The sequence below is a fragment of the Robinsoniella peoriensis genome (genome assembly GCF_000797495.1).
GTDB classification, from domain to species: Bacteria; Bacillota; Clostridia; order Lachnospirales; family Lachnospiraceae; genus Robinsoniella; species Robinsoniella peoriensis.
In genome coordinates, this window is sequence record NZ_JTGN01000010.1 from 173,015 (window position 1) to 230,685 (window position 57,671).

The following is a 57,671-nucleotide window of genomic DNA, read 5'->3' on the forward strand; positions in this document are numbered from 1 at the left end:
TATCACAAAGCCCTTTGGATTAAGGGAGTTAATGGCGCGAATTGAAGCTAATTTACGGCGTGAAAAACGGTCTCAATATATCAATACAGAGCAGAAGCGTCCGAAACTGTATTTTGGCAGCCTCTCCCTGGATTTACGGGGACGGACAGTTCACATTGGCAATGAGGAAATTTCCCTTACAAAAAGAGAATATGAGATTGTAGAACTGCTTGCCCTCCATGCGGGGCAGGTATTTTCAAGAGAACAGATCTATGAAAACGTATGGGGATATGATTCGTGTGGAGATGATACAACGGTAGTTGAAAGGATTAAAAATATCCGCACCAAGTTTGCAGCTGTCACGCCTTCTATTCCTTATATCGCTACGGTTTGGGGAATTGGGTATAAGTGGAATAAAATGTAGAAGGGGAAATCACTATGAAAAAACGGTCACTTGCAGCGCAATTCCGTATCACACTGGTTTTAATTGTAGTTACCAGTTTAATTGCATCATTGCTTACCTATGCAGGTGCAATAATGCTGTTTCGTCAGGCTGTTAATAACAATGAGATCAATCCACAGGATTATTATGAACAGCAAATTCCCAGAATAACAGACTATGTCCGGGATAAAAAAGCAGATATTCTGTCTTTATCCAGCGAAGAGGGTCTGAAAAATATCATTCAGGAAACCGGACTTACTTATCAGGTAGTAAATGGGGAAGGCAATATTTTATATGGCACATATCCTGACCGGCTTTTTAAAACGAAAGAAGAGCTCTATGACAACCTGAATATGACGCTGCTCATCTCCGGAAATTATGTTCGTATAGTACCGGTTATTGGCGATGACGGAAAAATACAAGGAGCAGTTTCCCTCGCCTATCAATTAAGCTTATCTGCTGTAAATAAAGGGAATGAATGGCTAAACTATGCAATTATCCTTGTGGCTTTCTCACCAGTGTTCTATTTCATAGCATGTATTATTCTGTTTTCCAGGAGGCTGACGAAAAATATAACCAGTCCACTGCAGCTTTTAAAAGAAGGCTCCCGTCAGATAAAAAATAAAAATCTGGATTTTGAAATCGATTATCATTCCGATAACGAGCTGGGTGAACTTTGCACTGCTTTTATGGAAATGAAAGATGAACTGAAAAAATCCCTGTCAGCCCAGTGGAGGATGGAACAGGAACGGGTAGAAATGGTGGAGTCATTGGCACATGACCTGAAATCGCCGCTGTCTGTGATAAAGGCATACGCAGAAGCGTTGATTGATGATACAAAAGTGAATGAGGAACAGCTGCAATACCTTAACGTTATCGAAGAAAATATAGAAAAAAGTGTCTCACTGGTACAGCAAATGCAATATACCTCGGATCTTGAAAGATCATCTGTCAAGCTCCATCTGATTCCGGTAAATCTGCCTGAATTTATGGAGCAGAAAGTACATGATTATGAAGTCCAGGCGGAGAGAAAGGATATCTCCATCCAATTAAATATCCGGGGAGATATACCGGACCCGTATATAACAGATCCTGGCAAACTGGAGAGAATACTGGACAATATTTTATCGAACAGTCTGCAGTATACCCCAACGGGAGGGAGAATAACAATAACGGTAAATGCTGTAGATCAATGTATCTCATATGAAATCAGTGATACAGGTATAGGATTCAGTACGGAAGACACACAAAAAGTATTTGAAAAATTTTACAGAGGCGATAAAGCCCGGCAAACCAAAGACGGACATTCCGGTCTGGGATTGTATATCGCCAGGCAGTTAGTGGAGCTACTCGGTGGAACTATTAAAATCGGTAACCTGAAATCCGGTGGGGCGTGTGTTGTATTTGAGCATAAAATCTTTGTGAATGAGTGAATAGAAACGAATGGGAAGCTTTATGGGGAGATTTTATTTTGTGGAATTGATGTTTCCGAAAAGGTGAGAAAAGAAATGAATTTTCAATGATTATGTGGTAATATATGGATAAATGTTCTGTTTCGGCAGTATATGGAGGTACGATTATGACAAAAATTGAAAATCTTAAACCAATTATATTTCAAATTGAGGATAATGATGCTTCATTAAAAGAATTTGAAGAGAGACTGCAGACTGCTGAATCGGAAAAGGTGCAGGATCTCATATTGAATTATCCAACTGTTTATATCCATAACTGGCAGGAATCAAATGATTATGAAGTCTATATAGGGGAATCAAATAATGTAATTCAGAGAACAAAACAGCATTATAAGGAAGCAAACGATAAAAAGAAATGGCAATACCAGCTGCATAAGAACAGAGCAAGGCTGTTTTTGATTGGTCATGAGCATTTTAATAAATCTCTGACCCTTGATATTGAAAACCGGTTGATGCATTATATGATGAGCATAGAGCATGTTAAAAAAGTACATAATCAGAATGAAAATCCCCAAAATAAGTACTATACGGTTGAGGAACTGGATGTTATTTTCCATAATATATGGAGTAAATTAAGAAAAGAGGATCCGAATCTGTTTCCAACAGAAACAGAAATTAAAGATTCAGCTATATTTAAGGCATCTCCGTTGCATAAAATGACACCGGAGCAATTGCAGGCAAAAGAATTAATTATCCAAAAGGTGATTCGTGCAATGCAGGGGAATCAGACAAAACAACTGATATTTATTGAAGGGGAAGCGGGAACCGGAAAGACCGTGTTAAACAGCAGTACCTTTTATGACTTGATTACAAAAGCAGGGGATCTGGGCATGGATCAATTACAATGCTATATGATGGTAAACCATACTGAGCAGATAACGGTATATGAGCAGATTGCAAAGAAACTTGGCATAACGGATAAATTTGTATGCAAACCCACAACATTTATTAATCACCATACAACGGAAGATCCGGTGGATGTGGCATTTATAGATGAAGCACATTTATTATTAACCCAGGGCAAGCAATCCTATCGGGGAAAAAATCAATTGCAGGATATTATTGACAGAGCTAAAGTGACGGTGGTCATGTTTGATGAAAACCAGATACTGACAACAGAGCAGCTTTGGGAAGCTCAGGTACTGGATCATTTTAAAACGCTGGCGAAACAAAACCATAATTATATGGAGTTAAAGAATCAGTTAAGAATATCAGCGGATAAAGCAACCGTAAATTGGATTGATGCTTTTACGAAATCCCGGAAACTGAATAAGATTCCAGCTGACAAAACCGGCTATGAGATTAAAATTTTTGACCAGCCGGTGGAACTTGAATTGGAGATAAAGAGGAAGATATCTACAAAAGACTGTGCACTCTCCAGAATGATTGCTACGTATGACTGGGAATACAGCGCTAAAAACCGGGCAAAAGACAGGTTAAGGAAATATTGGGAGGTTAGCATTGGAAACTGGCATAAGCCCTGGAATTATGAGTTGGAAAAAGAACTGGACCGGAAACAAAAGAAGAAAATCAAATCATTGTCCTGGGCGGAACAGCCGCAGACGGTAAACGAGGTGGGATCAACTTTTACCATTCAGGGGTTTGACTTAAATTATGCAGGTGTAATATTAGGACCGTCTGTAAAATACCGCAATGGAAAAATTATATTTGATCCGGTGGAAAGTCATAATGCAAAAGCTATTCAAAATCGTACCTTATCAGACGGAACAAAAGAAAAGTTTGGTGAGATATTAATACAACATGAGGTAAGAGTGCTGATGACACGTGGTGTAAATGGACTTTATATTTACGCCTGTGACGCTGAACTGAGAAAAGCGCTGAAAGAAGCTGCAGCCGCTATTTAGTGAGGATAGAATATGAATGAAAATACAGTAAAAGAATTAATGGAAAAAGTTAAAAATTTTTGTGAAGAACGGGATTGGGACCAGTTTCATAATCCCAAAGACCTAGCCATCGGAATTTCTACAGAAGCAAATGAACTGCTTGATATTTTTCGGTTTAAATCAGAGAAAGAAATGAGTCAATTCTTCACAGATCAGTCAAAGAGAGAGCATATAGAAGAGGAATTGGCGGATACTTTGTTTTTTATTCTGCGGTTTGCCCAGATGAACCATATAGATCTGGGGGTTATATTAGAGAATAAGATTCATAAGAATGGCGAGAAGTATCCGGTGGAAAAGATTAGAGGGAAGAATTTGAAATATGATGAGATATAGTAGTAGCAAGTAGCAAGGGTAAAAAATGCTTTCTGCAGGCTGTGCGTAAACGCTGAGTGTATATGCTTGTATAAAGAGGTACACTCACGAAGAAAATTAATCATTAAAGACTGTCTAGAAGGAGGTATTTTTAATGTTAATTAAATACATTCTAATCTATGTTATTATTTTGTTGGCAATTTATTTTGGCAATGATAAAATTGTTGATTTATTAAGTGGAAATCAAGTACTTATTAGATTTGTTGAACTGACACTGCCGTTAACGATACCGAGTTTAGTATATTTTTTTCAAGTAAACAAAGATAGACACGAACGTGTAGAAAAAGAAGAAGAGAAAAAAGGTAAAGCCCAAAAGGATGAGGAGGATAAATTCGAGAGATCATTACCTTTTTTTTATGTAAGGAATGGTACGATTTTCGCAAGGAATCCACAAAAGTCGCCCATCTTAAATGTGAAAATTCAAATTGGAACTATTAAAAATGATTTTTCGGTATTAGGAAAAATAGGCACAAAAGGAGCTATTCATTCAGAGGATAATATTCCTATAGGTGGCATGGTAGACGGAGATGAAAAAAATATAGATAGTCTTTTGGAAAACAATAACATCTTTAAAGATATCAGGTGGTTTGTATTGTCTGCTATAACGGCAACGAATGATACTGTTTATTTTACTTATTTACCATGTATGAAAATGGGGTGGCACTTTTACAGAAAAGATGATTCTGACAAATCAATGATAGTTAAATATATCGGTGATAATAGTTATTGTGAACTGGCAAAACTACTAGTGACTCATGTTGAGGAAAATGGAGTTCAATTTTCTTTTAGAGAAAGTATTCTGAATGATGCAGTCGCTTGCCTGGAAGAAAATGATCTACAAGGAGCCTTTGCTCAGATTATTAAACTAGTTAGATGTGTGAAAGAATTACCCAAATGTGAAATTCTTTATGTGTTGTACAACTCATATTTGATGCTACATCAGTTGGAAAGTTTCCAAAAGATTGAGCCTAATTATTTTCAAGGGAACTTATCTGAAAAATGTGATTTTACAGATAAGTACATGAAGCAATTAGAAAACAGGGATCAAGAATCTATGATGATAGAGTATCTGCAAGATATTATTAAAATTGTAAATGAAGATGGAAATGTATCTTTAGATTTTTGGTTACGCAATGTGGAAGTTTATATTCGAGACCAGAGCCGTGTTTCGAATGCAAATTGTTTGAAGGTAAAACTCAGACAAACAATACCACCGCTTGTGGGTGGTTTAATTGATTAGATGATATGGAATGAAATATTTAATTATGCGATTTTATTATTTTGCTCAGATAGAAAAAAGTTATATAGTACACGATACATGAAACTTTTTGTAAAAAACAAGAGTTTAACAAACCCCCAAAATAGCATTTGATTAATTATGAAAATTATCAATATTTATAGCAAAAAAGTTCTAAATATATCTACTTAAAAACGAGATGAAATGAGTATGCTAAATAAATCAAAAACTACACCAAGCCCCTAAAATATAGGTGGAACAGGTGAAGGGAAGGAATCAAAATATGATAAAAATCCTATTCGTCTGCCTTGGCAACATCTGCAGATCCCCCATGGCAGAATTTGTTTTCAAAGATATGGTAAAAAAAAGAGGTCTCAGTGATTTATTCATCATTGACTCAGCTGCAACCAGCAGCGAAGAAATTGGAAATCCGGTTCACCCCGGAACAAGGAAGAAATTAAAGCAGTACAATATTTCTGCAGATGGGAAAAGAGCTATACGCCTGACCGGGAATGATTATCAGAAATATGATTATATTATCGGAATGGAGCAGGCTAATATCCGGAATATGATTCGGATTATGGGAGAAGACAGGGATAATAAGGTATTTAAGCTCCTGGACTTTACTAACAATCCCGGAGACATTGCGGATCCCTGGTATACCGGTAATTTTGACCGGACTTATGAAGATATTTACGAAGGCTGTGAGGGATTGTTAGAATATGTTTTAAGGGAACAATAGCTTGAATGCAGTTGTACGAATCATGCAGTACCGGTAGGACCCTCAAGACCGTCTGCTCCGGTCGGTCCGGTAGCCCCATCGGGTCCGGTGGCGCCGGTAGCCCCATTTGCGCCGGTAGCGCCTGTTAAGCCGGTAGGCCCGACAGGACCATCGGATCCGGTAGCGCCGGTAGCGCCGTTTGGTCCGGTAGGACCGGCAGCCCCATCTGCCCCAGTAGACCCCGTTGAACCGGTAGCGCCTGTTGGTCCGGTAATTCCGTCTGCCCCGGTTGGCCCGGTAGCCCCAATAGGTCCGGTACTACCGGCAGCGCCGGTAGCTCCCGTGGCACCGTTAGAACCTGTGGGTCCGGTAATTCCGTTTGCGCCGGTAGCCCCTGTGGCACCCGTTATTCCGGCAGCGCCGTTAGCGCCTGTAGGCCCGGTAGCTCCGATTGCCCCGGTAGCCCCGGTGTTTCCGGCAGCACCGGTAGAACCCACAGCTCCGGTGGGACCCGTGATTCCGTTTGCACCAGTAGCGCCAGCAGCACCTGTGGGTCCGGTAGTACCGTTTGCGCCGGTAACACCTGTATTACCACGTGGTCCGGTGCTTCCGGTGGCTCCATTTGGTCCGGTAGCGCCACTTGCACCAGTGGGACCAGTGATCCCATTCGCACCGGTAGATCCGGTAACCCCGGTAGGTCCGGTGGAACCATTCGCGCCGGTAGCCCCTGTGTTGCCCATCGCACCGGTGGCGCCGGTAGCTCCGTTGGGTCCGGTAGCGCCGCTTGCGCCGGTAGGACCAGTGATCCCATTCGCGCCGGTAGGTCCGGTAACTCCAGTGGGTCCGGTAGAACCATTCGCGCCTGTGGCACCCGTGCTGCCGGTGGGACCGGTACTGCCGGTAGCGCCGTTTGCTCCTGTAGCACCTCTGGCACCAGTGGGTCCGGTTGAGCCATTCGCACCGGTAGCTCCTGTAGCACCTGTAGGACCTACACTTCCATCTGCGCCGGTGGGACCAGTCGGCCCTGTAGGCCCGGTTGGCCCGGTGGGTCCCGCATCCTGCAGTAAATCAATGCCATACAGCTGATTATCGTTATACATATCTATCACTCCTTTAATACATTTTTTGTTACATCAATAAAAAAACAAATATTATCAATGTACTATTAAATATGCAGGGAATTATAAAGTAGTGAAAATGAATAGAATTTCTGTCATAATATGCAAGGATCTCCGTCAAACTTATATTTATAATTTCAATAGAAGATATCTTTATTCCCATTTTCCACCACAAAACCCCCAAATAAGTGCTGACTTTTTTATAATGGTAGTGTATAATAAATGCATATGTTCACATAAAATAAAATGCAAGGGGAAAAACTATGACTGAGGAAAGACAACAGGAACTTAAGAAATTATTAGTCAGCAATGACTTTCAGGTTGAAAAATATAAAGAGCTGGATATGCAGGAGATTATCATTTTATGCCAGACTGGCAGATCTTTAATGGAACAGAATAAAGAAGATGAAAATGCATTTAAGTTTTTTGAGACAAAATCCAAGTTTCTCTATAATGTAGTTTTGGAAAAACTGAAAGTGTTAGAAGAGATGTTTGTTTTATTTTCCAAGGGAACCAACATGCCTTATATTCATTGCGATGAAGATACATTTAATGACCAGATTTTTATATTCTCCAGAGAGCAGTTTGCTCAACGGGAAGCAGCAAAATTAAATGAGGAAAAGAAACCGGTACAGATTATTAAATTCAATAAGGACCAGTTCCTTGGTTTTTACATAAATTTATTCCCGATGGGAGCAAATGCAGTTGTAATTGACCGTGGAGTGAATTCTCTTGAAATCCAATTGGAAGAATTATGTAAGAAACCGGACTATACCAATGCTCCAAAAGAAAAAATACCGGTTTTGAATCCGGAACTGCAGCTGACAGCTCTTTATTTCATGCAGGAACTGAGAAGACCTGTTGAAAAAGAAGAAAAACAGGGATTACGGGAATTAGAAGAAGAAATGCTGGTTAATATAAGAAGAGGCAACTATCTGGTGCCGATTCAATTCAAGGAATTAAATGAAGGCGAAGAAGAGCCAAAAGAACTGACCAGAGATAATAAAAATATTATGGTACCATTTGTAAAATACGAGAATGGCGATGTTTACCAGCCGGTATTCACAGACCCCGGAGAATTCCATAAATTTAATAAAGAAAAGAAATTCAGGGCTATTGCAATGCCTTTCCAGAATCTGAATAAAGTAGTTGTGGAGCAGGCAAAGGGAATTGTCTTAAATCCAATGGGCTTTAATCTGCTTCTGGTAAAAGGACAGCTGAATACCAAAGGAGAATAGAATGACGATAAATAAACCGCTCAGACTGGCACTTAAAGCGTTGTCTTATGGAGGAATTGAAATAGATTCAGCCAGACATATGGCTAATCTTAAGGCAATTGATCCGCTGAAGATTTTCTATAAGACAATCGATGATAAGATATACAATGGTGATTATCAGGTGCCGGTCAGAATCTATATGCCGGATGAAGATATTCTGACCGGGGAAGGAACAAAAGGAAACACCTGCCCGGTTCTGATTTTCATTCATGGCGGCGGATGGGTTACGGAAAGCGTTGAGAATTATAACCGTGTTTGCGCCCGTATGGCGAAAAGTACCGGTCATGTAGTTGTATCGATTGAATACAGGCTTGCGCCGGAACATCGTTTTCCTATCGGGCTTATGGATTGCTATGCAGTAGTTAAGGCAGTCTATCAGAACCGCATGATTTTAAATGTTGACCCTGAGCGAATTACAATTATCGGAGACAGTGCCGGAGGCAATCTGACGGCAGCGATCTGCCAGATGGCAAGGGACAGAAAAGAATTCGTACCCCAGAGGCAGATCCTGATCTATCCGGCTGTCAGTAATGATTATTCTGAAAAATCCCCCTTTCTATCCGTGCAGGAAAATGGGACGGATTTTCTTTTGACTGCCAAGAAAATGAGTGATTATCTGGATCTGTATCAAAGTTGTGACGAGGATCGGCAGAGTCCGTATTTTGCACCGCTTCTGGCACAGGATTTTTCCAGTCTTCCTAGAACACTGGTTATTACGGCAGAATTTGACCCTCTCAGGGATGAAGGGGAGGAGTATGCAAGAAAATTAATAGAAGCGGGAAATGCAGTGGAGGTGCATCGTATTAAGGATGCCCTGCATGGTTTTTTTGCGCTTGGGATTATGAGTTATCATGTTCAGGAGAGTTTTGAAATTATAAACAGTTTTTTAAAGGGGGTCTAGGAAATGGCTGAGACCAAGCTGGCCCGTTGGCGAAAATTAGATAACGCGGCGAAAATATTTCCGGCTACCAGCGGGAAGAAGGATACCAGGGTATTTCGCTTTTCTTGTGATTTAAGGGAAACGATCCGGGAAGAAATCCTTCAGGAGGCGCTGGATAAAACCATTGAGGCTTATCCGATGTTCTGCTCTGTGATGCGGAAAGGATTTTTCTGGTTTTATCTGGAGAAAAGTTCCCTGCATCCTGTTGTAAAGGAAGAGAGTAAACTTCCCTGCAGCAATATCTATGTCCGGGATAAGAAGAGTCTTTTATTTGAAGTAACCTATTTCAAAAACAGAATTAACTTTGAGGTTTTCCATGCACTGACAGATGGTACGGGTGCCATGCAGTTTACCAGGGAACTGGTGAAAAATTATATTCTAAAAGCCCACAAAGAGGAATTTCCGGAAGAGATACCTCTGGACAGTCAGGATCTTACCGATGCAGATATGGAAGACGACAGCTTCTTTAAATATTATTCTAAAACAAAATCAGATGAGAAACAAAAATCTGTTCATTCCTATCAGCTTCGGGGATTGAAATCAGATTATGAAAATATGCATATTACGGAAGGAATGGTGTCCGTAAAGCAGCTTTTGGAAAAGTCCAGGGAATATGGTGTGTCGATGACCGTATTTCTGACGGCAGTTTATCTGTGTGCCATTCACCGGGAAATGAGTCCCAGACAGGAGAAATATCCGGTAGTTCTGATGATTCCGGTTAATCTGCGCAAGTACTTTCCATCCCAGTCCATGCTTAATTTTTTCAGCTGGATTGATGCCGGATTCCAGTTTGAAACGGGAGTTACCACATTCAAAGACGTGGTAAACCATGTGAAAGAGTTTTTTAAAATTGAACTTACCAAGGAGCGGGTTGCAGGCAGGATGAATGAATTCATGAACCTGGAACAGAATCCTTTTTTGAGAGTGGCACCGCTGGCGCTTAAGAATCTCTGTCTGCAGGCAGCGGCAAAGTTTACCTCTAAAAATGTAACCGCAATCTTTTCGAATATGGGTGTTGTGGACATGCCGGAAGTATACGGGCCTTATATTAAATGGTTCCATGTGTTTACCAGTACGCCGAAAACGGAACTCTGTATGTGTTCCTTTGAAGACCATGTTGTTTTAAGCTTTACCTCCAGGTTTGAAAGTGAAAATGTTCAGCGGAATTTTTTCCGCATTCTAAACGAACAGGGCGTTGAAGTGGAGATGCTAAAGGATAAATACCCGGAAAAGCGAAAACCGGTGTATCCCGGAATGCAGTTCTTTAAACTGTTTTCCTTTTTATGTCTGGCGGCTGTGGTAATCTGTGTTATGGCAAATGTAATTATTACACCTCATAGTATCTGGTCACTCTTTGTGGGGGGAGCCATGCTCTGTATGTGGCTGGCACTTGCAGTTGGATTTTACAAACGACGAAATTTACTGAAAAATGCCATGTGGCAGCTGCTGCTTATCATTGCCTGTTGTCTCGCCTGGGATGCTTTTACCGGGTGGAACAGGTGGTCCATTGATTATGTACTGCCGGGTATCAGCCTTCTGACTACGATATCGATCCTGACAATTTCCAAGGTACAGCAATTAGGACCACCGGAATATATGATTTATTACGTAATGTCCGCAGGTGTTGGAATTGTTCCGTTTCTGCTGATATTGACTGGATGTGTAGGTGTCCACTATCCTTCTGTGATCTGTTCCGGACTGTCATTTTTATTTATTGCAGCATTGGTTATATTTAAGTGGAAAGATTTTATGGTGGAACTGCATAAGAAATTTCACTTTTAAGGATATAAAGCGGGAATCCCCGCTTTTTCATTTCCGCAAAGTTCACAAACAGGGTTCGTATTTCAGGGAGGATAAAAAGATGCTGGTAATAAACAGTTTAGAAGAAGGCGCTTCGGTTTTTAAAGCGTTGGGCTCTGATCTCAGAGTGAATATCATAAAGCTGCTTATAAAAAATAATGAAATGAATATGCGGGAACTGGCATCGGCGCTTCATATTACAAACGGTGCCATTACCAGCCATATAAAAAAGCTGTCAGAAGCAGGGATTATCGATGTGCTGACAGAATGCGGCGGCAGGGGAAACCAGAAAATCTGCAGGCTTAAGGTGAATGAAATTCTGGTGGATGCAAAGGAACAGGATAAAAAAGAAATGACTCTGTTAGAGACAGAATTTATGGTGGGGGATTATTGTGATTACGAGGTATACCCCACCTGTGGTCTGGCTACCGGGGATCACCGGATTGGCGGATGGGATAATCCGGAAGATTTTGCAAGACCTGAGCATGTGGATGCAGGTATTATCTGGTTTACCCAGGGATATGTAGAGTACAATATGTCCAGACTGCTGTCACCGGGGCACCATATTTCCCAGATTACGCTCTGTTTTGAGATTTCATCCGAGGCACCCAGTTATAACAATGAATGGATGTCGGATGTTACTTTCAAACTCAATGGGCAGTCACTTGGAAAGTGGACAAGTCCCGGAGACTTTGGAGGAAGACATGGCATTTATACGCCGCTTTGGTGGAGCAGAAGCCTGAATCAGTACGGTCTTTTAAAACTGGTAGTCATCAGCCGAGGCGGTACATATGTAGACGGTCTCCAGATATCGAATGTGGGGCTGGATCAGTTACGGCTGGAAGATGCAGGGGTAATCCGGTTTCGATTTGAAGTAGAGAAGGAATCGGAACATGTGGGCGGACTCACGTTATTTGGTGCGGGATTCGGGAATTATAACCAGGATATTATGGTCCGGGTACATTATGAAAATGAATAGATCAGGGCATGTATTCGCTCTTAAGACCAGCTTTGTGGCGACAGCCTGAATTTCGAAAAGATGGGGCATAGAGGAATTGCGTGGACGTCTGCGGTCAGTCGGCAGAGTCCATGTAATTCCTCTATGCCCTATCTTTTCGTATACGCCCCCATCCGCATAGCATCTATTTCTCAACAAAACCTGAATTTATTAAATCTGTAGCTTTAAAAGTGTTAACTTTAAAAGTTTATCCCCCTATTTTGACATTCCCGCGTTTTTGTTATATAGTAAAAAGTAGGGAAAAATATCAAAGTATACAGATTTTTTTAATAGGACGGGGGGTTCTATGGAAGAAAGACGTCATCATCAAATCATTTTCCAGCTAAAAAGCAAGATTATTGTTATTTTTGTTGTCTGTGTTATTATTCCAAGTATTTTCTTTTTAGGCTTTTTTGTAAAAAGCTATTTTTCTTATGCGCTAAAGAGCATCATTGCCGAGAAGCAGAACATCATGAAAGAAACCCATAAAAATATTGAATTACAGTTCTCCAGTTTCAAGGACACTTCAATGTCCCTGTATTATAATGAGGCTGCCAAAAATTATATTAACAGAGAAGACTATTCCAAAGAGGATAAGTACATATCCCAGTTGCTAAGCAGTATTGTGAATTCTGAGAAATATATTGTTTCCGCAGTACTGGACCTGAATGGGATTATATATAATTCGGGTTATCACTATCTGAATTGGGAGGAGTACCTGGATGAACATCTGGAGCAGGTCCTTGATAAAAAAGGGAAGGTGATCTGGATTCCAACGCAGCAGATGTCTGCATCCTACAATCAGAGACCGAAAAACTTTGCACTGGCGAGAGCGATCAACTCTGCGAATCAAAATGTAGGTACCCTGTGGCTGTTTTTCTCAGAAGATCTGTTCACGAATATTTTAAAAAATCCCATATATCATGAAGAAGGCACGGATTATTATATTGTCTCCAGGAACAGGCATATCGTTACCAGCAATTATGAAGAAGAGACAGGGGTGTTTCAAAATGGAGAACTGTTTACGAAGGCGCTCATGCAGCAAAACGGATCCTTTTCCTATCAGGACCCGGATACAGGAAAAGAAAAGACGGTGGTTTGTTCCTCATCCGAGGTGAATGACTGGGTACTTTTAACAGTGACGGATCAGAGTGTTATTTTTAAGGATGTAAACTATATTAAATGGATGGCTTCGGTGATAGCATGCCTCTATGCGGTTTTTTTGTTTACTGCCTATTATATTTTGTCTCACTATATTTTCAAACCAATGCAAAATCTCAGTACGGGCCTGCGCAGAGTATCAGAGCGGGATTTCCAAAGGATCAGGGAAACCGGAAGCGCAGATGAAATGGGAATGCTGACAGCAAATTTTAATTATATGGTGGATGAAATACAATGTCTGATCCGGGATATCAGGGAAGAAGAAAAGGCCAAGAATGAAGAAAAGATCAAAGTGCTCTCTATGCAGATTGGACCGCATTTTATCTACAATACCCTGAATACCATTAAATGGATGGCAGCAGCCAATAAGCAGACGAACATCAAGAAGATGATAGAGTCCCTGATTAAACTAATGGTCAGCGTTACCTATAATACTAATGAGGAAATCACTCTCCGGCAGGAAGTAGAACTGCTGGGCTGTTATGTCTATATCCAGAAAATGCGTTTTATGAATTTTGATTTTGAATATGATCTGCCTATGGAATTGGGGAATTTAAAAATATTAAAGCTGATTCTGCAGCCTTTTGTGGAAAACTGCATTCAGTATGCATTTGGAGATAAGCCGGATGGGGGCAGAATCCTCATGGAGTTTTACAAAGAAGATGCACTCTATGTAAAGATCACAGATAATGGAAAAGGGTTTAATACCGGTGTTCTGGCGGATTGTAATGCGAAGGATACCTCAAAAGGAATGGATCACGTTGGCATTGTAAACGTAATGGAGCGTATCCGCCTGAACTATGGTGAAAGCTATCACGTGTCTATCGTAAGCCATGAGAACGAAGGAACGGAGGTTTTACTGCGGCTTCCGGTTATTGGTGAGGAGGAAGGTATAAATTTTGATTAATATAGTAATTGTAGAAGATGAAATGCTGGTCCGCCTGGGCATGAAAATGTGTCTGGATGAATATTCCGCTGAAATGAAAGTGGCTGCGGCTTTTGGCTCCGGTGAAGATGCAGAACGTTATTTTCAGCAGAATACGGCAGATGTGCTGATTACGGATATTCGTTTGACCGGTGAGACAGGGCTGGATCTGATCAGGCATCTGAAATCCCAGATGTCCCATATGGCAGTCATTGTTCTGAGCTGCTATGAGGATTTTTCTTATGCCAGAAGTGCCATGGAACTTGGTGTGGATAAATACATATTAAAGCATGAACTGTCAGAAGATGAGCTTCCCAAACTGGTTTCCGAAATTTATCAGAAAAAATTAAAAAAGGGCATGATCTCCAAGGGCAGAAATGATAATCCGGTTTTTTTTGAAGACGGAAATGGAGATAAGCGCTATCGTATTGCTTATATAAACCTGAGAGGAACCGGAGAGCGGACAACAATCAGTGAAGAAAATACAGATTATGATTTTCTCGTTGAGATCCTCCAGGAAATATTGAATATTAACCACATGGGAGAATGTTTTTTGAGACACGGAAAGGAAGTCTTCTGTATTATGCGGTTTGAACCGGAAGAGACATCCGATCAGATCAATAAAAAAGTACTGGATTTTTATCAGAATGCCAGAAAAAATATGAAGAATTATTTTAATAAAAATCTATTTCTGTCCATTACGGACATATTTGACAGTCTGAGTCAGGTGAATCATTTTTATAAAGAAGCCAAAGAGGGATGCAGCCTGTCTTTTTACTATGAAACTTCCAGACTGATAGAACTTCACAATTCCACGTCCCGGGAGCAGATAATGCCGGCGCCTGTATTTGAAAAAGAAGAGGCATTTAGTGAGCAGTGGATGGAACAGGCATCTGTACAGATGGAACGGTTCTTAAAAGCGGAAAAGGAAGCAAACCGGCCGCCGGAAGAGGTAAAGCTGCAGGTGGTAAAATTTATACATGATATGGAAGATTATCTGAGTAAATATTACCAGACAGAACTTTATAAATTATTCTCCAAGGAAGAATCCCCCAACTATATTCTGGTAAATAGTTTTGATTCGGGGCAGGAGCTGCTGCTATGGCTGTCCGATATCCGAAAGCGGGTACAGGCTTATCTCATGGACAAAGAGAGTATGGCTGAAAAAATGGAATCCTATCTGGAAGAGCATTATGTCAAGGATTTGCCGCTGAAAGAGGTTGCTGAACATTTTCATATGAGTACAGCCTATTTCTGCCAATATTTTAAGAAACATACGGGGGATACTTTCGTTCATTATCTCAATTGCCTGCGGATTGAAAAAGCAAAACCACTGCTGCTAAAGGGGGAAGAGTCCGTTGAGGAAATTGCTGCAAAGGTAGGAATTATGAATAGCAATTATTTTTTCCGGGTATTTAAACAGATCACCGGGAAAACAGTAGGCGAGTTTAGAAAAGGCGTTTTTATGGATTCTGATATAAATTATGTGAATAAATCATAATATCGTGAACAGGCAGTTAGGAAAGTGGAAAAGACAGAAAAATATTGAATAAATGAATAAATTTTCTTACTAGTGATAAAGAAGCCTTCTTGTTAGAATAAATATATCAAATGATATGGGAGGTATCAATATGAAGAAGAAAATGATCAGTGCTTTATTGTGCGTAAGTATGGCGGCAGGTATTTTGTCGGGATGCGGAGGCGGTACGGAGCCGGCACAGATGCAGGCCAGGGATACAAAGGCTTTGGAGACTACAGAAGCGGCGGCTGAAACAGAAAAAGCAGAAGAAACACAGGCAAAGGCTTCTGAAACCACCGGGGCAGTGACAGAGAAGACGACAGAAAAGAAGACAGAAAAAGAAAGTACGGGCGGGGATGCAAATGCGGGAGACATTGGCGGAAAACTCGTGGTATGGGAGCATACGGCGCAGTTTGAGGCACCTCTGAAAGCTGTAATCGAAGGATTCAATAAGAAATACCCCAATGTGGAGATAGAGTACCAGATTAAGACCTCCGATCAATATTACAATTTGCTTCAGACAGCGATGCAGGCGGGCGAAACACCGGACTTGTTCTGGACAAACGGCACAGCTACCACGAATCTGGAGGCTTACGTAAAACAGGGACTGTTAATGGATCTGACCGATAAAGTGGATTTTTCTTTATACGACGGAACAAATGCAATGAGCCTGGTTAAGGTAGACGATAAAACCTACGCATCTCCTACAGCAGAAGTAGGTGGACGAGCTGTATTCTATAACAAAGATATTTTTAAAGAACTGGGACTGGAAGTACCGAAGACATTCAGTGAATTTGAATCGGCTCTGGCAAGTATCAATGATGCAGGTTATCTTCCGATTTCCTTTAGTGCTTCCGATCCGTGGGCAATCTTATTCCAGTTTGAACCGGTCCTGGCAGCGACGGCATTGGATTGGATTCAAGGATATGTAGATACCGGAGAAGCGAAAGTAAACGATCCGAAAGTGGTAGCCGCATATAACAAGATGTTAGAATGGGCAGATAAAGGATATTATGGGCCTGGATATACCGGAGTGGATGAGTCCGGTGCATTGCTTGCATTCTCCAAAGGTGACGCGGCAATGTGTATCGAAGGAACCTGGAATATCCAGACTATCCAGGAAAATAACCCCGAGCTGAATTTTGGCGCATTCCAGCTTCCTACGGAAGATGGTAAAAGACCGTTTGTAGGAACCAGTTCCGTTGGTTTTTCCGTCAGCAAGGACACGGAAAATCCGGATGCAGCACTTGCATTTGTGAACTATTTTTCTAGCCTGGAAGGGCAGACAGCCTGGATTAAATCTTTAGATTCCATTCCGTGTACCGATAAAATTGTATCGGAAAATGAAGTAATTAACGAAATTGCCCAGTTTGATATCCAGACGGAAAGCTACTACAATATTCTGGGATATTTGGAGATAGAGGGGGAAAGCCCCAGAAATGTATGGGAAGAGGATCAGACAAAAGTATTTACCAAAGGTATGACAGCACAGGAATTTACGGATGAACTTGCGGCACTGACCCGTTAAAACAGGATAAACGGATAGGAAAGGGGTGTTGTACCATCCAGACGGGTGTTTGTACAGCACCCCCTGATTTTATAATGAAAGGGGTGCCTGCAATGAGAAAAAGAAAGGCATACATCGGTTTTATAGCACCGGGATTTTTGATTTATACCATATTTATGATAGTACCGATTATATGTGCCGTTTATTTCAGCTTCTTTGAATGGAGCGGCATTGGAGATATGAAATTTATTGGTCTGGATAATTTTAGAAAGCTGATGTTTGATCCCAGAATGTCGAAAATATTCTTCAATGCACTAGGCAATAACATTAAATATCTTGTCTGCGTATTGCTTGTAATTACACCGCTGCAGATCTTTTTTGCCTACATGATCTATATAAAGATCAAATTCCATAAATACATCCGTATGATGTTATTTTTACCGTACGTAATCAGTACGTCAATTGTTGGGTTTTTTGCAATCATTATGCTGGATCCCAATATTGGAGTTCTCAATGAGATAGTGGGAAGCCTGTTTGGCAACCAGGCAAAAAGTGCATGGCTGGGCAATCCGGAACTGGTATTTAAAATATTTGTTATGGTGGTAATCTGGCAGTGTATCGGCTCCGGTATGATGATTTTTTATGCTGATATGCAGGAGATACCGGAGGAAATTATTGAAGCCAGCATTATTGACGGGGCGAGCGGATGGAAGCGGTTTCGGTATGTGGTACTGCCGTCACTGAGCGCTTCTATGTCTACGAATATTACCCTGAGCGTGATCTATGCTCTGACGATGTTTGATATCCCTTATATTCTGGTTGGTCCCCAGGGTGGAGTGAATAATAAGATTGATTTTGTCAATATGGTGTTCTACCGTTACGCTTTTGGCGGTACTTATTTCGGGGAAACGTCTATCGGATTTGGTTCCAGCATCAGTGTTGCCATGTTTCTTATTATTCTTACGTTTTCTCTGGTCACTACAAAATTATTGAAGCGTAAGAAGGATTAGGAGGGGATATAATGGGGAATATGATGAGAAAACGGCAAAAAAAGTCAAACAGAAGAATTGAATCAAAACGGGCTGTAATCGGGAAAAATATCATCTCGGTAATCCTGGTTATTTACACCTTTTTATCTATCTTTTTAATCGGAAATACGATCCTTTCATCTTTTAAGACAAAACAGGATCTGATCAATAATACCATAGGTTTTCCGAAAGAATTTACAATGAATAATTTTAAAATTGTTCTGGGGGATGATGGATTTTTACGCTACTTTTTTAACAGTATTTTTCTGGTTGGAGTCTCTTTAATGCTATTGGTTATAGTGGCTTCCATGGTTGCATACGGACTTGCCCAGTATCGGTTTAAGAGCCGTAAATTTTTGCAGACCTATTTTTTAGTGGGGCTTATGTTTCCTATCCAGTTGGGAATACTGCCACTGTATATCATGCTTTCCAGGCTTCATCTGACTAATAATCTGCTGGGATTGGCGCTGATCTATACTGCAAATATGTCTTTTCCGGTGTTTGTCTTTACGAAATTCTTTAATGAATTGCCGGAATCCCTGATTGAGTCGGCGCGAATTGACGGAGCAGGGGAGTTTCAGATATTTAAAAGCATCATTACACCTATTTCAAAACCGGTAATTGCTACCGTTGGGCTTTTAAACTTTGTTACGATCTGGAATGATTTTTATCTGCCGCTGGTATTTTTGACAAAGGCTTCTGTGCGAACTCTTACGCTGGGCGTATATTCCTACACTGCAAATTTTCTTGCAAATTGGAATAAGGTTTTTGCAGCAGCAACTGTTGCGCTGATTCCTGTCATTATTATATATTTTCTTTTCTCGGATCAGATTGTGGCAGGGCTTACAGGCGGAGCCGTGAAGGGGTAGGTGCGATATGATATATGATATGCTGGACGGTTTTTAAAAAATACGATTATTGTACAGACCAGGAGGTATTATGATGGAGGGAAAGTGGATCTGGATTTCAGAACATCAGGAATCGGAAAATGAAAGGGGCTGCTTTACCGCAGAATTTTATGCCGGGTGGGAGCCGGAGGATATAAAACTAATGATCTGCGGGGTTACCAGATACATTGTTTATTTAAACGGAAAAGAAATCGGACGGGGACCGATCCGTTCCGGACCGGGTGAATTATTTTATGATTTGTATGATATGACCCCGGATGTTAAGCCTGGCAGCAACTTTCTTGCAGTGCGGGTGTGGAGTTACGGATGGTCTACCTATCAGACTGTTGCAGAAGAGGGGAAAGTATGGTTTCAGGTTGCTTCCAATGATGAAGTATTAACAGCTTCCGGGGAGAAAACGAAATGTGCAAAAGACAGCGGCCATATTTCTCATACGGTAAAGAGAAATGTGAACCTGGGCTTTGGAGATTATTACAATGCCAATAAATTTGACAGCCGGTGGATGGAAGAACTGGAGATATCAAAAAACTGGGGAACAGCCAGGGTATTGGAATACAGCCAGGGCAGGTTAAAAAAGAATCCGCTGCGTCAATTCCAGAGGGAGGCAAAGACCCCTGCAAAGATTAAAAGGATACAGGAGGTAATGCCGGGGTGCCAGCAATTTTCTGTAAATACAAGAAATGCTTTCTTCCCGGGGCGCAAAGATGCAGACGAGACGATATTTTCCGGGTTTTTGGGGTGTGAGATTATTGTACCACAGGATATGGAGGGTGTGATTGCATTTCCAAACAGGACCTGGAATGGGATAATCGGGGATTTTACTATAGATGGAAAGCTGTATGAGGTTTCCAATGAACATAGGGAAATACCGGTATTTCTAAAAGAAGGAAAGCACTTCTTCCTGCTGCAGATATCGGGGAAATTTGATGATTTATATTGCCATATGGAATTTTGCTTTCCGGAGAAGCTGATGGTGGCAGGAAACTTTTTCGTAAAAGGGCCTACATCCAGAATCGTTCCAGTGGTTGATGGATATAAAAGGGTATATGGAGGTTTGGATGAATATAACCGGCTGGAGGATTATCCGGATATTCATAAACGTTTATTCACGGTATCCTCACTGGAAGAAATGGTGGAGGCAGGAGGTCCGGTTACCTACATAGAGCCGCAGTATATTTTTAGTGATGCATATATCTACTCCCTGGCGAAGAGAGATAAAGTAGTTGCAGAATCAGCCGTGGAGCCCCGGCATCTGGGAATGCTGTGGGACAATCAGGAAATTACCGTGTTAGACCCTCCGGTATCCAATGGCTGGAACCGGATGATTGTGGACTTCGAGGATATCTACGCCGGGAGTCTGGAATTTACAATAAAAGCGCCGGCGGGAACTATTTTAGATATCTACTGCTTTGAAAATATGTATCAGGGGGAGATCGATTATACCATAGGTCTGAATAACAGCGTGCGTTACATCTGTAAAGAAGGATGGCAGTCATACCGTTGTATGGCACGTATGGGGATGCGTTATGCCATGCTGACCTTCCGGGAATGCAGGAATATAGTGATGATTCGGGATTTCGGAGTCAGCTATGCAACTTATGCGCCCAGTAATTTCGGAGGATTTGCTTGTGATGACTATCTGTTAAACCGGATTTTTGAAATGTGCCGCCATACCCATCAGCTTTGTATGGAAGATAGTTTTACGGACTGTCCAACTTATGAACAGGCTTTCTGGATTGGAGATGCAGGCATCAGTGCCGTTACAAATGCCTACCTTTTTGGAGAATATGACCTGATAAAGCACAGTATAGAGCTCTCTGCAGAAGCCAGGGCAAATACACCCCTGCTAAATGCTTTGACACCTACGGACTGGAATACTTCTATTCCAATGTGGACCATGAACTGGATCATCTCAATTTTCGAGTATGCAAAGGTGAGCGGCGATACAGCTATCTTCCCGCAGATGTATGGTGTGGTAAAAGAAACCCTGAATTATTATGCAGGATTTATACAGGAGGACGGAGGTTTCTTAATTAATGCCTGGAATATGATGGATTGGGCAGATATGGATATTCATAATCATGGTGTAGTTACGGGACAGCAGGCTGTTCTGGCATATTGTTACGGATTAGCTGCAGCGTATGCGGGAAAAAGTGATCATGAGGAAGACGCAGCCTATTTTGGGGACTGCAGAATGAGGCTTTTAGCTTATATGGATACGAAGCTCTGGGATTCTGATAAAAAAATGTATCGGGACGGCTATTCTCCCCAGTATGGACCTTCCCGTACATTCAGCATACAGACACATATTCTGCTGCTGCTTTATGGCGGAATCCTGGATGAAGATAAGAAGAAAATAGCAGAGGATTACATTCTTCATGCTCCAAAGGAAATGATACAGGCCGGTTCTCCATTTATGCTTTATTACCAGTATGAGTGTCTGGTGAGACAGGGCAGACTGCAGGATATTATGGATGATATTAAAATCCGATGGGGTGAAATGCTGAAATATGATTCCACTACCTGCTGGGAAGTATTTCCGGGCTTTTACGAAGTCAGCAGAACCAGAAGTTACTGTCATTCCTGGTCGGCTTCACCCGCATATTTTTTCATTAAATATGCCCTTGGGGTACAGATGCTGGAGGCTGGCTTTGCAAAAGTAGAAATAAAAGATCCGTTATGGGATATGAAGTGGTGCAGAGGAGATGTGCCTACACCTCATGGAGTAATCCATATTGAGTGGAGCAGGGAAAGTGGAAGGAAAGAATGCAGAGCCAGGATACCGAAGAAAATACAGGTTGTATATGAGGAAAAGTCTGATTGTGAAATGAGGATTCACCGGTTCGGATAAAGGAAAGAGCCTGCAAAAATGCCGGTAAATTTGACAACATGTCCGAAAGGTGTTACACTTACTCTATCAGCATCTCCTGGTGAAAGGGCGCTGAGGTAAATTAAATATGAACTCGAAACAAGTCACTTTTATAATGAAAGTGGCTTTTTTTATTTCCTACAGGGAAAAGAAAGATATGAGGTCAATATTATGGGAGACAAAAATCCAAAAAAAGGCAAGAAGAAAAAGAAAAGTGCAGTATTGCCATCTGCAGTGACTACAGAAGCAGCTGAACCGGAACTTGTGCAAAAGAAGAAAAAAATACAGTAAGAAAGTTGTGTTTGCCCAATAGAGAGAAGGACAATGTTATCAAAAATAAAAAAATAAATATAGGGATTGGTTTTGTAACAGGCAGAAAGAATTTTCGAAAGGTAGTAAGATCGTACCTGAATGACTGGAAAGATTCACAGACGATTGACATCAAAAAATATGCACTTCATTTATTTGTGGCATATGACCTGAAGTTTACCAACACAGAATTGTCGGATTATCAGATTGTGGATGAAGAAATACTGGATTTGATAGACTCGGTGCACTATTTGGGAAAAGCAGCCATAGCAAATGAAGCATCTGCCTTAGTTTCAAAAAAAATTCTGAGTGTCAGAGATGCAAAATTAATCTTTGGTGAAGGATATGCCATGAAGCGTAACGCAGTGCTATATTTCGCCATGTTAAATAAGATGGATGAATTGATATTTCTGGACGATGATGAGTATCCTATTGCCAATGTGCAGATGGGTGAAAGTCTAATGTGGGTAGGGCAGTCAGTGCTCGAGTCCCATATTCAGAATATTAAGGGATCAGATATGACAAACGGCTGTCATTGTGGTTATATCTCTCCAATTCCCAAGATATCTTTCGATGAAAATTTCACGGAACATGATTTTCAGATCTTTATAGAAGCCATCAGCAATGATATTATTAACTGGGAATCCGTCAGGGAAAAGATGGAGAACGGCGGCGTTACCTATGCAGATATAGGTAAAATCGACCATGGAGTTGTCAGTGAAGTAAAAGAAAAAAATGGTATGAAGTTTATATCAGGTGCCAATCTCGGCATTAATCTGAAAGATCCAGACAAACTATTTCCGTTTTATAATCCTCCCGGGGCGAGAGGCGAAGATACTTTTTTAAGTACTTGCATTGGAGAGAATATCATTACAAGAATCCCGTGTTATACTTTTCATGATGGGTTTTCTGCGTATGGAAGCTTATTATCCGGAGCACTGCCAAATGAACTAAAAGCAATGAAATCCAATGGGGGAAGTATTTCCAAACGATTTTTAAAAGCATCCATTGGCTGGGTCAGGTATAAGCCTCTTCTGTTATATATTACCCAAAGAGCGAAGTATGAGGACGCAATGGAGAATATTGAAAAGAGTCTGAAATTTACCATACCGAAAATCTGTAAACATTTTGGGAATGATGATTTTTATGTATTATTAGAAGAATTGGATTTTTTCCGAAAGCACGTAGCTGAACATTATCAGGACTTTGAAAATACAAAGCAGGCGTGGATGAGAATTATGCACTCAATGACACTAAATAAGGTGCTGACAACCGTTGACTGCAATTTGGAACTTTCAGAGTCGGTCTGATATCATTATATCTTTCGCTTTCATGGATAACTAAAAGAGTTCCGCTGCCAGTGTTATGGCGCGGAACTTTTTTGTTACTATGTAAGAACTTCTTGGCCTGATCGTACCTATGGGGTAATAGTTTCGGATTATGATGTTGGAGTCTCTGTAAGAAGTAATACAAATAAATTTGGGTTTTGCTGATTAAAGACGCTTTGTAGATGTAGGTAGTGTACGGAAAGATGGGTGTGGGAAACTGGCATGGGCTCCGTCAGCTGGCCGCAGAACTGGTATTTTCTAACCTTTCCGAAGCGCTTTTTGGCGGCACGCGGGCATTCACCGAGAAATCCTGATGCATTTCTCGGTTCAGTACCCGCTTAGTATCCGATGGGAGCCAGTCGAATACTATCCGCCAAAAAACACTCCGGAAAGGTAAGTAAATACTCAGTTCTGCTCTACGCATCCTCCGCCCATGCCAGTTTCCCACACCCATCTTTCCGAGATCCAGGTTGCCGCCACAAAGCTGGTTTTCTCAGCAGGTTGGAACCCCTGGGCTGTGGCTGGCTGTTCTTTATTGGATGCAGCGCAGTATGTTTCGGCTGTTTGCGTAAAAGAAGATGGAAGTTTGTTCCTTTTTCTGGTTACAGAATGGAAAACAAATTCTGTTTTCAAGATCAGTTGCTTTACGCCAATCACGTCCGGCATGCCACAACCCCAGGGCCCCATCATGCTGAGAAAAGCAGCTTTGTATCAACGAATGCTATCTCGGAAAGAGAAGGGGGCGGACCAGGACATTGGTTTGGAAGGCGTATAGCAGAGCTGAGCATTTACTTACCTTCCCGAAGTGCTTTTTGGCGGATAGTATTCGACTGGCTCCCATCGGATACTAAGCGGGCAGTGAGCTGCGAAATGCATCAGGATTTCGGAGCGAATGCCCGCGTGCCGCCAAAAAGTGCTCCGGGAAGGTTAGAAAATGCCAGTTCTGCGGTAAGCCTTCCAAACCAATGTCCTGGTCCGCCCCCTTCTCTTTCCGTACACTACCTACATCTACAAAGCGTCATTACTTAGCAAAACCCAAATTTAATGTCTAGTAACTTTAAGTCTTATACTAACTATATAAGATGTTGGAGGGTCCGCTTTAATTAGATTCAGATAAAGATCTCGGGTTCTTTTTGTGTCTCAGAACAATTTGCAATTAAGAACCCCCTGAACTTCTTGTAAAATTCTGATTCCATAGCCTTAGCATTCTGCGGGCAGGTTTTTATACAGGCACAGCAATGCAGGCAGCTGCCTGGATCCGTAATATTTTTCGGATCTTCCCGGTCAATGATACCCATGGGACAGACGGTGGCACAGATTCCACAATTATTGCATGAATCCATAGTAACCGGACCCCATGGAATGCCCGGGGCGGAACGTTCTTTATAAGGATGGTTTCCCGGAATATGTAATGGTTTTATAGCTTCGTGGGAGTCAATACCAGTGATCTTATCCCGGACGGCTTCAGCAAATTTTTTAGCTTCTGCGAGGTCAAATACATTGGGGCGTCCGCCTGCAATTTCACTTCCATATGAATGTTCCCCGATAAAAGCACCCGCGCCTGCAGTTATAAAGCCCTGCGCTTTCAGCAGATCAGATAATTCAAGAAGAGCATCTTCAAAAGCCCGGTTTCCATAGAGAACAACAGGAATACAAAGCGTCTGGTTCCCATGAAGGCGGTGAAACAGATCTTCTAATATTGCGGGGATTCTGCCACCGTAGACAGGGATGCCAACGATCAGCAGATCTTCACTGGCGAAATCGGGGAAGTCTTTTGTTCTGTCATAGGTTACGTCATGATTATGAATTTTGGTTTGAAAAACAGCAGAAATAGTATCTGTAATTTTTCTTGTGGTGCCGGTGGGGCTAAAGGTTAAACAGTGTACACTTTTGATATTCATGATATTCCTCCTTGGTTTAGTTGGGGTAAAATGTTAGTTATGTGTTTATTGTACTGCAAATGATTAGGAAAAGCTACTTGATACGTAAACTATGTACGGACTGCAGAACCGACAGTAAAGATTTACCTATTTTTACAAAATCCCTTGACAAATCCCCCCATCTTGATTATTATGGAAAATATATCACAAAAGATATCATAATAAAAAGGTAGTGAGAAAGAGGAGTACATTCAAAACCCTGACAGAGAGAATATTTCATCGGCTGGAAGAATATTCAAGGCAGTGTGAATGGAAGGTAGCTTTTGAACCGGAGGATTGAACCGGATGAAATTGTGGATAACCTGGCGGATTTGCCGGATATCTGTGGATAAGATTTCATCGTAAAGTAGATTTTCACGTATCATCCACGTTATCGGATGACTGAGATGTATTTGCAGAAGATTTCTGTAAATATAAATAAAGGTGGTACCGCGGATTATTCGCCCTTTGCAGAAGCAAGGGGCATTTTTTTATGCAAAATCAGGCAGGGAAATGGGAATCCGTATATTTTATAACCCATATATGTATGTGCAGAGGGATCTGCACGGGCAGCTAAAAATGAAAAAGGAGATAATAGGACAATGAGCAAAGAATTAGCAAAGACTTATGATCCGAAAGGAATTGAAGACCGCTTATATGATAAGTGGATGAACAAGAAATATTTTCATGCAGAAGTAGACAGGAGCAAAAAACCCTTTACGATTGTGATGCCGCCGCCGAATGTTACGGGACAGCTTCACATGGGCCATGCACTGGATAATACCATGCAGGATATTCTGATCCGTTATAAAAGAATGCAGGGATATAATGCTTTATGGCAGCCTGGAACGGATCATGCAGCGATTGCGACTGAAGTCAAAGTCATAGAGAAGCTGAAAGAACAGGGAATTGATAAAGATGAGATCGGCAGAGATGAATTCTTAAAACATGCCTGGCTGTGGAAAGAAGAGTACGGCGGAAAGATCATCAACCAGTTGAAGAAGTTAGGTTCCTCGGCTGACTGGGACAGAGAACGCTTTACCATGGATGAAGGATGCTCCAAAGCGGTTGAAGAAGTATTTATCAAATTATATGAAAAAGGTTATATCTATAAGGGTTCCAGAATTATTAACTGGTGTCCGGTATGTCAGACTTCCATTTCAGATGCAGAAGTAGAGCATGTGGATCAGGACGGAAATTTCTGGCACATTAATTATCCGGTAGCAGGGGAAGAAAATGCTTTTGTTGAAATTGCTACCACAAGGCCTGAGACGCTTCTTGGAGATACAGCGGTTGCAGTAAATCCGGAGGATGACCGTTACAAACACCTGGTAGGCAAAATGCTGAAACTGCCATTGACTGACCGTGAAATCCCGGTTGTTGCAGATGAATATGTTGACAAGGAATTTGGAACCGGATGTGTTAAGATTACGCCGGCCCATGACCCTAATGACTTTGAAGTGGGAAAACGCCACAATCTGCCGGAGATCAATATCATGAATGATGATGCCACCATCAATGAACTGGGCGGAAAGTATGCGGGCATGAGCCGTTATGAAGCCAGAAAAGCAATGGTTGCGGATTTAGAGGAGATGGGACTTCTCGTTAAAGTAGTTCCACATGCCCACAATGTTGGTACCCATGACCGCTGTAAGACCACCGTTGAACCTATGATCAAACAGCAGTGGTTTGTAAAAATGGAAGAAATGGCAAAGCCGGCGATTGAAGCATTGAAGAACCATACTTTAAATTTTGTACCTGAGCGTTTTGATAAGATTTATCTCCATTGGCTTGAAAATATCCGTGACTGGTGTATTTCCAGACAGCTTTGGTGGGGACACCGGATACCGGCGTATTATTGTGATGACTGCGGTGAGATCGTAGTATCCAAAGAAGTACCAGCCGTTTGCCCGAAATGCGGCAGCACACATCTGACACAGGATGAGGATACCCTGGATACCTGGTTTAGTTCTGCACTGTGGCCTTTCTCTACTTTAGGCTGGCCAGACAAAACAGAAGACCTGGATTACTTCTTCCCTACGGACGTATTGGTAACCGGATATGACATTATCTTCTTCTGGGTTATCCGTATGGTATTCTCAGCGCTTGAGCAGACAGGGGAAGTTCCGTTCCATCACGTACTGATTCATGGACTGATTCGTGATTCCCAGGGACGTAAGATGAGTAAATCCCTTGGAAATGGAATTGATCCGCTTGAAATTATCGAACAATACGGTGCAGATGCACTTCGTCTGACCCTTATGACCGGAAATGCACCGGGAAATGATATGCGTTTCTATATGGAACGTGTGGAGGCAAGCAGAAACTTTGCTAATAAGGTATGGAATGCGTCCAGATTTATTATGATGAACCTGGAAAAAGCAGAGGTTCCATCCCGGATGAATCTTTCAGACTTAACCGGAGCAGACAAATGGATTTTGTCCAAAGTAAACACGCTTGCAAAAGACGTTACAGATAATATGGATAAATACGAACTGGGCATCGCTGTTCAGAAAGTATATGATTTCATCTGGGAAGAATTCTGTGACTGGTATATTGAAATGGTGAAACCCCGTCTCTATAACGATGAAGATACTACCAAATCAGCAGCACTGTGGACATTAAAGACTGTTTTGGCAAATGCCCTGAAACTGCTGCATCCTTATATGCCGTTTATTACAGAAGAAATTTTCTGCACTCTTCAGACAGAAGAAGAATCAATTATGATTTCCGAATGGCCGGAATTTAAAGAGGAATGGAACTTTACGGCAGATGAGCAGGCAGTAGAGACTATTAAAGAAGCGGTACGTGGAATCCGAAATGCCCGTACCGGAATGAATGTTCCGCCAAGCAAAAAAGCAAAGGTATTTGTGGTTTCCGAAAAGGAAAATATCCGTGAGATATTTGAAAATGGAAAGGTATTCTTCGCTACCCTGGGATATGCAAGTGAGGTCACTGTTCAGGCAGACCGCTCGGGTATCGGGGAAGATGCAGTATCCACAGTGATACCGGAGGCAGTTATCTATATGCCTTTCGCAGAGCTGGTAGATATTGAAAAAGAAATCGATCGCTTGAAAAAAGAAGAAGAACGCTTAGGGAAGGAACTGGCAAGAGTAAATGGAATGTTAAGCAACGAACGTTTTGTTAGCAAAGCGCCTCAGGCAAAAATAGATGAAGAAAAAGGTAAGCTTGCAAAATATACAGAAATGATGGAACAAGTAAAAGAGAGATTAGCGCAGCTGCAATAAAAGAGACACAAAGTAAGGAATAATTTTAAACAAAGAAACGCCGAACCACTGCATAAATATAATGTTAAGCATGGGTTCGGCGTTTTTTAGACCACCCTGATGACGGTGGACACGTTATTTCCTTCGAAATATGAAACTGAGAATAATATTCGTTGCGATTGCAGCGCAGCCAGTAATAAAACAAATCTTAGCAATCAGGTGGTGCCCGTGTTTTTCAAGGTAACCAGCACCTATGATCAGGCCAAGAGAACCGGCATATGATATTGCTCTAAAGAGAATACGGACCGCTCTGTGCTTTGCAGCAGCTTCTAAAGAATTGTCAACTAAACTTGCCACACCTTCCACAGTATTCTCAATTACATCACCCGCATGTTCCATCATTTTCTCAAATCTTTCTTCAGTCATAATTAAAACCTCCTTATATATACATACAGAATGTATGTAAAATTGTAAAAAATAAATTGCTATGCAGCAATCTATCTTTCCGGAAATATTGTTTCCAGTTTCTCAAATACAGTAAGCAATTCATCATCGATAATTGGCAGTCCCACGCTGTTAAGTATATTTGCGGCATATCTGAGCTTGATTCTAAAGTCTTCCCGGTTTTCCATAAAAATGAAAGGGCATAGCCATATTTCCATAAGGACGGAAAGCAGCTCCGCCACAATTTTGGGGTTTTCTGCCTGAACAGATCCATCTGACATTCCTTCTTTAATAAACTCCAGAAAGATCCCTTCTGCATTTTCTTTCACACTGTTCAAATACGCAGCAACCAGTTTTGGATTATCAAGAAAAGTCTTGGATAATGCCAGAAAAGTATTCACCTGATCCTCAGACGACACCGAGCAGAGTACGATTTTTCTTAATTTTTCCAGAGCAGTCAGTGAAGTATCTTCCTTAATTGTTTCAAAAGGCACTGCTTTATGAAACATGTAGGTGGTAACGGCATCTACCATTTGTTCTTTATTTTTGAAATGATGATAGATTGCTCCGCGTGTCATGCCCATAGCATCTGCAACGTCCTGTAATGTGGTCTGTTCATAACCTTTTTCTATGAACAGCTTCATGGACAGTTCAAGTATGCGGTTTTCCGTAATTTCCGGATATTTATTCCGTGCCAAATTTTTTCCTCCTTTCCAACATGCTATATTAGATACATACTGTATGTATCTAATATAGCATGTTGGGTATTTTATGTCAATATCTTCTTAAAAGTTTTTATATTTTCATATTTAAGAACTTAAGGAAATATTTAAAATATTTTTGAAACCCTTTTTTCAAATTTAGCGTCTAATATATAGTAACATCTAACTGTCTGCATGGTTTTGTACAATAAAGTTTACAAGTTGGATACAAGCAGATGCATTTTTTGATGCATTTATTCGTTATAATGAAAAAATCAACCGATAAGGGGGAAAGTGGAATGCACTATATGCTTAAAACATATCTGAAATTATTGCAGCAGGCCAATTTAGTAAAATCCTGTTGTTTATATGGAAAGAAAGATCAGATCATTGAAAATTTAACTTTTGATTCCAGGGAAACGATGAAAAGGGGACTATTTATATGTAAAGGAGCAGCATTCAAAATAGACTATCTCAGGCAGGCTTTCAAAAATGGAGCTGTCTGTTATATTGGAGAGGAGCATTTTCCCCTGGATTATGAAGTTCCTTACATACTGGTAAAGGATATCAGAAAAGCAATGCCTGTTTTAGCAAAGCAGTTCTATGAGGACCCCTCCAGGGAACTGGATTTGGTTGGGATTACAGGAACCAAAGGAAAGACAACCACTTCTTATTATATCAAGGCGATTATGGATGAGTATCAGAAATCCATTGGTCTGCGCAGTATGGGAATTATTTCATCTATTGAGGTTAAAGATGGTGTGGAACATAAAACATCCAGCATGACAACGCCGGAATCTATGGAACTTTACCGGCATATGAAAAACGCCGTATCATCCGGAAAGCGCAGTATGGTTATGGAAGTTTCCAGCCAGGCACTGAAGTACCAGCGGGTGCGGGGGCTGAACTTTGATGTGGGTGTTTTCCTGAATATATCAGAGGATCATATCAGTCCCTCGGAACATGATGACTTTGAAGATTATTTCAGTGCAAAACTATCCATTTTCCGACAATGTCAGACAGCGTGCATTAATCTGGACTCAGATAAGGCAGACCGGATTCTTCAGGCATCCAGGCTGGCGAAGTCCGTTATTACTTTTGGTACAGGACAAGCCGATCGGATTGATGGAGACGTTAAAAATGGCAGAATACCCGATATTTTTGGGTATGATATCCAACAGGAAAAAGGGAGGATTAATTTCCGGGTAAAAAGCGGACGTTTTGATGAACGATTCACACTTGGTATGCCCGGAGTTTTTAATGTTGAGAATGCATTAGCTGCAATTGCGGTTGCGTATTTATATCATATTCCCGTTGAATATATGATTGCCGGTTTGAAAAAGGTAAAAGTGAAAGGTAGGATGGAGCAGTACGTCAGCCACAAAAGAAGGCTTACGGTGATCGTGGACTATGCCCATAACAGACTGAGTTTTGAAAAGCTTTTCCAGTCAGTATTAATGGAGCATCCTTTCTCTAAGATTGTATCTGTTTTTGGCTGCCCCGGCAATAAAGCTTATAACAGAAGAAGGGATCTGGGACTGATCGCGGGCCTGTATTCAAAAAAAGTATACCTATCCGCAGATGATCCGGGAGAAGAGCAGTTTACACATATTTCAGGAGACATCGCACGTTATGTAGAAAGTGTCGGCTGTCCCTATGAATGTATTGAAAACAGAGGAGACGCAATCAAAAGGGCTATTGAAGAAGCAGAAGAAGAGAGTGTGGTACTGGTATTGGGGAAGGGATGTGAGACACATCAGAAAATAGGAAAGGTCTCCTGTGCATATCCTACAGATGCTAATTTCGTTAAAAAATATTTATAAGGTTATAAAAAACTTATTTCTTGTGGGATGATCCCTCTAAAGCGGCTGTGTGAATGGAAACACTGCTGTTTTGGAGGGATTCTTTTTATGTCTTAAAAGAAACAGGTTCTAGAGCGAACAATTTCTTGAATTTGGGTTTTGCTGATTAAGGGACGCTTTGTAGACGCTCTGGCATAATCCCATATGGAAAGTTATTAGACAACAGCGAGGTTTTTTGTTATAATTTAACAAAATATGTAGAAAAAGGGAGTATGAAATGAAAAAATGCATGAAGACCAGTGTGGGTCTGTTAATTATTTTTGTGCTAATTATGACTGTATTACCGGCAAAAGCCAGGGATCATCTGCTTGAAATTCAGTTTTTTTATAACAATGCCTGTGCCTCATGTAAGGAAGATGAAAAGATTTTTGAGCTTTTCAATAAATGCCTTACCCCGGAGGAGAAAAGCAGGGTTACATATGAAATCCGCACTTATAATACATTCCAACCGGAGGATAAAAAGAAATTCGAAGAAGTTTGTGAAGCTGCAAAGAATGAACAGGATGGTCAGCTGCCCGTTCTCATTGTGGGATCCAAATGGATTTGGGGATATGAGGATATAGAAAAAAATCTGAAAGAGGTTTTTTTCAGTGAAAGTCAAAAAAATGCGGATGAAGCATTAGATATAGCTGCGGGGAATAGCAATTTTGATTCAGATAAAGTTACAGAGAATAGCAGTGCGCAAACAGATAAAGTTACAGGGAATAGCAGCGAGCAAGCAGATAAAGTTACGGAAAATAGCAATGTGGAATCAGAGGCTGTGGAAGTAAATACACTGATTGCACAGTTAAAAAGAAAAAACAAAAACCCGGAACAGAATTTTGTGGTGTATTTTTCTACTTATTCCTGTAGTGATTGTGAGAAAGTGAAAGCTTTTCTTTTGGATAATGGTGCCGGAGATAAATTTGAACTGAATGAATATAACATTGCTGAGGCCAATCATGTTATGCTGGTGCAGGAATTCTTCCGTCAGTATCAGGTACCTAAGGAGAATCAGAAGGTTCCTGCTTTATTTTACGGAGATTCGTATCTGACAGGCGCAGTAGATATTTGTGACCGGTTTTTAGAAGATCTGGATGGGGGAAAGGCACAATTCGAAGATTTTGACCGGTTCGTAAGCGTATCTGCCGATCATAAGACGGATAAGGGTGTGACGGGGAAGGATTTTTTTACCTTTGCATTATCTGGCTTTTTAGCTGGATTTAATCCCTGTGCGGTATCCATGCTTCTGATGCTGCTTTCCATTTTGCTGACCACGGATACATCGGTTTTAAAAAGCGGATTGTTGTATCTGGCGGGCAAATATATTACCTATTTTACAATTGGGGCAGGTATTTATTATGCGGTATCCTGGATTGACCAGGGAGCATTTGCAGCAGCAAGAACAGCAATAAATATTGGTATTACGGTTTTATTCCTGATTGCCGCGGTATTCTATTTTATTGACTATTGGAATGTAAGGAAAAAAGAATACGGTAAGATCAGAATGCAGCTTCCAGCAAAACTGCGGGGTTGGAATCACCGCCTGATTAAGCGGGTTCATGCGGCAAGGCCCATGGTGCTTTTATTTGTGGTTTTTGGATTGGGGATAGCAATTTCGCTGGGAGAATTCTTTTGCACCGGGCACATCTATATGGCAAATATTTTATATTTGATGAAGCATGCAGCAGGCAATATGTTCTGGATTTGTCTCTTGTTTGTAATATATGTAACGTTTATGTGCCTGCCTTCATTTGTTTTTATACTCATAATCAGCAGGACAAAAAATGTCAACCGGGTATCCGGGTTTATGCTTAGGCATATGGGAGCTGTGAAGCTGTTTAATGCCGCATTGTTTTTGGGGTTTGCAGTATATTTTTTACTGCTCTGATATAAAAGTGAATTCTTCCATGTGGGGAAGGTCAACATATTCAGTTATAAGCGGACAGTGTGATAAAGCTGTCTCCTGCTGAATTTCACGAAGCAGTTCTTCTGTTAATCGCACGCGGACAGCACTTCTGTGGATGTAACAGGGATCCGGATCATCAAAGAAAGCTAAGCTCTTTTCTAAAATAACGGATTCTTTGAGGGGAATATCTTTTAATTCACCCTGATAGAGTAGTTTGCCTTTGCTGTAGATGCAGAGAATTTCTTTTGGTTTTTTTGATTTAAAAAACATAGGCGGCTCCTTATCTGAGGACTGTTTATCTGACTTCTGATATAACATTATCATAAGCGTGCAGGATTGACAAGCTGTGGATTGTCAGATTTTGTAAAATATAAGATTTAATTGCTTTATGCATGGGAGGAATAATGTGAAAAATAAAAAAGAAATTACAGGGATTTTGCATCATAAAAGAATTTCAATACAGTTGTTTTGCTCTTATATTATAATTTTAGCAGCTCCAACTCTTGCAATTATCGTGATTTATTTTATGGCGCAGTCGGCATTGCTGGATGTTCAAAAGGAAAAGGCGAACCGGTTTCTGTCAGAGGCGGTTACCAGCTTTGACCGGCAGATGGAAGAAATTAAGAACGTGGGAATTTACATCAGTGAGGACACGGAATTATGCAGAATGGCAGATTCAGCTTACAGCAAGGATAAGTCAAAGGAATTTTATGAAATGTATCTCTTATCCAGGAGGTTTCCGGATTATTCCACTACAAATCAGGTAATAAAGGCAGTTTATCTGCTTTTTCCAGGCAAAAATTATCTGATTAAAATGCCTACGGTGGCACCGGTAACGAAAAGCGGCTATAACACGGTAAATGGATTTGGAAGTATGGAGTATGAAAATGTAGTAGATACTTTTTGCAAGAAATATATGTCCGGAACAATTGTAGATATACCGACGGAAAAGAAAACTGCCCTATTTATGGCACAGACCGTACCCAACAGCAGCTTTCAGGATGAAAAAGGAGCTGTTGCGATTGCATTAAATGACAGTGCCATTGAACATCTGATGAGCGGAGCCAGGGTGGATGAAAAAGATGATGCATTTATTATGGATGAAAAGGGTAATATTATCAGCTGCTTTATTGGGGATGAAGGACAAAAGGATACTTCTTATCAGACGTTTTCGGAGTACCTTTCTAAAAATGATATGAAACAATCGGAGATTGTTACAACTTCGGTGAAATCCACTTATACGGAATGGACATTTGCCACAATTACTCCCAGGAAGGTAATGATGCAGAAGATCGGGTATATGAAGTATATCATCATTATATTCAGTATCACTTCCATTTTGATCGGCTATGCCATTTGCTTTATTTATTGGTTTAAAAGAAAGGATGCCGTAAAAAAGTACTGCGACTGCAGTGATACCATTGTAGGTGCGGATGGAAAGAAGCCGCGTAATTTTTGGGAAGGCCTGTATCCGTTCTTAGAGAGTGTGGAAAGTCTGCAAAGCAGAGTGGTGTATCAGGAACCGATTCTGCGTGCCGCAGTTATCCAGAAGCTGTTGTATGGAAGATACGATTCCCGGGATGACCTGCGTGCCGATCTGGAATGCAGTAAACTGGAACTGGATGCAGAAAGGTATTTTGTAGCTGTGCTGGAATTTGAAGATCCGCTGAAAGACAACATTTTCTCATCGGTGGAAGAATTTCAGGAATACGTCCAGGAACATTTCCGGGAAAATCTGGATCTTCCCCATATGCTTTATGAGGTAAACCAGCTGGTGTATGCAATGATCATTCCAGAACTGGAATACTATGCGGAAGATGAATTAAAGCAGAAAATAGAGAGCTTGAATTATAAGTTTTATTACGATAAAAGGCTCTATATTTTTGCAGGACTCAGCGGTGAGGTTACTGACCTGTTAAAGCTTGGGGAAAAGTATGATGAAGCACTGGATATCTGCAAATACGCCAGGTTCTATGGTATCCGTATTCCCCTTTGCAAAGAGGACCTTCCTTCCAAAATGGAGGTGTCCATGTTCCCCATTGATATGGAGATACATTTGGAAAATGCGATTAAAAAGGGAACAGAAGAAGAACTGGAAAAAATAATGGCGGATATCAATGATTGCTATTTAAAGAAAACAATGAGTCTCTCTATGACGGAACATTTGCTGGAAATGGTTCGGTGCACGGCGATCAGAAGTCTGGAAAAAGTACAGAAAGAAGAAGCCGTTGCAGATATAATGGAAGCCATACAGAAGGCTGAGAACCAGGAAAAGCTTTTTCGGGCAATCGGTGAGGCGAAACAGTATTATCTGCAGTATACCAAAGTGACAGAAGAAGGGTATGCGGTCCAGATGAAGGAATATCTGGCAAGCCGGATTAATTCCGGGTATTCCAATCCAAACTTTGCCCTGGTACAGCTGGCAGATGAACTTCACATTACGGAGAACCGACTCTACAAAGATTTTAAAAGTTATTTTGGAATTACATTCAGTGAGTTTTTGGAGCAGGTGAGAATACGGAATGCATGCCGTCTGTTAAGAGAAGGATGTCCTGTAAAAGAGGTTGCGGAACAGACCGGATATGGCAGTGATTACTCTTTTCGAAGAGCATTTAAACGGGTAATGGGAACGACACCCAGTAATCTGAAAAAAATAGAATAAAGATGAAAGAAGTACAGAAGCAGTACTTTTTTATGATAAGTGCAGTGAAAATCCTCTAAAATCAAGGTCTGACAAAAATTGTATGTCCAAAAAAAGATTTGTACGTTGCTATTGCGGTGATAAAAATGTATAAAAAAGAGTGTAAAAACCTAGTGCGTACTGTGAAAAAACACAATGAAAAGTACGGAGTAGACCTGGTAACCGAAAAATTACTTTGTCTATAAAGTACAGATTGAATTGTGAAAAATCTTTTCAAAAGTATAATTGCACATTGGGCTTGCTTAAAATCATTTCAAATTTTTATGTTTGTAGTTTTAAGCCTGCTTTGGGACAACAAGAAAAAAGAAAAGGAGGAAGAATCTATGAGAAAAAGATTCGTAAAGATCACTGCACTTTTATTGTCTCTTACGATGGCAGTCAGTCTGTCAGCATGTGGAGGAAGTACCGATACGGTAGATGGCAAAGACGCAAAGACAGAGTCAAACGCAGCATCTGATGAAAGTAATTTAAATGAGGTGGGAACTTATCCGATCGTAAAAGAACCCATTGAAATGTCAGTTTTTACTATGACAATGCCAAATGTTGAGGATTTGGCGACAAATGATTTTACAAAGTATATGGAAGAGAAGACGGGAATTAAGCTGACGTTCCAGACTGGTACCAGGGATGACTGGAGAGATAAGCTGAATATGGCACTGCAGTCAGGTGACTATCCGGATGTTATTCTGGGTGTAGACCCTAATTTAGCAAAATATGGGGTAAAAGAGGGCGTTATTATTCAATTGGATGATTTGATTGAGAAGAATATGCCGAATTATATGAAAATGATGAGCCAGTATATGGATCTTACCCGCCAGACGGATGGGCATATTTATTCCATAGCGGAAATTAATGATTGTTACCATTGTATGTATGGAAGAAAAATGTGGGTAAATAAGAAATACCTGGATGCGATGGGTGTTGAGATTCCTACAACAACAGAAGAATTCATGGAAGTATGTAAGAAATTCAAAGAGTACAAGCCGGATGGTATTGCAATTGCCGGGGCAAATGCAAAAAATGGCTGGTATGCAAACTTTGAAGAATGGATGATGGGATCATTCATTTTAGACCCGGGAAAACAACAGGCCGTACGGGATAAGACTGCAGTAACGCCAGAAGGAAAAGTAGTCTGCGTTGCTACAGACGATAAGTACAAAGAAGGCCTTAAATATATGAGCGAGCTTTACAAACAGGGTTATATCTATGACGGAGATTTTACCCAGACACAGGAACAGGTTAGAACCCTGATGAACCAGGAAGACGAACCGGTATTATTTGTACCAGCAGGTACCCTTTCCGATGTTATTGACCCAGCGGAAAATAATGAATTTTACCGGGACTATGTTGCAATGTCTCCAGTGAAGGGACCGGACGGAACACAGATTACTCCATTTTTCAAATATTCAGGAGTAGACGAATTTGGGTTATGTATTACGGACAAATGTAAAGATCCGGCAGCAGCACTTCGCTGGGTGGATACTTTCTTTACGGAAACAGGGGACTTAAGTTCACAGTACGGCGCAGAGGAAGGCAAGGACTGGGTACTGAATCCGGAAGGAGAAGTGGGCTTAAACGGAAAACCTGCTTTATATAAAGTAATCAATGCATATTCTCCGGATACTCAGAATCATGACTGGCAGGATATCGGAATCCGTGTGGCACCGGCTGATTATCGTCTGGGACAGGCTGTAGATCCCAATGTTGATATCGGATCGGCAGAGGGATTAGAAAAAATGCTCTATGAAGCAAGCAAGAACCTTCAGGAACCATATGCGCAAAAAGAAGGGGAACTGGATATTATGCCGCAGCTGAAGCTGACGGATCAGGAGGCAACCGATATTCAGACTGTAGGCGTCGAAGTAGAAAAATATATCGCAGAGAACCAGGTAGCATTTATCACAGGACAAAAGGATCTGGATAAAGACTGGGAGTCCTTTAAACAGGGGCTGGATAATGCCGGACTGCAGACCTTATTAAGTGTTTACCAGACTGCATATGAAAGACAGATGGGTAAAGACAAGTAAGAACAGAAATGGAAGAGGCCGTTGCATAAGACAGGTTATGGTGACGGCCTTTTTTTGGAAGAAGGAGGGATTTGCTTGAAAGCGATAACAAAAACAGCAAAGATCCGTGTGGATAAAAAAAATAAAATAAAGTCTTCTAATTGGCAGTTCTGGCTGATTATTGCAATACCTGCAATTTATGCATTTGTTTTTGCATATATTCCTATGGGCGGGATACTGATGGCATTTAAGGACTACAGTATCCGAAAAGGGATTTTTGGCAGTGACTGGGTGGGGCTTAAATATTTTCAGCAGTTTCTGATGTCACCTTCCAGCTCAAAGGTTATAATTAATACCCTTGTGCTGGGCGTTTATACATTATTGATTAATTTCCCCCTGCCGATTATACTGGCAATCGGGTTAAATGAAATGCGGAGTGTGCGTTATAAAAAGACAATACAAATGGTTACTTATGCACCATATTTTATTTCTACCGTAGTGATGGTAGGAATGATGATGCAGATGATGGATCTTCGAACGGGAGTAATCAATATTCTGCTTGGTAAAATTGGGATTGATCCCATTAATTTCTTTGGGGATGTGAAGCTGTTCCGTGGACTGTATGTGTGGAGCGGGTTATGGCAGACAGCGGGTTATTCTGCAATTATTTACATCGCGGCTCTGGCAGGTGTAAGCCCTGAATTAAAGGAAGCGGCAAGGATGGATGGTGCGTCCAGGCTGCAGAGAATCTGGCATGTGGATCTTCCGGCAATCCTGCCCACGATTATCACAATGCTGATCTTCAACTGCGGAAGTGTCATGAATATCGGGTTTGACAAAGTATTTTTAATGCAGAATTCTCTAAACAGCGGGGTGTCTGAGGTTATCTCCACCTTCGTATACAAGGTCGGTATTGTGAACTCCGACTTTGGTTTCTCGACGGCGGCAGGCCTGTTCCAGTCCATTGTCAGCTTTGTGCTGCTGGTGATTGTAAATAAGGTCTGTAAAAAAGTTACCGAGACAAGTCTGTGGTAAGGAGGAGAAGACATGAATAAGAAAGAATGGTCAAGGTTTGTAAACTCCTCATTGGGAGATAAAATATTTATTATAATGGTATATGTGGTATTGACGGCTGTATTTTTAATCGTTGTACTGCCGCTGGTCTATATTGTAAGCGCATCTTTTTCCGATCCCCAGGCAGTTGTCAGTGGAAAAGTATTTCTGTTTCCCGTAAATCCTACCCTGCGGGGCTATGCGGCTGTATTTAAAAACACGAAGATTATGAATGGATTTTTTAATTCCATTTTATATACGGCGGTAGGTGTTGTGGTGAATCTTGTAATGACAATGCTCTGTGCGTATCCGCTGTCCAGAAGAGAGTTTGCGGCAAGAAATAAACTGGCAATGCTGTTTGTATTTACCATGTATTTCAGCGGCGGACTGGTACCAACTTATATGGTAGTTCAGAAACTGGGCTTAATTGACAGCAGGCTTGCAATGATTATTCCTAGTGCAATGTCTACATACAATATGATCATCTGCCGTACGTATATGGTAAATTCTATCCCGGATGAGATGTATGAAGCGGCAAGTATTGACGGGTGTACACCATTTAAATACCTTCTGAGAATTGTAACTCCGCTCTGTAAACCGATTCTGGCCGTATTGACCCTGTACTATGGTGTCGCCAAATGGAACTCCTATTTTGATGCGATGCTTTATTTAAAGGATCAGAAGCTTCAGCCACTTACCATCATAATGAGGGAAATACTGATACAGAATCAGATTGACTATACCATGATCAGTGATGTATCGTCCGTGGCGGCACAAAGGGGATTGACAGACCTGCTTAAATATTCCACAATAGTGGTAGCTTCACTTCCAGTACTTTTGATCTATCCATTTGTGCAGAAGCATTTTGTAAAAGGTGTTATGATCGGAGCTGTGAAGGGCTGAGCCTGTTTGAAAATTCATTCCCGATGGGATGATTTGGAAAGGAACGATATAGAATGTTTTCAGAAGAATACGAACATAAGATCACAGAGGCTTACAAGAAAAAACTCTCCCTGTTGGGAGAAAAAAGAGAAGAAATTGAAAAGAAGGCTGCCGTATATCCGGGCAGCCTGGGGTTTGCGCTGAAATATCTCTATGCCATAATGCCTCTGAGTGATGCGGCAAATTATGATTTTGAGATATTTTTAGATTATGCCGAAAATGGAATAGCACTGTGGGAAAAGGAGCCTTACTGCAGGAATATGCCTGGGGAAATTTTCTTGAACTATGTACTCTATCACCGGATCAGCAGTGAAGAGGTTGTACCCTGCAGAAAATTTTTCCGGGAGGCGGCAAAGGACTGCGTTACCGGAGAAGACAGGATAGCAGATGTGATCCGCTTAAATTACTGGTGTGCCAAAGAAGCGGCTTATCAGACCACGGATGACCGGACGGCACCGCCACTTACCGTTTACCGCAGCGGGGCCGGAAGATGCGGGGAAGAATCGGTATTTGCAGTTTCGGTATTCCGAAGTCTGGGGATTCCTGCCAGACAAGTATTTGTGCCAAGATGGTCCCACTGCGATGATAATCATGCCTGGGTGGAGGTATGGTGTGACGGAAAGTGGTATTTCCTGGGGGCCTGTGAACCGGAAGAGATCTTGAATAAGGGCTGGTTCACCGGTGCTTCCTCCAGGGCAATGCTGGTAGAAGCAAGATGGTTTGATGTGGAGGCACCACAGCATGGAGAAGTCCTTCAAAATGGCAGCGCAGTATCGGTAAATCTGACCCGTCAGTATGCAAGAACCCGGAAAATCAAAGTGAGGGTGCTGGATCAGAATAACCTGCCCTGTGAAGGAGCAAAAGTAGATTTCCAAATATTAAATTATGCCCAGCTGGATACGGCGGCATCTGTACGGACGAACCAGAACGGGGAAGCAGAGCTTTTGACCGGGCTGGGAAGCCTGTATTTGTTTGCAGCAAAAGACGGAAGCTGCGCAGAAAGATGTATCGATACACGGGAAGAGAATGAAACGGTTCTGCAGCTGTCCGGTGAAGCCTGGCAGCCAGATGTCTGGGAGGATCTGGAATTCTATCCTCCGGCAGCAGCTTCGGTAAATCCGGTAGCGTTAACCGAAGAACAGAAAGAGCTGGGACGAAAGAAAAGTAAAGCTGCGGCAAAGGCACTGCGCAGAAAGATCGAAGGGTTTGATCAGGAAGTTGTTTTCGCAGGGATTGCAGGGAGTGCTCCGCAAGGGAAAGCAGATGATGCAGGATATGCACTTCCAATACAGCAATCCGTAGATGATGACAGACTTCAGCCGATTTTAAAAGCAGCCAGGGGAAACCGCGATGAGGTGATCCGATTCCTGAAATGGAATTTATGGCAGCAGGAGAGCGGGCAGATGGAAAACCAGTGGGAGGATAAACTTTTATTGCTGGAAAGCCTGAGGGAGAAGGATTATCAGGATCTGAAAGCAGATATCCTGGCAGAGCATTGCAGGGAAGCGAAACCCTATGCAGATAGGTTTCCAAAGGAAATATATGTGCCGTACCTGCTTTGTCCCAGAATATCCAGAGAGCCGCTGAGCTGCTGGCGTACCTGGCTATGCGCATATTTCAGTCCGGAGCAAAAGAAGGATTTTATTAATAATCCGCTTCTGCTATGGAACTTTATTGCAGATCATGTAAAGGAAAATCCGGAGGCTGAGCAGGAGAACCTGATCACCTTTCCCTGTGCCTGCTTAAAAGTAAAATCCGGTAGTTTTCTATCCAAAAAGATTCTGTTTGTGGCAGTCTGCCGGTCAATAGGGATACCGGCAAGGCTTACGGAAGCAGAAGGGGCAATGGAATATTATGACGGGGAGCATTTTGCTGCTGTTTTGGAAAAAACGAAACCCGATGCCGCCGTTACGGTTATGGGGGACGGGTCGGAAACGGAATGGATTTATTCCGGAAACTGGAGTCTGGGCAAACTGGAAAAAGAAGGCTGGAATTCCCTTGTTCTGGAGGGGCAGCGCTGTGGTAAACAGGGTCTTAGGCTGCCAGCAGCAGCAGGAGAATACCGTTTGATTACCGTCAACCGTCTGCCAAATGGTACGCAATTTGCCAGAAAATATTATTTCTCTTTGGCAAAGGGACAGGAGAAGCATATTACCCTATCCCAAAAAGAAGCAAAAATTTCTGACATGTTAGAAGAAATAACGGTTGATAATTTTAAGCTTTTGGATGAAAATAAGAAGGAGATCATGGCATCTTCCCTGGATGCATCCCACATGCTTTTCCTTTTTTGGCTGGAAGAAAATAAAGAGCCTTCCGACCACATTTTAAATGAATTGTATGACAACAGGGAAGCATTTTTGAAATCCGGGGCAAAGATGTGCTTTATCTTCCGGCAAAAACCGGACAGATCGGATGAGGCGCTTCATAAAGTGCTGGATGCGTTCCCGGATATACAGATATTGTATGATGATTTCGGGGAAAATGTACAGACTCTTGCCAGGAGCGTGTATGTCGATCCTGATCAGCTGCCCCTGGTGGTGGCGTTAAAAGAAGATCTCTGTGCGGTATACGCAGTCAGCGGATATAACGTTGGAACCGGTCAGATGCTGCTCAGGATTCTTGAGAATGTGTAAGTAATTTAGAAAATGAACAGGAGGATATGCAATGAGTGAAAAAATGGGAAACCAGGTAGTAGAAGCGAGAACTGAGAGAACGAAATGGTATTGTGACGCAAGATTTGGAATGTTTATTCATTGGGGACTCTATTCAATTCCTGCAAGGGGAGAATGGGTGCGCAGTACCGAACGGATGCCAAAGGAAGAATATGATCAGTTTTTTGATGAATTTACCACAGAAAATTATGACCCGAAAGAATGGGCGAGACTGGCGAAAAAAGCAGGCATGAAATATGCGGTATTAACTGCAAAGCATCATGACGGATTTTGCCTTTATGACACGAAACTGACAGATTTTAAGTCCACCAATGCCCCTTGCAAAAGAGACCTTGTACGGGAATTTCTGGATGCATTCCGTGCCGAGGGAATTCGTGTGGGACTGTATTTTTCCATTATTGACTGGCGCCATCCCGATTTCCCGCATTATGGGGACAAGTTTCATCCAATGAGAGATAATGAAGACTTTAAAGGGAAAGAACATGACTTTGACCGGTATCTCACCTATATGCACGGACAGGTAAAAGAGCTGCTGACAAATTACGGGCATTTAGACCTGATGTGGTTTGATTTTTCTTATGGTCCGATGAATTGTGAAAAGTGGAAAGCATCGGAACTGATTGAAATGGTAAGAAGCATCCAGCCTCATATCGTAATTGATAACCGCCTGGAAGGAAGTGCGGAAAATGCCGGGTCTATCCGTACCCTAAATCCTACCGCATATTCCGGGGATTTTGCGTCACCGGAACAGATGGTTCCGCCGGAAGGCATCCGTGATGAAGCCGGAAACCCGATACCGTGGGAGGCATGCATTACCCTGAATAATAACTGGGGGTATGCGGCTCATGATTACCATTATAAATCAGCTAAAATGGTAATTCATATGCTGGTAGAATGTGTCAGCAAAAACGGCAACCTGATCTTAAATGTAGGTCCCAATGCAAAGGGAGAGATCCCGGTAGAATCGGTAGAAATTCTGGAAGAAGTGGGAACGTGGATGAAGCAGAACGGCAGAAGTATCTACGGCTGCGGACTGTCAGAATTTCCAAAGCCTGAGTGGGGAAGATTTACCCAGAACGGTAAAAAGCTGTACGCCCATGTTATGGAAGAACAGGCGGGAGCAATCTGTCTGGAAAAGATGGCAGGAATGGTTGACCATATGCGTTTATTAAAGGATGGGTCGGAAGTGAAGGAAACGTTTTTCTGGAACTTAAAGGAATATGCGGAAAATGCATTTTTCTTCTTTGATACCCATAGCAGTGACTGCTATCCGCTGCCGGATGAACACGATACGGTGGTAGAGATAACGTTAAAATAGAAAAATGGGATGGCTGCAGTATCCATCCCACAAACTGGTACATACAGCTGTCAGAAAGCAATTTCAAACACTGTAACTAATAATGGGAGGATCTGAAAGGAGTGTATTATGATATTAATTGGAAATAACAGCTTTGCAAATTGTATCGTTCGTTTTTATGGGGAAGGGTCTTCTGCAATCGAAAAAGATTTCAAAAAGGCTTCTGCTGTTTTTCAGGGGAAATATCTGCAGAGCCGGGTTTTAACAGATGGGGAAGGCAGAGTATGTATTTTGACTGGGATGGGAAATCCGGAAGAGATTACCATTCTGAAATTGAAAGAACTGCTGGCAAAAGCAGCAAAAGAAGTGAAGAACTGTGAAATGAAAGAAGCGGTAATCGATATTTCTGAGCTTCTTAAAATCTTTGGTATCCAATGTGTTGAGAAATGTGTGGAGAGCATTCGGCTTGGGCTGGCTGAAGGACTGACTTATAAAAAAGATGCAAAGACAGAAGAATATAATATTTTCCTGTCCGGAATCCCGGAGGATCAGCTGGCATTGGCACAGGAACTCCACCGGGAAGGGGAAGTTCTGGGTGATGCAGTGATCTTTACTAGAAAGCTGGTGAATATGCCGGGAAATAAACTGCGGCCCATGGATCTGGCAAAAGAAATTGAAGAGCATGTGAAGGACTGCGGTATAGAATACGTATTGTATGATTACGATAAACTTCAGGAAATGGGTATGGGTGCATTAAATGCGGTAGGTGGCAGCAGTGAATTCCCGCCCTGCATGTGCGTACTGCGTTATAATGGAGATCCGGACAGTAAAGAGATCACCGGACTGGTTGGAAAAGGCGTAACGTCGGATACCGGCGGCTATTGTCTGAAATCCCGTGATTCCCTGATTGGTATGCACGGTGATATGGCAGGCGGTGCAGTGACGGCCTCTGTGATAAAGGCATTGGCGAAAAGCAAAGCAAGAGTCAATGTGACTTGTGTAATTCCCATCTGTGAAAACCGCCTGACAGCCGGAAGCCTTCTTCCAGGGGATGTCATTACTTCCTATTCGGGACAGACCATTGAAATATTAAATACCGATGCGGAAGGCCGCCTGATACTTGCTGACGGAGTGAGCTATGCCGTAATGGAGGAAAGGGTTACCAGGGTGCTGGATATTGCTACGCTCACAGGAGCTATGGCAAATGCACTGGGGAATCATGTCACAGGTGTAATCGCCGATTCCGACCAGATATGGAATGAGCTGGAAGAAGCGTCCGCGGGCACCGGGGAATATTTCTGCCGTCTGCCGTTTTACCGGGAGAATGAAAAAATGCTGGAAAGTGAAATTGGGGATATTAAGAATATGGGTGAAAGCTTCTGCGGTGCAATTACGGCAGGACTTTTCATCCGGCATTTTGCTAACCAGGTGCCATGGATTCATCTGGATATTGCCGGTACGGCACATGTTGGAAAGCCGCTGTATGAATTCCAGGCGAAGGGCGCTACGGGGGCGACGATTGATACGATTTATCGTTGGCTGAAGGGCTGAGGTGTCTGGTTTGATTAATTAAATTATGTTGGTGTAAACTTCTTCGCAGCTTGCTGCGGGGAAGTTTTTTCGTTATGGAATTTTAATGAAGCAGATATAAAATAATGGATACTTTTATGCATGATCGTGCTCTTCCAGGAACTGGCAGTGGGAAAAGATTTTTTGTTATATCCAGCCCCCCTTTTTATGACGTAAAAGGAGCTATTCAATACATTATGACAATATATGTGATGGATATATGATAACATTGTAAAAATATGTCGAAAAGGAGAGGGAGTTATGGATATGAAAAATAAGTTATTATGTAGAAAGTGGAAAAGATGGACGGCGCTGGTCATGGTAGTTGTAATGATACTATTGCAGCCGTGTACGGTTCTGGCTGATGCCGGGATACGCAGGACAGAGACAGGAGCAGAAAAAGCTGATGTGAATGAGTCAGCAGAGGATATAGAGAAGAGCTCACTAGAAACAGAATCTGAGCAGAAAGAGGAAGCAATATTAAATGGGGATTCAGAAGAAACATCGGAGGAAGAACTACTATCAGAGATGGAAACGGAGGTGTTTACAGAAGCGTTTACCGAAATAGAGACGGAAGTATCTTATGATATAGAAACGGAGGACTCTACTGAGGAAAATTTACTGGATATAGAAACAGAGGAGAAAGTTACGGAGGATATGGAAACAGAAGAACCCGGGGAAACAGGTTCAGACATCCTTTTGGAAACGGAATCGGAAACAGTAGTTTTCGAGGGTAATTTTTCACAGAAGAAGATATCAGAAAAAATGTATACGGTAACATTTTTTGCAGATAATGTAATCGTAGATAAGCAGACAGTAACGGAAGGGGAAGCAGCAGAAGAACCGGGAGCTCCGGAAAAACCAGGGTATACCTTTCTGGGATGGAGCGGAGATTATACCAGGGTGACAAACAGCCGGAATGTATATGCACAATATGCTGTCGGGGAATTTGCAACCCATATTGTTACCTTCATGGATTATGATGGAAGACTTGCGGGAAACCGGCAGTATGTACAGGACGGCGGCAGTGCCGGAAGTCCTGTGATGCCGGAAAGGCCGGGTTACACCTTCTTAGGCTGGGATGAAAGCCGGTTCTATATCAAGGGGGATAAAACGCTAAATGCCCAATATCGGGAGGGCGTATACAAGACGTATACACTAAATTATTACGGATACCTTAATAACAAAGCCACTGAGCAAATCTTAAAAGAGGAAATTGTAGTGGAAGGAGAGGATGGTGTACCACCCGAGCCGGAAGAGGTAGAGGGCTATACTTTTGCAGGCTGGGACAGGAACATTCTGTATACGAATGTGTACCGAAGCCAGAACATTAAGGCGCTGTATTATAAGGGGAAATACAGTACGCATAAAGTCGAGTTTGTGGATTATAACGGGAAAGCACTGATGAATCCGCAGCATATCCCAGACGGAGAGAGTGCTTACAGCCCGTTAAAACCAGTACGGGAAGGTCATACGTTTATCGGCTGGGACAAGAGCCGTTTCTGGATACATAAGGATACGAAGCTGACTGCCCGGTACCGGGAAGGTGAGCATAAGACCTATACGCAGAACTATTATGGTTACCGTAATAACAAAGCCACTGAGCAAATCTTAAAAGAGGAAATTGTAGTGGAAGGAGAGGATGGTGTACCACCCGAGCCGGAAGAGGTAGAGGGCTATACTTTTGCAGGCTGGGACAGGAACATTCTGTATACGAATGTGTACCGAAGCCAGAACATTAAGGCGCTGTATTATAAGGGGAAATACAGTACGCATAAAGTCGAGTTTGTGGATTATAACGGGAAAGCACTGATGAATCCGCAGCATATCCCAGACGGAGAGAGTGCTTACAGCCCGTTAAAACCAGTACGGGAAGGTCATACGTTTATYGGCTGGGACAAGAGCCGTTTCTGGATACATAAGGATACGAAGCTGACYGCCCGKTACCGGGAAGGTGAGCATAAGACCTATACGCAGAACTATTATGGTTACCGTAATAACAAAGCCACCGAGCAAATCTTAAAAGAGGAAATCGTAGTGGAAGGAGAGGATGGTGTACCGCCCGAGCCGGAAGAGATAGAGGGCTATACTTTTGCAGGCTGGGACAGGAACATTCTGTATACGAATGTGTACCGAAGCCAGAACATTAAGGCGCTGTATTATAAGGGGAAATACMGTACRCATAAAGTCGAGTTTGTGGATTAYAACGGGAAAGCACTGATGAATCCGCAGCATATCCCAGACGGAGAGAGTGCTTACAGCCCGTTAAAACCAGTACGGGAAGGTCATACGTTTATCGGCTGGGACAAGAGCCGTTTCTGGATACATAAGGATACGAAGCTGACTGCCCGGTACCGGGAAGGTGAGCATAAGACCTATACGCAGAACTATTATGGTTACCGTAATAACAAAGCCACCGAGCAAATCTTAAAAGAGGAAATCGTAGTGGAAGGAGAGGATGGTGTACCGCCCGAGCCGGAAGAGATAGAGGGCTATACTTTTGCAGGCTGGGACAGGAATATTCTGTACACGAATGTGTACCGAAGCCAGAACATTAAGGCATTGTATTATAAGGGGAAATACCGTACGCATAAGGTGGAGTTTGTGGATTACAACGGGAAAGCGCTACTGAACCCACAGTATGTCGTAGATGGAGGTAGTGCAGTAAGTCCGTTAAAACCTGTACGGGAAGGATATACCTTTATAGGCTGGGACAAAGAAAATTACCGTATTTCATCCCCGTTAAAAATACAGGCATTATATAAAGAAGGAATTTATTTAACCTGTCCAGTATCATTTTATGTTAAAATAACAGGGAATCCATCTTGGCAGTTGTTAAAAACGGAGTATGTACCTGTAGGGGACGATGCGCATCCGCCAAAGCTGCCGGTCAATGCCGGATATACTTTCCGGGAATGGTCCGGACAGATAACGGGAATCCAGACAGCTCAGAATGTATATGCCCAATATAATAAAAATACGGAAACAGAGACAACATACACAGTCCGCTTCTGGTGTAGAGGGGAAGTTATAAAGACAGAGGAGGTAGCTATTGGGGGGAATGCAACTCCGCCATCTGTACCGGGATTAAAAGGATACAGCTTTGCAGGCTGGGATAAAAGTTATGTGAATATTAATCCGGGCACGCGCTCTATGGCAGTAGACATCACTGCACAGTACCAGCTTACCAGCGGGATGCAAAATGCAGGGAGTGTGTCAGATCTTGTAAATGCATTAATGGCACTTGGAGTGCCGGTTGCAGTGAAAAATGGGTTTTCTGCATTAGGGGCGGCAATTATAAATCCATTTGATGGAATCATTTTAGATGTCTTGGCAGCAACTGCATTGGTTGGAACCATCATTTACTATTGGGATGATATAAAAGAGATATGGGGAGATATTAAGGTCATCTTCAGGAACTTTGCTGGAATGGACGCTGCGGGCGAAATATTAGATAATATTGAGGCTGGGGTGGATGAAGGTGTTGATGATAATAAAGACAAAGAACTTCACGATGCCATGAATAATCCAATTTATAAAGATCTTGTGGATAATATTGATTGCGCAGAAATTGCAGAAGATTTGCTGAAAATACAAAAAAAGGGAACTATTTATAATATAACCGCTAAAGATGGTGGTCGACTTAGAGTTTATGAATATGGAGAAGTAAAATCATACATATATCATAATGTGTTTTCCTATAAAGGGTTAATTTATGATCCTAGATACTTTGTTACACCGGTACTGAAAGATATTTATTTTGCCAATTTGAAATCTATTAATCCAAATGGAATAAATGTATATGAGATACATTAGTTCATGTTTAGCGAAATGAAAGGAATGCGAGTTAATATGTTAGATTATACATGTGCCATACCAGAACTCTTATTTAAAAAGTATAATGTTAAACAAATAAGGTGGGAAATGTATGACAAAAAAAATATTTATAGTAATGTAGCTAATGTGACATTTTATTTAGAAGAAAGTAGTTCAAGTGATGAATCTTATATAGAGATTTCGAATGTTTTAGAGTCTTATAAAGGAAAATTAAAGTGGGTATTAAAAAAAAGTATTGGTTCTAGGTACAATTATTCTATTAAACCAGAAATTATATATAAAGTAGAAAAAGATAATTTCGATGAATTAAACAAAAAATTTGTCAGAGCAAAAGATTTATTGGATGAAAAAACATATAAAAAAATATGTGATGTGGCAATTCAAGATATCCCAGATTTATATAAATATATGTTAATGCACCTATAACGTGTCTGAAAATCATTATTACAAACAATCAGCATGCTCAACTTAGCAGTTTATTTCAGCAGATATTTCGTTTTGATGTTTACAATATCCCAACATGCCAGAAAATACAGTTAAAAACAGGCTTAGAAACTTTGCAGATTGGAAAATGCGTCAAACTATAGTATACTTGTAGAAAAGAAGAAAAGAATTATCGTCATAAACAAACTTAGAAAACTTAATTAAACATCAGAAATAAGATAAAGATCCAGAAAGCCGCAGGTAAATAAAATGACAAATATATTACTACTAGAAGATGATGAAACAATCGCATTCGGAATCAAAGCAGCCCTTTCCCGAAAGGGCTATGCGGTTACGCATTGTGAGACTTTGGAAAAAGCGAAAAAGGAGTTTCACCAGGGATTTCAACTGGTGTTACTGGATCTCAATCTTCCGGATGGTAATGGGTACGGGTTCTGCAAATGGGTAAGGGAACAGGGGAATACCAGCATTATCTTTTTAACTGTCCGTGACGAGGTGGCAGATATCACAAAAGGACTGGATATGGGGGCAGATGATTATATTACGAAGCCTTTCCATATTGCTGTGCTGGAATCGCGGATTGCAGCGGTTTTAAGGAGAGTGCCGGAAGACGGCAAAGAATGGATTGCCTGCGGAGATATCCGAATCGATAAGGAAAAGATGCAGGCAGTGCTGAAAGGAGAAAACATCGCTCTTTCAGCACTGGAATACCGTTTGCTTCTGGTTCTCATGGAGAACAAAGGCAGAACACTTCCGCGGAATCTTATCCTTGAGAAGTTGTGGGATTCGGAAGGAAACTTTGTCAATGACAATACTTTGACGGTTACTATGAAACGTCTGCGTGAAAAATTAAAAAACACCAGTCATATTTTAACAATACGTGGAATTGGATACCGAATGGAGGAAATTATACCATGAGTCCAGGGTGCAGAGCATTATTAAGAACATGTTTGCTTTGGCTGATTCCTGGCATTCTGACAGGCTTGCTGATGGCTGCATATTTGACAGTACATGAATATCATATGACGGCAGACCTGGTGGGCTCTGTGCTGCAAAACGATTCCCTGCAGGCAGGACTTAAACGGGCTTCAAAGGAACAAAGAAGCGCGGGCAGAGCATATTTGGGGAAATACGGTTACCGCCCTCTGGGTAAAATAGGTGATCATATGTTATTAACCTCATTCATAGGTATCGGACTTTTTGAAGGTATCGGGGGGATTCTGTTAATGAAAAAGAGAAGAAAAGAAATTAAGCTGGAGATCAGAATACAGGAGTTAACAGAATATCTGAAAGCCATAAATTATGGAGAGGCAAAGACACTCCCACGGATGGAAGACTGCTTTTCCCAGCTGGAGGATGAGATTTATAAAACGGTATTGGAATTAAAGTGTACGAAGGAAACGGCGGTACAGGACCATCAGGTACTGTCAGAGCGAATTGCAGATATCGCCCATCAGTTAAAAACACCTTTGACCTCCATGTCTTTGATGACTGAACTTTTGGAAGACTATCAGACGGAGGAAACGAAAGAATATCTGGTACATTTGAAAAATCAGGCGAAACGGCTTCAAAAACTGGTATCCGGGCTTTTAATTCTGGCAAAGCTGGACTCCCATGTCATTGCCTTTGAACCAAGTCAGGTGGAGGTCTCTGATTTAATCAATGCAGCATCAGAACCTCTTCTGGAAATGATGAATCGTAAAAAAATTTCACTGGAAGTAAAATGCGGAAAACCAGGGGGGCCGCCATCCTGGATTGTGACAGACATGCAGTGGACCAGTGAAGCACTTCTGAACGTATTAAAAAATTGTGTGGAACATACACCGGAAAAAGGAGCCATACAGGTATCTTATGAGAAGAACCCGCTTTATGCAGAACTACAGATTGTTGACAGCGGCTCCGGGTTTTCCAAGAAAGATCTTCCCCATTTGTTTGAGCGGTTTTACCGGGGTGAAGATGCATCAAAGGACAGTGCAGGAATCGGGCTTGCACTTGCCAGACTGATTATTGAAAGGCAAAACGGACATATCTACGCAGAAAATACTTCTGATGGACATGCCCGTTTCCGGCTTCGGTTTTATGTGTGAAAACGAACTGCTGTTAAACGCTGATAGATGATCGGCAGATATCACTTATATCGTGTCATCTTTTACAGCAGTGATAATATTATCTTTTTGTATTCTCTGCCCTCCTATAAAGTAGGCGCTTATAATTGCCAGTAAGATTAAGACCGTGTAGCCAAGAATGGCTGCAAACGGTGCATAAGGCAGATATTCCAGCAAAGTAACCTCATTGATATAAAGAAATAAGGTCAATATGATTACCTGGAAAGGTATGCTTAAGAGCAGAGGCTTGAGTCCAAGGGTGATTCCTTCGAGAAATAACATTTTCCAAAACTGCCGGGGTGAAAGGCCCGCGGATTTTAACATACCGAATTCTTTTCTTCGCTGTCGAAGATTTCCCGAGATGCTTGCCCATACATTTGACAATCCGATCACAGCTAAAAGACCTGTGAGAAAGGCAACGATCAGATTCATTACTTTAATTTCTGATTCATCCATTTCCTGCATCATGGCAAGGTCAGTGATCAGGTAGTCTCCGGTTCCATAATAGCGGGTAAGAAGGTTTTCCACCTCTGCAGATACTTTCTGAATTAAGGGGTAAGAGATGCCGCCATTATTGTCTGTCAGGAGCAGAGTGTTGACACTGTTCGCTGTTGACTGTCGTTTGCTGCTGCAGGAGGCACCGATTTCTAAAACATGATCCATAGGCATGATTGCTGCTAGTGTGAATCTGGAAAGTCTGAGATCGATATTCGGCAGCTTCTCTGCCAATAGACCGGCAGTAAGGTTGAAGGTAAAGTCTCCGGTATCCTCATCGTATGCCTTTTCCGTAAAAGTGAGCTCCTGGCCCAAACGCAGATTTAAGAGTTCCCGCAGGACACTTTTTTTTCTGGTACTTACATCCGGGTCTTCCGTATAATTATAGAAGATAGCCTTGGAAGAGTCTTCCAGATAAGGTTTTGGGTCAATACTCAGTTCATTGCAATAGTCTATAAAGCTGTCTTCTTCCAACCCAATTACTGTGGTGGAAATTCTAAATTTGCCGTCTCTTTCAATGGGAGAATATTTTTTTCTGGAAACAATTTCATCATAACCACCAAAATAAGTTTCTATATCATCAGATGCGTCCTGTTCGGTTATCCAGGTGGCGCAGGGAAGTTTATCAAAAATGACGGTTTTGGTGATTCCCGGAATTTGTTTTATTTTTTCCAGAACCTCCATATCCGGAGTACGGCCGTCACTAATGTTAAACTGTATGTGGCGAATCTTATCGAGTCCGGATTGATAGATGTTCTGTGCTGCTTTCTGAGTTGAAATAATATATAAAAATCCGGTTAACAGCAGGAAAGAAAGACACAGGGAGATCGTTGCCGTCCGATAGGAGTTTTTCCTTGCAGACACTGCATTGGCAGCTAGTTCACCGGTGATTCCGAGGCGGCTGGTAATGCGGCTTTTCCGTAATCTTTTCTTTTTTATTCTGCCGTCCTGTTTCAAGGCTTCCACCGGAAGCAGTTTCGCAATTTTGCGTGCAGGTATGAGCGCAGAAAGCCATACGGTCAGCAGGGACAGGAGAATAGCGGGAAGGATTGCCGGTAGTCCAAAAGTCAGAACAATATCCGGGGCGGTTCTGCCAATATCGTTATTTGTATTGATGAGCTGGAATAATTTCATATCCAATATCCAACCGGAGATAACCCCAAGTGGCAGCGGGAAGATGGTCAGAATCAGCGCTTCTGAAATTACGGCGGACTTAATCTGCCGTGGAGAAGCCCCGATTCCGGCCAGTGTTCCAAGCTGGGAAAGCTTTTCGTTTGCAGAAAGTGCAAAAGCATTGTGGATAACCAATACAAACAGGCCCACTAGCATTATGGCTACTATCAGAATCATCAGCGGAAATGCCAATGCGCTAAGCTGATTCATAGAGCTTAATTGTTCGTTGGAGAAGATGGCGTACTTGGATAACAGATCCCCATTAAATTTGAGATTATATTTTCCATATTCATCCGGTTCATATCCGATGGATGCGGCAAGTGCCGGAAGCTCTTCGTAAGTTTTTCTCATTGGATCAAAGCGAAGATATACGGTAATCTCATCTTCAGGCTGTATGGAATTTTCATCCAGATATCCAAGGCCGGTATATGCAGGAACGGAAGAGGAGGTGGTCATATCCATTTTTCCGACAATTTTATAAGTTTTTGTACCGGTCTGCCGGAAGGTTTCATCCTCATCAAAGCCTTCTGTTTCCACGCGGATTTTTCCGTCCAGGATACGTTTGCCGACGGGCAGCGTAAGGGTATCGCCGATATTTATTTCAGGGTGGTTGTCAAAATATTGTTTTGATAAGGCGATTTCATTTTCACTTCTGGGACGTTGACCTTCGATGATAATATTTTTTTCGGACATAGACTCCCAATATTCATTGTTGGCACCCCGGGTAATAAGATAGCTGCGCTTGCCGGTTTCATCCAGTCTGGCAACTTCCCAGTTTCCCTTTATCATGACAGCGGAAACGGAAGCATAGTTTTCAATATGTTCTAAATCTTTTCCATAAGTAATATCAAAAAGTTCCCCATGCCAGTCTCCGTTCTCCCATTTGCTAAGCGTGATAGCATCTGTCCACATGGTATAAAAGAAACCACAGACGCAGGACATAAGTGTGGTCATTAAGAACAGGGCGATTATGATTGCCAGGCTGGTCCGTTTGTTCTTACGGACCGTATCCCAGACATACTCACGTAATATTTTCATCAGGACACCACCTCATCATGTAAGATTTTACCGTCCTCCAGTGTGATGATCCGGTCTGCCTGCAGGGCAGTTTTTTCATCATGGGTTATGAGAAGTATCGTCTGGTCATATCGCCGGTTGGAAAGCTTGAGCAATTCAATGGTTTCTTCAGAAGTTTTTCGGTCCAGGTTACCCGTGGGTTCATCAGCAAGAAGGATCGCCGGCTGGTAGATCAGGCTTCTAGCAATTGCCACACGCTGCTGCTGTCCACCGGATAATTCCTGTGGCAGATGGGTGAGACGGTCAGTTAGCCCTAAGGAAGAGACAATCTGTTCAAATCTGTTTTTATCTGGTTTTTTTCCATCCAGCAGTATTGGCAGCAAAATATTTTTCTGCACATTCAGAGTGGGAATCAGGTTATAAAACTGATAGACTAGACCCACCTTACGTCTTCGAAAGACCGCCAGCTGCTCCATGCTGAGCGTTGAGATATCTGTGTCTTCAATGTAGATATTACCGCTGGTAGGGCGGTCTACACCTCCCAGCATGTGTAAAAGTGTGGATTTTCCAGAACCTGACGCCCCGATAATCGCCGTGAAGCTTCCTTTTTCCAAAGCCAGGCTGACGTGGTCCAGAGCAGTAATCCTATTGGATTCATTTCCATAAGTTTTCGTAAGTTTGTTACATCGCAGTATTTCCATTTATAATACTCCCTTCCGTATTGATGATATCATATTAACTGTGTTAAGTGACAAAAAAGTGACAACTAGTGTAATTGTTTCCTTTTCTGCCTAGTAGGTTTTAGAGGGGTTACTATTACGTATAAATTTGGGTTTAGCTGAGTAAGGACGCTTTGTATATGATAGGTAGTGTACGGAAAGATGGGGGTGGGAAACTGATATGGACTCCGTCAGCTTGCCGCAGAACTGGTATTTTCTAACCTTTGCGGAGCGCTTTTTGGCGGCACGCAGGCATTCGCTGCGAAATCCTGATGCATTTCGCAGCTCACTGCCCGCTTAGTATCCGATGGGAGCCAATCGAATACTATCCGCCAAAAAACACTCCGCAAAGCTAAGTAAATACTCAGCTCTGCTCTACGCTTCCTCCGCCCATATCAGTTACCCACCCCCATCTTTCCGAGATTCATGTTAACGCCACAAAGCTGGTTTTCTCAGCAGGTTGGAACCCCTGGGCTGTGGCTGGCTGTTCTTTATTGGATGCAGCGTATTATGTTTCGGCTGTTTATGCGTAAAAGAAGATGAAAGTTTGCTATTTTTTCTGGAATGAAGAAGCAAATTACGGTGATAAGTTCAGTTTCAGTTGCTTTATGCTAATCGTTTTCAGCATGATAGATGCCCTGGGGTTTAAGCTGTCTGTTCTTTATTGGATGGAACGCAGTATATTTTTGGCTGTTTATTCGTAAAAGAAGATGAAAGTCTACTTCTTTTTCTGATCACAGAAAGAAAAACAAATCCCGTTCTCAAGATCAGTTGCTTGACATCATTAGCTTTATGCCAATAACGTCCAGCATGCCACAACCCCAGGGTTCCATCATGCTGAGAAAACCAGCTTTGTATCAACGAATGCTATCTCGGAAAGAGAAGGGGGCGGACCAGGACATTGGTTTGGAAGGCGTATAGCAGAGCTGAGCATTTACTTACCTTCCCGAAGTGCTTTTTGGCGGATGGTATTCGACTGGCTCCCATCGGATACTAAGCGGGCAGTGAGCTGCGAAATGCATCAGGATTTCGGAGCGAATGCCCGCGTGCCGCCAAAAAGTGCTCCGGGAAGGTTAGAAAATGCCAGTTCTGCGGTAAGCCTTCCAAACCAATGTCCTGGTCCGTCCCCTTCTCTTTCCGTACACTACCTACATCTACAAAGCGTCTTAATCAGCTAAACCCAAATTTAAACCTTGAATTATCCAAAGTAGTGTTAGCACCCATTTTAAAATTCCCATAGTATTTGAAAAAAGGTTGCCAAATACCGGCCTGACGGGTTAGAATTGACTATAAATGAAACTTGGAGGGTCTATTTATGTCATTACAATTAATCCTGGGAAATTCCGGAAGCGGAAAGTCCTATGAACTATATAATAAGGTAATTGAAGCTTCTATCGCTGATCCAAAGGGGCATTTTATCGTGATTGTACCGGAACAGTTTACTATGCAGACCCAGAAAGAGCTAGTCAGCCTTCATCCCAGAAAAGGGATTTTGAATATAGATGTGCTTAGTTTTCAGAGACTCGCGTACCGCATATTTGAGGAACTGGGATCGGATAAACGTACGGTTCTGGAAGAGACCGGGAAGAATCTGCTGCTGCGTAAAGTTGCAATCGAGAAAAAAGATGAACTTCAGGTGCTGGGAGCTCATTTAAATAAGCTTGGCTATATCACTCAGATGAAATCTATGATATCGGAGCTGACCCAATATGATGTGACCATGGATAAGATGGATCAGATGATCGCTTCTGCCGGAGAAAAAAAGCAGCTGTATTATAAATTGCAGG

Annotated in this window: 40 protein-coding genes, 1 pseudogene and 1 other annotated feature (2 of these 42 running past the window's edge); of the genes and pseudogenes, 33 read left to right on the top strand and 8 right to left on the bottom strand. The window is 41.9% G+C overall.

Annotated elements, in window-relative coordinates; genetic code table 11:
- From QR40_RS20040 to QR40_RS20065, 6 genes are all read left to right on the top strand, one after another.
- Positions 1 to 403, top strand: partial view of a response regulator transcription factor gene (locus QR40_RS20040; protein ID WP_044296580.1) — the 3' portion only. 290 nt of this gene lie to the left of the window's left edge; the window shows 403 of its 693 coding nt (coding positions 291-693); its start codon lies beyond the left edge, outside the window; its stop codon occupies positions 401 to 403.
- 14 nt (positions 404 to 417) lie between these two features.
- Complete coding sequence (locus QR40_RS20045; RefSeq protein WP_044296521.1) at positions 418 to 1,854, top strand: sensor histidine kinase; 1,437 nt, start codon at positions 418 to 420, stop codon at positions 1,852 to 1,854.
- Positions 1,855 to 2,000: 146 nt separating this feature from the next.
- Positions 2,001 to 3,758, top strand: a complete 1,758-nt coding sequence (locus QR40_RS20050) for a DUF2075 domain-containing protein (protein ID WP_044296522.1) — start codon at positions 2,001 to 2,003, stop codon at positions 3,756 to 3,758.
- 12 nt (positions 3,759 to 3,770) lie between these two features.
- Complete coding sequence (locus QR40_RS20055) at positions 3,771 to 4,130, top strand: nucleotide pyrophosphohydrolase (RefSeq protein WP_044296523.1); 360 nt, start codon at positions 3,771 to 3,773, stop codon at positions 4,128 to 4,130.
- Between the two features lie 133 nt (positions 4,131 to 4,263).
- On the top strand, positions 4,264 to 5,409 hold the full coding sequence (locus QR40_RS20060) for a hypothetical protein (protein ID WP_044296524.1): 1,146 nt from the start codon (positions 4,264 to 4,266) through the stop codon (positions 5,407 to 5,409).
- 280 nt (positions 5,410 to 5,689) lie between these two features.
- On the top strand, positions 5,690 to 6,148 hold the full coding sequence (locus tag QR40_RS20065; protein ID WP_027296687.1) for a low molecular weight protein-tyrosine-phosphatase: 459 nt from the start codon (positions 5,690 to 5,692) through the stop codon (positions 6,146 to 6,148).
- 53 nt (positions 6,149 to 6,201) lie between these two features.
- Here the strand turns inward: QR40_RS20065 and QR40_RS20070 are convergent.
- Positions 6,202 to 7,179: pseudogene (locus QR40_RS20070) on the bottom strand (exosporium protein); the annotation flags it as partial.
- 329 nt (positions 7,180 to 7,508) lie between these two features.
- Between QR40_RS20070 and QR40_RS20075 the strand changes: the two are divergent.
- The 12 genes from QR40_RS20075 (at position 7,509) to QR40_RS32655 (ending at position 24,127) form a co-directional block, all read left to right on the top strand.
- Positions 7,509 to 8,483 carry an SseB family protein gene (locus QR40_RS20075; RefSeq protein WP_052378043.1) on the top strand — a complete coding sequence of 325 codons (975 nt, stop codon included), beginning with the start codon at positions 7,509 to 7,511 and terminating at the stop codon, positions 8,481 to 8,483.
- A gap of 1 nt (position 8,484) precedes the next feature.
- The gene (locus QR40_RS20080) at positions 8,485 to 9,423 is read left to right on the top strand and encodes an alpha/beta hydrolase (RefSeq protein WP_027296689.1); all 939 of its coding nucleotides are present in this window, start codon (positions 8,485 to 8,487) and stop codon (positions 9,421 to 9,423) included.
- Positions 9,424 to 9,426: 3 nt separating this feature from the next.
- Positions 9,427 to 11,244: a DUF6320 domain-containing protein gene (locus QR40_RS20085; protein ID WP_044296525.1), complete on the top strand. Its 1,818-nt coding sequence runs from the start codon at positions 9,427 to 9,429 to the stop codon at positions 11,242 to 11,244.
- 79 nt (positions 11,245 to 11,323) lie between these two features.
- Complete coding sequence (locus QR40_RS20090; RefSeq protein WP_044296526.1) at positions 11,324 to 12,241, top strand: ArsR/SmtB family transcription factor; 918 nt, start codon at positions 11,324 to 11,326, stop codon at positions 12,239 to 12,241.
- 325 nt (positions 12,242 to 12,566) lie between these two features.
- Positions 12,567 to 14,327 carry a cache domain-containing sensor histidine kinase gene (locus tag QR40_RS20095; protein WP_044296527.1) on the top strand — a complete coding sequence of 587 codons (1,761 nt, stop codon included), beginning with the start codon at positions 12,567 to 12,569 and terminating at the stop codon, positions 14,325 to 14,327.
- Positions 14,320 to 15,846, top strand: a complete 1,527-nt coding sequence (locus QR40_RS20100; RefSeq protein ID WP_044296528.1) for a response regulator transcription factor — start codon at positions 14,320 to 14,322, stop codon at positions 15,844 to 15,846. Before QR40_RS20095 ends, QR40_RS20100 begins: the two co-directional genes overlap by 8 nt.
- A gap of 130 nt (positions 15,847 to 15,976) precedes the next feature.
- Positions 15,977 to 17,392, top strand: a complete 1,416-nt coding sequence (locus tag QR40_RS20105) for an ABC transporter substrate-binding protein (RefSeq protein WP_044296529.1) — start codon at positions 15,977 to 15,979, stop codon at positions 17,390 to 17,392.
- Between the two features lie 92 nt (positions 17,393 to 17,484).
- Positions 17,485 to 18,381, top strand: a complete 897-nt coding sequence (locus QR40_RS20110) for a carbohydrate ABC transporter permease (protein ID WP_044296530.1) — start codon at positions 17,485 to 17,487, stop codon at positions 18,379 to 18,381.
- Positions 18,382 to 18,392: 11 nt separating this feature from the next.
- Positions 18,393 to 19,268: a carbohydrate ABC transporter permease gene (locus tag QR40_RS20115; RefSeq protein ID WP_027296696.1), complete on the top strand. Its 876-nt coding sequence runs from the start codon at positions 18,393 to 18,395 to the stop codon at positions 19,266 to 19,268.
- Positions 19,269 to 19,338: 70 nt separating this feature from the next.
- Positions 19,339 to 22,158 (top strand): alpha-L-rhamnosidase-related protein, encoded by a 2,820-nt coding sequence (locus tag QR40_RS20120; RefSeq protein WP_081998998.1) that lies wholly within the window; start codon positions 19,339 to 19,341, stop codon positions 22,156 to 22,158.
- 320 nt (positions 22,159 to 22,478) lie between these two features.
- Positions 22,479 to 23,795, top strand: a complete 1,317-nt coding sequence (locus QR40_RS20125; RefSeq protein WP_176731069.1) for a hypothetical protein — start codon at positions 22,479 to 22,481, stop codon at positions 23,793 to 23,795.
- A 209-nt stretch (positions 23,796 to 24,004) separates the two neighbouring features.
- Positions 24,005 to 24,127: a hypothetical protein gene (locus QR40_RS32655; RefSeq protein ID WP_255348072.1), complete on the top strand. Its 123-nt coding sequence runs from the start codon at positions 24,005 to 24,007 to the stop codon at positions 24,125 to 24,127.
- A 91-nt stretch (positions 24,128 to 24,218) separates the two neighbouring features.
- On the opposite strand, the gene QR40_RS20130 is transcribed toward QR40_RS32655, so the two are convergent.
- Both QR40_RS20130 and QR40_RS20135 read right to left on the bottom strand, forming a co-directional pair.
- Positions 24,219 to 24,446 carry a hypothetical protein gene (locus tag QR40_RS20130; RefSeq protein ID WP_152614256.1) on the bottom strand — a complete coding sequence of 76 codons (228 nt, stop codon included), beginning with the start codon at positions 24,444 to 24,446 and terminating at the stop codon, positions 24,219 to 24,221.
- 476 nt (positions 24,447 to 24,922) lie between these two features.
- Positions 24,923 to 25,714: a 4Fe-4S binding protein gene (locus QR40_RS20135; RefSeq protein WP_044296533.1), complete on the bottom strand. Its 792-nt coding sequence runs from the start codon at positions 25,712 to 25,714 to the stop codon at positions 24,923 to 24,925.
- Positions 25,715 to 25,916: 202 nt separating this feature from the next.
- Positions 25,917 to 26,204: a binding site (T-box leader), on the top strand.
- 130 nt (positions 26,205 to 26,334) lie between these two features.
- On the opposite strand from QR40_RS20135, the gene QR40_RS20140 reads away from it, so the two are divergent.
- Positions 26,335 to 28,980 carry a valine--tRNA ligase gene (locus QR40_RS20140; RefSeq protein ID WP_044296534.1) on the top strand — a complete coding sequence of 882 codons (2,646 nt, stop codon included), beginning with the start codon at positions 26,335 to 26,337 and terminating at the stop codon, positions 28,978 to 28,980.
- A gap of 114 nt (positions 28,981 to 29,094) precedes the next feature.
- Here QR40_RS20140 and QR40_RS20145 read toward each other — a convergent pair whose 3' ends face one another.
- Positions 29,095 to 29,385, bottom strand: a complete 291-nt coding sequence (locus QR40_RS20145) for a hypothetical protein (RefSeq protein WP_044296535.1) — start codon at positions 29,383 to 29,385, stop codon at positions 29,095 to 29,097.
- A 71-nt stretch (positions 29,386 to 29,456) separates the two neighbouring features.
- Positions 29,457 to 30,101, bottom strand: coding sequence for a TetR/AcrR family transcriptional regulator (locus QR40_RS20150; RefSeq protein WP_027296707.1), 645 nt, complete (start codon positions 30,099 to 30,101; stop codon positions 29,457 to 29,459).
- 302 nt (positions 30,102 to 30,403) lie between these two features.
- Between QR40_RS20150 and QR40_RS20155 the strand changes: the two genes are divergently transcribed.
- Together QR40_RS20155 and QR40_RS20160 are read left to right on the top strand one after the other, a co-directional pair.
- Complete coding sequence (locus QR40_RS20155) at positions 30,404 to 31,927, top strand: Mur ligase family protein (protein ID WP_052430963.1); 1,524 nt, start codon at positions 30,404 to 30,406, stop codon at positions 31,925 to 31,927.
- A 256-nt stretch (positions 31,928 to 32,183) separates the two neighbouring features.
- A complete protein-coding gene (locus QR40_RS20160; RefSeq protein ID WP_044296536.1) occupies positions 32,184 to 33,836 on the top strand; it encodes a hypothetical protein in 1,653 nt (550 codons plus the stop codon).
- Here the strand turns inward: QR40_RS20160 and QR40_RS20165 are convergent.
- A complete protein-coding gene (locus QR40_RS20165) occupies positions 33,825 to 34,124 on the bottom strand; it encodes a hypothetical protein (RefSeq protein WP_044296537.1) in 300 nt (99 codons plus the stop codon). The genes QR40_RS20160 and QR40_RS20165 overlap by 12 nt on opposite strands.
- Positions 34,125 to 34,260: 136 nt before the next feature.
- On the opposite strand from QR40_RS20165, the gene QR40_RS20170 reads away from it, so the two are divergent.
- From QR40_RS20170 to QR40_RS20220, 11 genes are all read left to right on the top strand, one after another.
- Positions 34,261 to 36,516, top strand: coding sequence for a helix-turn-helix domain-containing protein (locus QR40_RS20170; protein ID WP_027296709.1), 2,256 nt, complete (start codon positions 34,261 to 34,263; stop codon positions 36,514 to 36,516).
- A gap of 362 nt (positions 36,517 to 36,878) precedes the next feature.
- Entirely contained in the window at positions 36,879 to 38,582 is a 1,704-nt protein-coding gene (locus tag QR40_RS20175) for an extracellular solute-binding protein (RefSeq protein ID WP_027296710.1), read from the top strand.
- Between the two features lie 75 nt (positions 38,583 to 38,657).
- Positions 38,658 to 39,596 carry an ABC transporter permease gene (locus tag QR40_RS20180; RefSeq protein WP_330373825.1) on the top strand — a complete coding sequence of 313 codons (939 nt, stop codon included), beginning with the start codon at positions 38,658 to 38,660 and terminating at the stop codon, positions 39,594 to 39,596.
- A 12-nt stretch (positions 39,597 to 39,608) separates the two neighbouring features.
- On the top strand, positions 39,609 to 40,517 hold the full coding sequence (locus tag QR40_RS20185) for a carbohydrate ABC transporter permease (RefSeq protein ID WP_027296712.1): 909 nt from the start codon (positions 39,609 to 39,611) through the stop codon (positions 40,515 to 40,517).
- Between the two features lie 53 nt (positions 40,518 to 40,570).
- A complete protein-coding gene (locus QR40_RS20190; RefSeq protein WP_044296538.1) occupies positions 40,571 to 43,189 on the top strand; it encodes a transglutaminase-like domain-containing protein in 2,619 nt (872 codons plus the stop codon).
- Positions 43,190 to 43,220: 31 nt separating this feature from the next.
- Entirely contained in the window at positions 43,221 to 44,546 is a 1,326-nt protein-coding gene (locus QR40_RS20195) for an alpha-L-fucosidase (RefSeq protein WP_200889762.1), read from the top strand.
- Positions 44,547 to 44,654: 108 nt separating this feature from the next.
- Positions 44,655 to 46,076 carry a leucyl aminopeptidase family protein gene (locus QR40_RS20200; protein ID WP_052430964.1) on the top strand — a complete coding sequence of 474 codons (1,422 nt, stop codon included), beginning with the start codon at positions 44,655 to 44,657 and terminating at the stop codon, positions 46,074 to 46,076.
- Between the two features lie 279 nt (positions 46,077 to 46,355).
- Positions 46,356 to 49,910 carry an InlB B-repeat-containing protein gene (locus tag QR40_RS20205; protein WP_044296539.1) on the top strand — a complete coding sequence of 1,185 codons (3,555 nt, stop codon included), beginning with the start codon at positions 46,356 to 46,358 and terminating at the stop codon, positions 49,908 to 49,910.
- Between the two features lie 3 nt (positions 49,911 to 49,913).
- Positions 49,914 to 50,357, top strand: a complete 444-nt coding sequence (locus QR40_RS20210; RefSeq protein WP_138003721.1) for a hypothetical protein — start codon at positions 49,914 to 49,916, stop codon at positions 50,355 to 50,357.
- 267 nt (positions 50,358 to 50,624) lie between these two features.
- Positions 50,625 to 51,293 carry a response regulator transcription factor gene (locus tag QR40_RS20215; RefSeq protein WP_044296541.1) on the top strand — a complete coding sequence of 223 codons (669 nt, stop codon included), beginning with the start codon at positions 50,625 to 50,627 and terminating at the stop codon, positions 51,291 to 51,293.
- Between the two features lie 71 nt (positions 51,294 to 51,364).
- Positions 51,365 to 52,462 carry a sensor histidine kinase gene (locus tag QR40_RS20220; protein WP_242858568.1) on the top strand — a complete coding sequence of 366 codons (1,098 nt, stop codon included), beginning with the start codon at positions 51,365 to 51,367 and terminating at the stop codon, positions 52,460 to 52,462.
- A gap of 45 nt (positions 52,463 to 52,507) precedes the next feature.
- On the opposite strand, the gene QR40_RS20225 is transcribed toward QR40_RS20220, so the two are convergent.
- Both QR40_RS20225 and QR40_RS20230 read right to left on the bottom strand, forming a co-directional pair.
- On the bottom strand, positions 52,508 to 55,186 hold the full coding sequence (locus QR40_RS20225; protein ID WP_044296543.1) for an ABC transporter permease: 2,679 nt from the start codon (positions 55,184 to 55,186) through the stop codon (positions 52,508 to 52,510).
- Complete coding sequence (locus QR40_RS20230) at positions 55,186 to 55,866, bottom strand: ABC transporter ATP-binding protein (RefSeq protein ID WP_027296726.1); 681 nt, start codon at positions 55,864 to 55,866, stop codon at positions 55,186 to 55,188. The genes QR40_RS20225 and QR40_RS20230 overlap by 1 nt, the downstream gene beginning before the upstream one ends.
- A gap of 1,333 nt (positions 55,867 to 57,199) precedes the next feature.
- Between QR40_RS20230 and addB the strand changes: the two genes are divergently transcribed.
- Positions 57,200 to 57,671, top strand: the beginning of a protein-coding gene (gene addB / locus QR40_RS20235) for a helicase-exonuclease AddAB subunit AddB (RefSeq protein WP_044296544.1). The gene runs 2,966 nt beyond the window's last position; only the first 472 of its 3,438 coding nucleotides appear in the window; its start codon is at positions 57,200 to 57,202; its stop codon lies off the right edge, out of view.

Excerpts from the sequence above, each read along its gene's own strand:
- QR40_RS20045 (WP_044296521.1), top strand. The coding sequence starts at position 418 with ATGAAAAAACGGTCACTTGCAGCGCAATTCCGTATCACACTGGTTTTA.
- QR40_RS20050 (WP_044296522.1), top strand. The coding sequence starts at position 2,001 with ATGACAAAAATTGAAAATCTTAAACCAATTATATTTCAAATTGAGGAT.
- QR40_RS20055 (WP_044296523.1), top strand. The coding sequence starts at position 3,771 with ATGAATGAAAATACAGTAAAAGAATTAATGGAAAAAGTTAAAAATTTT.
- QR40_RS20060 (WP_044296524.1), top strand. The coding sequence starts at position 4,264 with ATGTTAATTAAATACATTCTAATCTATGTTATTATTTTGTTGGCAATT.
- QR40_RS20065 (WP_027296687.1), top strand. The coding sequence starts at position 5,690 with ATGATAAAAATCCTATTCGTCTGCCTTGGCAACATCTGCAGATCCCCC.
- QR40_RS20075 (WP_052378043.1), top strand. The coding sequence starts at position 7,509 with ATGACTGAGGAAAGACAACAGGAACTTAAGAAATTATTAGTCAGCAAT.
- QR40_RS20080 (WP_027296689.1), top strand. The coding sequence starts at position 8,485 with ATGACGATAAATAAACCGCTCAGACTGGCACTTAAAGCGTTGTCTTAT.
- QR40_RS20085 (WP_044296525.1), top strand. The coding sequence starts at position 9,427 with ATGGCTGAGACCAAGCTGGCCCGTTGGCGAAAATTAGATAACGCGGCG.
- QR40_RS20090 (WP_044296526.1), top strand. The coding sequence starts at position 11,324 with ATGCTGGTAATAAACAGTTTAGAAGAAGGCGCTTCGGTTTTTAAAGCG.
- QR40_RS20095 (WP_044296527.1), top strand. The coding sequence starts at position 12,567 with ATGGAAGAAAGACGTCATCATCAAATCATTTTCCAGCTAAAAAGCAAG.
- QR40_RS20105 (WP_044296529.1), top strand. The coding sequence starts at position 15,977 with ATGAAGAAGAAAATGATCAGTGCTTTATTGTGCGTAAGTATGGCGGCA.
- QR40_RS20110 (WP_044296530.1), top strand. The coding sequence starts at position 17,485 with ATGAGAAAAAGAAAGGCATACATCGGTTTTATAGCACCGGGATTTTTG.
- QR40_RS20115 (WP_027296696.1), top strand. The coding sequence starts at position 18,393 with ATGGGGAATATGATGAGAAAACGGCAAAAAAAGTCAAACAGAAGAATT.
- QR40_RS20120 (WP_081998998.1), top strand. The coding sequence starts at position 19,339 with ATGATGGAGGGAAAGTGGATCTGGATTTCAGAACATCAGGAATCGGAA.
- QR40_RS20135 (WP_044296533.1), bottom strand. The coding sequence starts at position 25,714 with ATGAATATCAAAAGTGTACACTGTTTAACCTTTAGCCCCACCGGCACC.
- QR40_RS20140 (WP_044296534.1), top strand. The coding sequence starts at position 26,335 with ATGAGCAAAGAATTAGCAAAGACTTATGATCCGAAAGGAATTGAAGAC.
- QR40_RS20145 (WP_044296535.1), bottom strand. The coding sequence starts at position 29,385 with ATGACTGAAGAAAGATTTGAGAAAATGATGGAACATGCGGGTGATGTA.
- QR40_RS20155 (WP_052430963.1), top strand. The coding sequence starts at position 30,404 with ATGCACTATATGCTTAAAACATATCTGAAATTATTGCAGCAGGCCAAT.
- QR40_RS20160 (WP_044296536.1), top strand. The coding sequence starts at position 32,184 with ATGAAAAAATGCATGAAGACCAGTGTGGGTCTGTTAATTATTTTTGTG.
- QR40_RS20165 (WP_044296537.1), bottom strand. The coding sequence starts at position 34,124 with ATGTTTTTTAAATCAAAAAAACCAAAAGAAATTCTCTGCATCTACAGC.
- QR40_RS20175 (WP_027296710.1), top strand. The coding sequence starts at position 36,879 with ATGAGAAAAAGATTCGTAAAGATCACTGCACTTTTATTGTCTCTTACG.
- QR40_RS20185 (WP_027296712.1), top strand. The coding sequence starts at position 39,609 with ATGAATAAGAAAGAATGGTCAAGGTTTGTAAACTCCTCATTGGGAGAT.
- QR40_RS20190 (WP_044296538.1), top strand. The coding sequence starts at position 40,571 with ATGTTTTCAGAAGAATACGAACATAAGATCACAGAGGCTTACAAGAAA.
- QR40_RS20195 (WP_200889762.1), top strand. The coding sequence starts at position 43,221 with ATGAGTGAAAAAATGGGAAACCAGGTAGTAGAAGCGAGAACTGAGAGA.
- QR40_RS20200 (WP_052430964.1), top strand. The coding sequence starts at position 44,655 with ATGATATTAATTGGAAATAACAGCTTTGCAAATTGTATCGTTCGTTTT.
- QR40_RS20210 (WP_138003721.1), top strand. The coding sequence starts at position 49,914 with ATGTTTAGCGAAATGAAAGGAATGCGAGTTAATATGTTAGATTATACA.
- QR40_RS20215 (WP_044296541.1), top strand. The coding sequence starts at position 50,625 with ATGACAAATATATTACTACTAGAAGATGATGAAACAATCGCATTCGGA.
- QR40_RS20220 (WP_242858568.1), top strand. The coding sequence starts at position 51,365 with ATGGCTGCATATTTGACAGTACATGAATATCATATGACGGCAGACCTG.
- QR40_RS20225 (WP_044296543.1), bottom strand. The coding sequence starts at position 55,186 with ATGAAAATATTACGTGAGTATGTCTGGGATACGGTCCGTAAGAACAAA.
- QR40_RS20230 (WP_027296726.1), bottom strand. The coding sequence starts at position 55,866 with ATGGAAATACTGCGATGTAACAAACTTACGAAAACTTATGGAAATGAA.